60 protein-coding genes, 1 rRNA gene and 2 riboswitches (1 of these 63 cut by a window edge) are annotated in these 57481 nt (G+C 52.9%); of the genes, 17 read left to right on the forward strand and 44 right to left on the reverse strand.

All coding sequences use genetic code 11. The features are described 5' to 3' along the window. Both BLT01_RS11160 and BLT01_RS11165 read right to left on the reverse strand, forming a co-directional pair. Nucleotides 1-163 (reverse strand): 16S ribosomal RNA (locus BLT01_RS11160); the annotation flags it as partial. A gap of 281 nt (nt 164-444) precedes the next feature. Then, on the reverse strand, nt 445-1347 hold the full coding sequence (locus BLT01_RS11165; RefSeq protein WP_092097859.1) for a DMT family transporter: 903 nt from the start codon (nt 1345-1347) through the stop codon (nt 445-447). A 129-nt stretch (nt 1348-1476) separates the two neighbouring features. Between BLT01_RS11165 and BLT01_RS11170 the strand changes: the two genes are divergently transcribed. Further along, complete coding sequence (locus BLT01_RS11170; RefSeq protein WP_092097772.1) at nt 1477-2205, forward strand: MgtC/SapB family protein; 729 nt, start codon at nt 1477-1479, stop codon at nt 2203-2205. 13 nt (nt 2206-2218) lie between these two features. Beyond that, nucleotides 2219-3220 carry a cation diffusion facilitator family transporter gene (locus tag BLT01_RS11175; RefSeq protein WP_092097773.1) on the forward strand — a complete coding sequence of 334 codons (1002 nt, stop codon included), beginning with the start codon at nt 2219-2221 and terminating at the stop codon, nt 3218-3220. A 39-nt stretch (nt 3221-3259) separates the two neighbouring features. On the opposite strand, the gene BLT01_RS11180 is transcribed toward BLT01_RS11175, so the two are convergent. After that, entirely contained in the window at nt 3260-4429 is a 1170-nt protein-coding gene (locus BLT01_RS11180; protein ID WP_092097774.1) for an iron-containing alcohol dehydrogenase, read from the reverse strand. A gap of 123 nt (nt 4430-4552) precedes the next feature. Here BLT01_RS11180 and BLT01_RS11185 point away from each other — a divergent pair, with 123 nt between their 5' ends. After that, a complete protein-coding gene (locus BLT01_RS11185; RefSeq protein ID WP_092097775.1) occupies nt 4553-4825 on the forward strand; it encodes a DUF378 domain-containing protein in 273 nt (90 codons plus the stop codon). Nucleotides 4826-4868: 43 nt separating this feature from the next. Here the strand turns inward: BLT01_RS11185 and BLT01_RS11190 are convergent, their stop codons facing one another. From BLT01_RS11190 to pruA, 3 genes are all read right to left on the reverse strand, one after another. Next, nucleotides 4869-6113: a Glu/Leu/Phe/Val family dehydrogenase gene (locus BLT01_RS11190; protein ID WP_092097776.1), complete on the reverse strand. Its 1245-nt coding sequence runs from the start codon at nt 6111-6113 to the stop codon at nt 4869-4871. 102 nt (nt 6114-6215) lie between these two features. After that, entirely contained in the window at nt 6216-7409 is a 1194-nt protein-coding gene (locus BLT01_RS11195) for an ornithine--oxo-acid transaminase (RefSeq protein WP_092097777.1), read from the reverse strand. A gap of 80 nt (nt 7410-7489) precedes the next feature. Continuing rightward, the gene (gene pruA / locus BLT01_RS11200) at nt 7490-9034 is read right to left on the reverse strand and encodes an L-glutamate gamma-semialdehyde dehydrogenase (protein WP_092097778.1); all 1545 of its coding nucleotides are present in this window, start codon (nt 9032-9034) and stop codon (nt 7490-7492) included. Nucleotides 9035-9176: 142 nt separating this feature from the next. Here pruA and BLT01_RS11205 point away from each other — a divergent pair, with 142 nt between their 5' ends. After that, nucleotides 9177-10490: a sigma 54-interacting transcriptional regulator gene (locus BLT01_RS11205; protein WP_092097779.1), complete on the forward strand. Its 1314-nt coding sequence runs from the start codon at nt 9177-9179 to the stop codon at nt 10488-10490. Between the two features lie 78 nt (nt 10491-10568). Here the strand turns inward: BLT01_RS11205 and yugI are convergent, their stop codons facing one another. Further along, entirely contained in the window at nt 10569-10940 is a 372-nt protein-coding gene (gene yugI, locus BLT01_RS11210) for a S1 domain-containing post-transcriptional regulator GSP13 (protein WP_092097780.1), read from the reverse strand. 95 nt (nt 10941-11035) lie between these two features. Then, nucleotides 11036-12964 (reverse strand): hypothetical protein, encoded by a 1929-nt coding sequence (locus tag BLT01_RS11215; protein WP_143020591.1) that lies wholly within the window; start codon nt 12962-12964, stop codon nt 11036-11038. Between the two features lie 305 nt (nt 12965-13269). Here BLT01_RS11215 and BLT01_RS11220 point away from each other — a divergent pair, with 305 nt between their 5' ends. Then, a complete protein-coding gene (locus tag BLT01_RS11220; RefSeq protein ID WP_092097782.1) occupies nt 13270-14598 on the forward strand; it encodes a sodium-dependent transporter in 1329 nt (442 codons plus the stop codon). 43 nt (nt 14599-14641) lie between these two features. Here BLT01_RS11220 and BLT01_RS11225 read toward each other — a convergent pair whose 3' ends face one another. The 3 genes from BLT01_RS11225 to BLT01_RS11235 form a co-directional block, all read right to left on the reverse strand. Then, nucleotides 14642-14902: a DUF1871 family protein gene (locus BLT01_RS11225; RefSeq protein ID WP_092097783.1), complete on the reverse strand. Its 261-nt coding sequence runs from the start codon at nt 14900-14902 to the stop codon at nt 14642-14644. A gap of 116 nt (nt 14903-15018) precedes the next feature. After that, on the reverse strand, nt 15019-15231 hold the full coding sequence (locus BLT01_RS11230; protein WP_092097784.1) for a hypothetical protein: 213 nt from the start codon (nt 15229-15231) through the stop codon (nt 15019-15021). A gap of 38 nt (nt 15232-15269) precedes the next feature. Next, nucleotides 15270-15860, reverse strand: coding sequence for a peptidylprolyl isomerase (locus BLT01_RS11235; protein ID WP_092097785.1), 591 nt, complete (start codon nt 15858-15860; stop codon nt 15270-15272). A 166-nt stretch (nt 15861-16026) separates the two neighbouring features. Between BLT01_RS11235 and BLT01_RS11240 the strand changes: the two genes are divergently transcribed. The 8 genes from BLT01_RS11240 to mnhG all read left to right on the forward strand — a co-directional run bounded on the left by BLT01_RS11240 (nt 16027) and on the right by mnhG (nt 23257). After that, nucleotides 16027-17259, forward strand: a complete 1233-nt coding sequence (locus tag BLT01_RS11240) for an MFS transporter (RefSeq protein ID WP_092097786.1) — start codon at nt 16027-16029, stop codon at nt 17257-17259. Between the two features lie 251 nt (nt 17260-17510). Then, nucleotides 17511-19928, forward strand: coding sequence for a Na+/H+ antiporter subunit A (locus tag BLT01_RS11245; protein ID WP_092097787.1), 2418 nt, complete (start codon nt 17511-17513; stop codon nt 19926-19928). Beyond that, the gene (locus BLT01_RS11250; protein ID WP_092097788.1) at nt 19915-20337 is read left to right on the forward strand and encodes a Na(+)/H(+) antiporter subunit B; all 423 of its coding nucleotides are present in this window, start codon (nt 19915-19917) and stop codon (nt 20335-20337) included. The genes BLT01_RS11245 and BLT01_RS11250 overlap by 14 nt, the downstream gene beginning before the upstream one ends. Beyond that, nucleotides 20337-20678 carry a Na(+)/H(+) antiporter subunit C gene (locus BLT01_RS11255; RefSeq protein WP_092097789.1) on the forward strand — a complete coding sequence of 114 codons (342 nt, stop codon included), beginning with the start codon at nt 20337-20339 and terminating at the stop codon, nt 20676-20678. The genes BLT01_RS11250 and BLT01_RS11255 overlap by 1 nt, the downstream gene beginning before the upstream one ends. Continuing rightward, nucleotides 20671-22152 (forward strand): Na+/H+ antiporter subunit D, encoded by a 1482-nt coding sequence (locus BLT01_RS11260; protein ID WP_092097790.1) that lies wholly within the window; start codon nt 20671-20673, stop codon nt 22150-22152. Before BLT01_RS11255 ends, BLT01_RS11260 begins: the two co-directional genes overlap by 8 nt. Nucleotides 22153-22159: 7 nt before the next feature. Beyond that, nucleotides 22160-22639 carry a Na+/H+ antiporter subunit E gene (locus BLT01_RS11265; protein ID WP_092097791.1) on the forward strand — a complete coding sequence of 160 codons (480 nt, stop codon included), beginning with the start codon at nt 22160-22162 and terminating at the stop codon, nt 22637-22639. Further along, nucleotides 22636-22917 carry a Na(+)/H(+) antiporter subunit F1 gene (locus BLT01_RS11270; RefSeq protein ID WP_092097792.1) on the forward strand — a complete coding sequence of 94 codons (282 nt, stop codon included), beginning with the start codon at nt 22636-22638 and terminating at the stop codon, nt 22915-22917. The genes BLT01_RS11265 and BLT01_RS11270 overlap by 4 nt, the downstream gene beginning before the upstream one ends. Then, entirely contained in the window at nt 22901-23257 is a 357-nt protein-coding gene (mnhG, locus tag BLT01_RS11275; RefSeq protein ID WP_092097862.1) for a monovalent cation/H(+) antiporter subunit G, read from the forward strand. The genes BLT01_RS11270 and mnhG overlap by 17 nt, the downstream gene beginning before the upstream one ends. 47 nt (nt 23258-23304) lie before the next feature. On the opposite strand, the gene BLT01_RS11280 is transcribed toward mnhG, so the two are convergent. Beyond that, on the reverse strand, nt 23305-23508 hold the full coding sequence (locus tag BLT01_RS11280) for a hypothetical protein (RefSeq protein ID WP_092097793.1): 204 nt from the start codon (nt 23506-23508) through the stop codon (nt 23305-23307). Between the two features lie 55 nt (nt 23509-23563). Next, nucleotides 23564-25072 (reverse strand): leucyl aminopeptidase, encoded by a 1509-nt coding sequence (locus BLT01_RS11285; RefSeq protein WP_092097794.1) that lies wholly within the window; start codon nt 25070-25072, stop codon nt 23564-23566. A gap of 116 nt (nt 25073-25188) precedes the next feature. Here BLT01_RS11285 and BLT01_RS11290 point away from each other — a divergent pair, with 116 nt between their 5' ends. Continuing rightward, nucleotides 25189-25665, forward strand: coding sequence for a divergent PAP2 family protein (locus tag BLT01_RS11290; RefSeq protein ID WP_092097795.1), 477 nt, complete (start codon nt 25189-25191; stop codon nt 25663-25665). 60 nt (nt 25666-25725) lie between these two features. On the opposite strand, the gene BLT01_RS11295 is transcribed toward BLT01_RS11290, so the two are convergent. From BLT01_RS11295 to BLT01_RS11315, 5 genes are all read right to left on the reverse strand, one after another. Then, nucleotides 25726-26055, reverse strand: coding sequence for a YuiB family protein (locus tag BLT01_RS11295; protein WP_092097796.1), 330 nt, complete (start codon nt 26053-26055; stop codon nt 25726-25728). 82 nt (nt 26056-26137) lie between these two features. Then, nucleotides 26138-26653: an NUDIX domain-containing protein gene (locus tag BLT01_RS11300; protein WP_092097797.1), complete on the reverse strand. Its 516-nt coding sequence runs from the start codon at nt 26651-26653 to the stop codon at nt 26138-26140. Nucleotides 26654-26812: 159 nt separating this feature from the next. Further along, on the reverse strand, nt 26813-28030 hold the full coding sequence (locus BLT01_RS11305; protein WP_092097798.1) for an NAD(P)/FAD-dependent oxidoreductase: 1218 nt from the start codon (nt 28028-28030) through the stop codon (nt 26813-26815). A gap of 471 nt (nt 28031-28501) precedes the next feature. Continuing rightward, on the reverse strand, nt 28502-28864 hold the full coding sequence (locus tag BLT01_RS11310) for a HesB/IscA family protein (protein WP_092097799.1): 363 nt from the start codon (nt 28862-28864) through the stop codon (nt 28502-28504). Nucleotides 28865-28964: 100 nt separating this feature from the next. Continuing rightward, a complete protein-coding gene (locus BLT01_RS11315; protein ID WP_231877323.1) occupies nt 28965-29186 on the reverse strand; it encodes a NifU family protein in 222 nt (73 codons plus the stop codon). A gap of 95 nt (nt 29187-29281) precedes the next feature. On the opposite strand from BLT01_RS11315, the gene BLT01_RS11320 reads away from it, so the two are divergent. Beyond that, nucleotides 29282-29611, forward strand: coding sequence for a YuzD family protein (locus BLT01_RS11320; protein WP_092097800.1), 330 nt, complete (start codon nt 29282-29284; stop codon nt 29609-29611). A gap of 314 nt (nt 29612-29925) precedes the next feature. On the opposite strand, the gene BLT01_RS11330 is transcribed toward BLT01_RS11320, so the two are convergent. After that, nucleotides 29926-30993: an NAD(P)/FAD-dependent oxidoreductase gene (locus BLT01_RS11330; protein WP_092097802.1), complete on the reverse strand. Its 1068-nt coding sequence runs from the start codon at nt 30991-30993 to the stop codon at nt 29926-29928. Between the two features lie 145 nt (nt 30994-31138). On the opposite strand from BLT01_RS11330, the gene BLT01_RS11335 reads away from it, so the two are divergent. After that, nucleotides 31139-31381 carry a YuzB family protein gene (locus BLT01_RS11335; RefSeq protein ID WP_176765130.1) on the forward strand — a complete coding sequence of 81 codons (243 nt, stop codon included), beginning with the start codon at nt 31139-31141 and terminating at the stop codon, nt 31379-31381. 48 nt (nt 31382-31429) lie between these two features. Here BLT01_RS11335 and BLT01_RS11340 read toward each other — a convergent pair whose 3' ends face one another. The 11 genes from BLT01_RS11340 to BLT01_RS11390 form a co-directional block, all read right to left on the reverse strand. Beyond that, nucleotides 31430-32197 (reverse strand): TIGR01457 family HAD-type hydrolase, encoded by a 768-nt coding sequence (locus BLT01_RS11340; RefSeq protein WP_092097803.1) that lies wholly within the window; start codon nt 32195-32197, stop codon nt 31430-31432. Further along, nucleotides 32194-32646, reverse strand: coding sequence for a DUF86 domain-containing protein (locus tag BLT01_RS11345; protein ID WP_092097804.1), 453 nt, complete (start codon nt 32644-32646; stop codon nt 32194-32196). The genes BLT01_RS11340 and BLT01_RS11345 overlap by 4 nt, the downstream gene beginning before the upstream one ends. Before the next feature lie 42 nt (nt 32647-32688). Beyond that, the gene (locus BLT01_RS11350; RefSeq protein ID WP_092097805.1) at nt 32689-33033 is read right to left on the reverse strand and encodes a YutD family protein; all 345 of its coding nucleotides are present in this window, start codon (nt 33031-33033) and stop codon (nt 32689-32691) included. 14 nt (nt 33034-33047) lie between these two features. Further along, nucleotides 33048-33977, reverse strand: coding sequence for a lipoyl synthase (gene lipA / locus BLT01_RS11355; protein ID WP_092097865.1), 930 nt, complete (start codon nt 33975-33977; stop codon nt 33048-33050). Nucleotides 33978-34118: 141 nt separating this feature from the next. Then, complete coding sequence (locus BLT01_RS11360) at nt 34119-34223, reverse strand: methionine/alanine import family NSS transporter small subunit (protein ID WP_092097806.1); 105 nt, start codon at nt 34221-34223, stop codon at nt 34119-34121. Nucleotides 34224-34235: 12 nt separating this feature from the next. After that, nucleotides 34236-35765, reverse strand: a complete 1530-nt coding sequence (locus BLT01_RS11365) for a sodium-dependent transporter (RefSeq protein ID WP_092097807.1) — start codon at nt 35763-35765, stop codon at nt 34236-34238. 191 nt (nt 35766-35956) lie between these two features. Further along, complete coding sequence (locus BLT01_RS11370; protein WP_092097809.1) at nt 35957-37552, reverse strand: Na+/H+ antiporter NhaC family protein; 1596 nt, start codon at nt 37550-37552, stop codon at nt 35957-35959. A 132-nt stretch (nt 37553-37684) separates the two neighbouring features. Continuing rightward, nucleotides 37685-37864: riboswitch (Lysine riboswitch) on the reverse strand. 59 nt (nt 37865-37923) lie between these two features. Beyond that, nucleotides 37924-38700 carry a sporulation protein YunB gene (gene yunB, locus BLT01_RS11375; RefSeq protein ID WP_245696924.1) on the reverse strand — a complete coding sequence of 259 codons (777 nt, stop codon included), beginning with the start codon at nt 38698-38700 and terminating at the stop codon, nt 37924-37926. Between the two features lie 42 nt (nt 38701-38742). Continuing rightward, complete coding sequence (locus tag BLT01_RS11380) at nt 38743-40122, reverse strand: bifunctional metallophosphatase/5'-nucleotidase (protein WP_245696925.1); 1380 nt, start codon at nt 40120-40122, stop codon at nt 38743-38745. A gap of 7 nt (nt 40123-40129) precedes the next feature. After that, complete coding sequence (locus tag BLT01_RS11385; protein ID WP_092097818.1) at nt 40130-40954, reverse strand: sulfite exporter TauE/SafE family protein; 825 nt, start codon at nt 40952-40954, stop codon at nt 40130-40132. Then, nucleotides 40954-41814: a DUF72 domain-containing protein gene (locus tag BLT01_RS11390; protein ID WP_092097821.1), complete on the reverse strand. Its 861-nt coding sequence runs from the start codon at nt 41812-41814 to the stop codon at nt 40954-40956. Before BLT01_RS11390 ends, BLT01_RS11385 begins: the two co-directional genes overlap by 1 nt. 422 nt (nt 41815-42236) lie before the next feature. Between BLT01_RS11390 and BLT01_RS11395 the strand changes: the two genes are divergently transcribed. After that, complete coding sequence (locus tag BLT01_RS11395; RefSeq protein WP_092097823.1) at nt 42237-43625, forward strand: amino acid permease; 1389 nt, start codon at nt 42237-42239, stop codon at nt 43623-43625. A 561-nt stretch (nt 43626-44186) separates the two neighbouring features. Here the strand turns inward: BLT01_RS11395 and sufB are convergent. The 14 genes from sufB to BLT01_RS11470 form a co-directional block, all read right to left on the reverse strand. Then, on the reverse strand, nt 44187-45584 hold the full coding sequence (sufB, locus tag BLT01_RS11400) for a Fe-S cluster assembly protein SufB (RefSeq protein WP_092097825.1): 1398 nt from the start codon (nt 45582-45584) through the stop codon (nt 44187-44189). 14 nt (nt 45585-45598) lie between these two features. Next, nucleotides 45599-46042, reverse strand: coding sequence for a Fe-S cluster assembly sulfur transfer protein SufU (sufU, locus tag BLT01_RS11405; RefSeq protein ID WP_092097828.1), 444 nt, complete (start codon nt 46040-46042; stop codon nt 45599-45601). Continuing rightward, entirely contained in the window at nt 46029-47261 is a 1233-nt protein-coding gene (locus BLT01_RS11410; RefSeq protein ID WP_092097831.1) for a cysteine desulfurase, read from the reverse strand. The genes sufU and BLT01_RS11410 overlap by 14 nt, the downstream gene beginning before the upstream one ends. After that, nucleotides 47261-48568, reverse strand: coding sequence for a Fe-S cluster assembly protein SufD (gene sufD, locus BLT01_RS11415; protein WP_092097833.1), 1308 nt, complete (start codon nt 48566-48568; stop codon nt 47261-47263). The genes BLT01_RS11410 and sufD overlap by 1 nt, the downstream gene beginning before the upstream one ends. An 18-nt stretch (nt 48569-48586) precedes the next feature. Continuing rightward, nucleotides 48587-49372 (reverse strand): Fe-S cluster assembly ATPase SufC, encoded by a 786-nt coding sequence (gene sufC, locus BLT01_RS11420; protein ID WP_176765131.1) that lies wholly within the window; start codon nt 49370-49372, stop codon nt 48587-48589. A 552-nt stretch (nt 49373-49924) separates the two neighbouring features. Beyond that, complete coding sequence (locus tag BLT01_RS11430) at nt 49925-51142, reverse strand: dicarboxylate/amino acid:cation symporter (RefSeq protein ID WP_092097838.1); 1218 nt, start codon at nt 51140-51142, stop codon at nt 49925-49927. A 218-nt stretch (nt 51143-51360) separates the two neighbouring features. Then, nucleotides 51361-52218, reverse strand: a complete 858-nt coding sequence (locus BLT01_RS11435; RefSeq protein ID WP_092097839.1) for a MetQ/NlpA family ABC transporter substrate-binding protein — start codon at nt 52216-52218, stop codon at nt 51361-51363. Between the two features lie 42 nt (nt 52219-52260). After that, nucleotides 52261-52929 carry a methionine ABC transporter permease gene (locus BLT01_RS11440; RefSeq protein WP_092097841.1) on the reverse strand — a complete coding sequence of 223 codons (669 nt, stop codon included), beginning with the start codon at nt 52927-52929 and terminating at the stop codon, nt 52261-52263. After that, complete coding sequence (locus tag BLT01_RS11445; RefSeq protein WP_092097843.1) at nt 52922-53947, reverse strand: methionine ABC transporter ATP-binding protein; 1026 nt, start codon at nt 53945-53947, stop codon at nt 52922-52924. Before BLT01_RS11445 ends, BLT01_RS11440 begins: the two co-directional genes overlap by 8 nt. An 85-nt stretch (nt 53948-54032) precedes the next feature. Further along, nucleotides 54033-54141, reverse strand: a riboswitch (SAM riboswitch). 76 nt (nt 54142-54217) lie between these two features. Continuing rightward, nucleotides 54218-54517 (reverse strand): thioredoxin family protein, encoded by a 300-nt coding sequence (locus tag BLT01_RS11450; RefSeq protein WP_092097845.1) that lies wholly within the window; start codon nt 54515-54517, stop codon nt 54218-54220. Nucleotides 54518-54529: 12 nt separating this feature from the next. After that, nucleotides 54530-54868, reverse strand: coding sequence for a toprim domain-containing protein (locus BLT01_RS11455; protein ID WP_092097847.1), 339 nt, complete (start codon nt 54866-54868; stop codon nt 54530-54532). A 129-nt stretch (nt 54869-54997) separates the two neighbouring features. Further along, nucleotides 54998-55378: a glycine cleavage system protein GcvH gene (gcvH, locus tag BLT01_RS11460; protein WP_092097850.1), complete on the reverse strand. Its 381-nt coding sequence runs from the start codon at nt 55376-55378 to the stop codon at nt 54998-55000. 72 nt (nt 55379-55450) lie between these two features. Continuing rightward, on the reverse strand, nt 55451-55807 hold the full coding sequence (locus BLT01_RS11465) for an arsenate reductase family protein (RefSeq protein WP_092097854.1): 357 nt from the start codon (nt 55805-55807) through the stop codon (nt 55451-55453). Between the two features lie 93 nt (nt 55808-55900). After that, on the reverse strand, nt 55901-57481 hold the 3' portion of the coding sequence (locus BLT01_RS11470) for an acyl-CoA dehydrogenase family protein (protein WP_092097857.1). 207 nt of this gene lie beyond the right edge of the window; 1581 of the gene's 1788 nt are visible here — the last part of the coding sequence; its start codon lies off the right edge, out of view — the gene reads right to left on this strand; its stop codon occupies nt 55901-55903.

Raw genomic sequence — 57481 nt, forward strand, 5'->3', positions numbered from 1 at the left:
CCGGTTTCCCGGAGTTATCCCGATCTTACAGGCAGGTTGCCCACGTGTTACTCACCCGTCCGCCGCTGAATCAGGGGAGCAAGCTCCCCGTCATCCGCTCGACTTGCATGTATTAGGCACGCCGCCAGCGTTCGTCCTGAGCCAGGATCAAACTCTCCATAAGAGAGTATGAGTAAGCTCATACTTTAAAGCTGGCATATCAAGTGATATGTCCGATATCATTTGTTCCGTTCTCGCCCGACGGGGTCGGGGATCGGGAACTCATTTCATCAGCGTTTTGCTGTTCAGTTTTCAAGGTTCATCGCGCCGGCCGCGTACAACTCCCGGCTGTTTGGCGACTTTTCTATCTTAACACCCTCTCTGAGTAGTGTCAAGAAGTTTTTTCGGCCGTTGGGCCCGCCCCTTAAGGACAAGAACTACTATACATCATGGAGCCGGCGGAAATCAACCCCCTTTTCCAAGAAAGAGTTTTCTGATTTTCCGCCCGTCCAATACAAACAATGTGATTCCGGCCAAAACAATAAGTCCGCCTGCGATTTGCGTCGGAATCAGGGCTTCGTTGAAGATGTAATACGCCAGCACTGCTGCCCCTACAGGCTCAAACAGGATGGCGATCGATATGACATTCGTACTTACATAGCGGAGCGACCAATTAAACAGCGTATGGCCGAACAGGTTGGGCAGGATGGCGAGCATCGCGAACCAAAACCAGTCCGTCGCCGGGTATGGGCCGAACTTCTCCCCTACAGCAATCACATAGATGAAAATCGCTACAGTGCTGACGCTGTAAACGATGAACGTATAGGTAATGAGGGAAATCCTCTGCCTGACGTCCTGACCGAACAACAGATAACCGGTGATGAGTGCGCAGGCAGCCAGCGCCAGCATGTCACCGAAAAAGGCTTCCCCGCCGAGCCGGAAATCTCCCCAGCTGATGAGGACACTCCCCCCGATTGCAATCAGTCCCGACAGGATGATCTTTGCTGAAAGCTTCTCTTTAAAGAAAAGATAAGTACCCGCGAAAGCAAAGATCGGCTGAAGGGTCACAAGGACCGTTGAGCTTGCCACCGATGTGTAATTCAGCGATTCAAACCATAGAATAAAATGAAACGCCAAAAACACACCTGCAATCACCGAAAAAATCCAGTCTCTTCTCGAAATGAGCTTTACTTCATGCCTGTACTTAAGTAAAAAGGCCGGTGCCATGACAAGAACCGAAAACAGCATCCGGTAAAATGCGGTTACTCCCGCATCCGCAGAGACCAACTTAACGAAAATGGCCGAGAAAGCCAGGGTAATGACGCCGATCATGATCGGTATGTACGGATGGATTGATGGTTTGTCCACTTTGTGCATCTTCTCTCTTGTTTATAATGTCTCTTCCGGCGTTTCGCGGCGGTCCAGGAAGTGAATACAGATTATAGCCTAACAGAATTGGCTCCGTCTGCCCATAGCCGACCGAAAAGGGGGAATCATATGGACTACTTGCTCGGTTCACCTCTATTGGAGACCGGTGTCTTCTTCAAACTGGGCTTTTCAGGGCTGCTCAGCCTGGTCATCGGCATTGAACGGGAGCTAAAGCGAAAACCGGTCGGACTCAAAACGAGCGTCGTCATCGCAACGTTCAGTTGCCTCCTGACCATTATTTCAATTGAGACCGCCTACTCCACACCCGCTCGCCACGACATCAATATTACAATGGACCCGCTACGGCTGGCTGCACAGATTGTCAGCGGCATCGGTTTTCTCGGTGCAGGCGTCATCCTGAAACGGGACAACGACAATATCACCGGCCTGACAACCGCTGCGATGATCTGGGGAGCCGCCGGCATCGGAATTGCCGTAGGAGCAGGCTTCTACATCGAAGCGGCAGTGGCCGTCGCCATTGTCATGATCGGAGTGGAGTTCCTCCCTCCGCTCATGAATATCGTGGGACCGAAAAGACTGCGGGTCAAAGAATATACGCTCGTCACGGTAGTCACCGGGATGGAAAACATCGATCAGTTGATCTGTTGCTTGCACGAACACAGCGCCGATGCGGAAAATGTCCGTATGAAGATGATGAAAGATGAAGGATTCCCGGAGAACTCCCACGAAGTGGAGCTGAGACTTTCCGTGCAGCCGAAAGTGAACTCTTCCGAAATCTATAGTTGGCTGCATGAGCTGAATTATATCCAGACCGCAGAACTGATCGCAACACAATAACCGGAGGTGCACAATGAACGATTTTTGGAAACTTCTGAAGCAGGGCAACAAGCCTTCTCTGCTTGCAGCCATCGTAAACACATTTATCGCCATAATGAAAGGCGCAGGTTTTCTATTCACCGGAAATGTGGCACTCTTTGCCGAGACCATGCATTCATTCGGCGATGCGGCCAACCAGTACTTTGTCTACATCGGTTCGGCGCTCTCGAAGAAAGCACCGACTCCGCGCTTTCCAAACGGGTTTGGCAGGATTGTCAACCTGGTATGCCTGTTTGCCGTTGTCATCGTCGGCATCATGGCCTATGAGACGGTCAAAGAAGGCTGGCATCATATCTTCCACCCGGGAGAATCCACCGGTTTCTGGATCAGTTTCAGCATTCTCCTGATCGCGACACTTCTTGAGTTCTTCGTCCTCTATAAGGCAGGCAAAGAAATCCTGCACGATGCCGGCATCCAAGGCGGACCGCTCGCCCCGGTCATAACCAGCTTCGCTAATCTGAAATATGCGCGCCCTGCGACAAAACTGGTCTTTATGGAAGATACCGTTGCGACGGCCGGCGGTCTTCTTGCCCTCATTGCTGTTGTACTGGCGAAGCTTTTCGGACTTGACTGGACCGAAGGTGTCGCATCCATTCTGATCGGCGCCATGATGTTCTATGTGGTCGGCATCATCTTCCTTGAAAACGCACGTGGGGCAATCGGAGAAACGGATGAGGAGATGTTGAACCACATCGCCTATCTTTTGGCGGAAGATAAAGATGTACGGGACCTTCAGAAAGTCGAAGTGATCAAAGAAGGCGAATCCTTGCACGTGGAGATTGTTGCTGAAGTCGACAAAACACTCTCTTTTGAAAAGGTGGATGACATCCGTGACCGGCTTCTCGATCTGATCGCAAGCCAGAAAAATGTGGCAGATGTCACCATCTCCTTTGATGAGGATGACGGGATAAAAACTTGGAAACGTGACGGGCTTGGTGTTCGGCCGACACGGGAAGATTTAAAAAAACTACATTAAACATAAAGATGCCGGGTCCATGGACCCGGCATCTTTATGTTACAGGCTGTTATTCAGGATGGTTTCAACCTCTTCCTTTTCTAAGGAGGCGAATTGGCCAACCGGAGTGCCGGAATATGATTTTTCAGCCATCAGGACAATGTTCGTATCGTCGATTCCATAGTCGGCCAGACGCTCCGGCGCACCGAGGGACGTCCAGAATCTGCGGAGCCGGCTGACGCCTTCCAACGCAGTTTCCTCGGTTGTCTTTCCTTCAGGTTCGACGCCGAACACATTGACCGCCAATTGGGCAAAACGCTCCGGACGGGTTCCTTTGAGGATATTGTAGGTCATCCATTCCGGGAAGAGAATTGCCAATCCGCCTGCATGAGGAATATCGTAGATGGCAGAAACCGCATGCTCGATATTATGCGTTCCCCAGTCCCCTCTGTAGCCCATCTCCAGAAACTTGTTCAATGCGATGGTTCCCGCAAACATAATCGTCCCGCGGTGTTCTGTGTTTCCCAGATCTTCCATCAACTTCGGTGCCGTGCGGATAATGGCTCTCAGCACACCTTCACACATTTCATCCTGTACCGGTGTGTTGACCGCATTGTTGAAATATTGTTCAAAAATATGGGACATCATATCCACAATCCCGTAGACAGTCTGATCCTTCGGCACACTGGCCGTATAGGACGGATCCAGAATAGAGAATTTCGGGAAATTCAGCGGGCCGCCCCAGCCATACTTTTCTTGTGTCTCTTCATTCGTGATGACCGATCCTGCGTTCATCTCGGAACCTGTCGCAGCAAGCGTCAGGACGACACCGATCGGCAATGCCTCTTCGGCGATGGCTTTTCGGGTGACAAGATCCCATGCATCGCCGTCGTATTTCGCTGCGCTCGCAATCAGTTTAGAGCAGTCGATGACCGATCCCCCGCCTACAGCAAGCACGATGTCAATCCCCTGCTCTTTGCAAATGGCAGCGCCTTTCTCGGCAGTTGTCACGCGGGGGTTCGGGTCAACACCCGACAATTCGTGGACCTCGGCACCGATTTCTCCGAGCACTCGCATCACATCGTCGTAGACGCCATTGCGCTTGATGCTGCCCCCACCGTAGACGAGCAACACTTTCTTGCCGTACTGGGAAAGTTCCTTTTTCAGCGTTTCGATCTGGCCTTCCCCGAAAATCAGCTTTGTCGGGTTTTGGAAAGTGAATGAGTTCATTTGTTCGCCTCCTCACCTATATTTTCGCATGAATAACCGCTGTTTTCCATTGTTCTGTCACCTATCGGACGCATAAACCTTGTATTTCGCGTCCATCCTATTGGATGAGGAGGTGGTTCCATCATGGAAACTTTCCGTAGAATCGCTCTTGCCCTCACCATCATCGGGGCCCTCAACTGGGGTCTGGAAGCGCTGATGGGATTTGACGTCGTCGCCGATCTGGCTGGCGGCAGGGATACCCTGATTGCCCGGCTGATCTATGGGATCATTGCACTTGCAGGCATTGTGAGTCTCGGCTACCTGTTCAGGGATGAGCCGGCGCGGCATCAGCGGATTGAGCAGGACGAGTACGAATGGCAGACACGTCCGCCGACAGGAATGATGGAAGAGAAATAAAAAAGGACCGTCCCCTAGCCGGGGACGGTCCTGTCTTGTTACCTCACGCCCAGCCGCGGAAACGGGCAGCTTCAGCGGTTCTGCGGATGCCGACCATGTATGCAGCGAGACGCATATCAATGTTTCGGGATTTTGCAGTATTGTAGACATTTTCAAATGCCTCGGTCATCTTCTGATAAAGCTTATCGTGGATTTCTTCCTCTGTCCAGTAGTAGCCTTGGTTGTTCTGCACCCACTCGAAGTAGGAGACTGTGACGCCGCCTGCGCTTGCAAGAACGTCCGGTACGAGGAAGATGCCGCGTTCCGTCATGATTTTTGTAGCTTCGGAAGTGGAAGCCCCGTTGGCCGCTTCAACGACAATTTTAGCCTTGATGTCGTGAGCATTGCCCTCATGCAATTGATTTTCGAGTGCTGCAGGAACGAGGATATCGCAGTCGAGCTTGAACATTTCATCGTTTGTGATTGTGTCCTCAAACAGAGTCGTCACCGTACCGAAGCTGTCGCGGCGGTCCAGAAGATAGTCGATATCCAGGCCATCCGGGTTGTGAAGTGCTCCGTACGCATCCGAAATCGCAATGACTTTTGCGCCGGCGTCGTGGAGGAACTTGGACAGGTAGCTTCCGGCATTGCCGAAGCCCTGGATGATGACACGTGCGCCTTCGACTTCAATGCCGATACGCTTCGCCGCTTCACGGATCGAGATGATGACGCCCTCTGCAGTTGCACGGTCACGGCCCTGCGAACCGCCGAGTACGATCGGCTTGCCCGTGATGAACCCTGGGGAGTTGAACTCGTCAATGCGGCTGTACTCGTCCATCATCCATGCCATGATCTGTGCGTTGGTCATGACGTCGGGTGCAGGGATGTCCTTTGCAGGCCCCATGATCTGGCTGAGCGCGCGGACATATCCGCGGCTCAGGCGTTCGAGTTCGCCCATGGACATTTCGCGGGGATCGCAGATGATGCCGCCCTTGCCTCCGCCATATGGAAGGTCGACGATGCCGGCTTTCATTGTCATCCACATCGACAGCGCACGGACTTCATCCGCCGTCACGCCCGGGTGGAAACGCACGCCGCCTTTTGTCGGGCCGACTGCGTCGTTGTGCTGTGCACGGTAACCCGTAAAGACTTTGACTTTTCCATCATCCATTCGGATCGGAATCCGGACTTCGGTCATGCGGATCGGCTCTTTCAGCAGCTCGTACATGCCCTCATCATAGCCCAATTTATCCAGCGCTTCATGAATTACTTTTTGTGTGGAGGTAACAAGATTTGTGTTCTCGCTCATGGTATTGATTCGCCTCTTTAAATCATATTAGGATGCTCGGCAACATTGTAACATAAATCAACGGTTCAGTGTCGACTCAAGTTTACGTTTATGCATAACAGATCAAGCCGCAAATACTTCACGAATTTTGCCGAGTGCCCAGTCAAGCTCTTCTTTGGAAATGACGAGCGGTGGAGCAAAACGGATGACCGTATCATGCGTTTCCTTGCAGAGAAGGCCGAGCTCTTTCAGTTTCTCGCAGTAAGGACGCGCTTCGGTATGCAGTTCGACACCGATGAAGAGCCCGCGTCCGCGCACTTCCTTGATGTCTGTGTTGTCGATTTTGCGCAGTTCGGCCATAAAGTATTCGCCGAGTTCGAGCGCCTTGTCCGCCAGGTTCTCTTCCTCAAGCACCTCGATGGATGCGATCGACACCGCGCAGGCCATCGGATTCCCGCCGAATGTGGAACCATGGGATCCCGGATTGAACACACCAAGGACCTCCTTGTCTGCAGCCACACAGGAAATCGGGAACACCCCGCCCCCGAGCGCTTTTCCGAGGATATACATATCCGGGTCTACATCTTCCCATTCACATGCGAACATTTTGCCTGTCCGTGCAAGACCGGCCTGGATTTCGTCCGCGATAAACAGAACATTGTTTTCCCGGCAGAATTCGCGTGCTTCTTTCAGGAACCCTTCCTTCGGAATGATGATGCCCGCTTCGCCCTGGATCGGCTCGAGGATGATGGCGGCAGTATTTTCATTGACAGCGTCTTTCAGGGCTTCAAGATCGCCATAATCGATATGGACGATGCCCGGAAGCATTGGGCCGAAACCGCGCTGATATTCAGGATCGGATGACATCGATACAGCAGTCATCGTACGGCCGTGGAAGTTGCCGTTGCAGACGATGACTTCCGCCTTGCCTTCTTCGACACCCTTTACATCATAGGCCCAGCGGCGGGCCGCCTTGAAAGCAGTCTCGACCGCTTCCGCCCCCGTATTCATCGGCAGGACCATTCCTTTGCCGGTGAGGCTGCTGACTTTTTCATACCAAGGAGCCAGCTGGTCATTGTGGAAAGCACGTGACGTCAGCGTCACTTTGTCTGCCTGATCTTTCAGCGCCTGGATGATTTTCGGGTGGCGGTGACCCTGGTTTACTGCGGAATAGGCGGAAAGCATATCCATATACTCATTTCCTTCAGGATCCTTTACCCATACCCCTTTTGCTTCTGAAATGACGATCGGCAGCGGATTGTAGTTTTTCGCCCCATACTTGTCCGTCTGTTCAATGATCTGCTGTGTTTTTGTCATCCTTCTCATCCTCCCTCATGTAAAAGGCGGACTGAATGGTCCGCCTTAAATCATTAACCACTATCAATCTTTTTCGGCAATCAGTGCATTTCCGAAACGGTCTTCGCCTGCATATGCAATGCCAGGTAGTCAGGTCCGCCTGCTTTGGAGTCGGTTCCGGACATGTTGAAACCTCCGAATGGCTGGTAGCCGACCACTGCAGCCGTGCAGCCACGGTTGAAGTAAAGGTTTCCGACATGGAAATCTTCACGCGCTTTTTCAAGGTGGAAACGGTTATTGGAGATGACCGCTCCCGTCAGACCGTAGTCAGTGTTGTTTGCGATGTCAATTGCTTCATCGAAGTCTTTCGCCTTTGCAAATGCAACAACAGGGCCGAAGATTTCTTCCTTCATGATGCGCGCTTCCGAATCGACATCTGCAAAGATCGTCGGATTGACGAAGTACCCCTTGGAGTCGTCACCCGTGCCGCCGAGAACAAGACGACCTTCTTGCTTGCCGATCTCCACATATTCGAGAATCTTGTCATAGGAAGCTTTGTCGATGACCGGTCCCATGAAGTTGTTGTAGTCTTCCGGGTTGCCGACAGTAAGTTCTTTTGTCAGCTCTGTCACGCGGTCAAGCACTTGGTCATAGACGTCTTCCACGATGACTGCGCGCGAGCATGCCGAACACTTCTGTCCGCTGAAGCCGAATGCGGATTTAACGATCGACTGTGCAGCCAATTCGAGGTCCGCATCATTGTCAACGACGATCGTGTCCTTGCCGCCCATCTCAGCAATGACGCGCTTGAGCCAGATCTGGCCTTCCTGGACTTTCGCCGCACGCTCGAAGATGCGCACACCAACATCACGGGAGCCTGTGAAGCTGATGAAGCGAGTTTTCGGATGATCAACGAGGTAGTCACCGATATCACGGCTGGATCCCGGCACAAAGTTGATGACACCTGCAGGGAGGCCTGCCTGCTCCATAAGCTCAACAAACTTATAAGCGATCACGGACGTATTGGATGCCGGCTTCAGGAGAACCGTGTTCCCAGTAACCGCAGCGGCAACCGCTGTGCCCGCCATGATGGCGAATGCAAAGTTCCAAGGCGAGATGACAACGCCGACTCCAAGCGGGATATAGCTGAAGCGGTTGTCTTCACCAGGACGCTGTGCGACGGGTACGCCGTCTTTCATCGCAATCATCTGTCGTCCGTAGTATTCGAGGAAGTCGATTCCTTCAGCCACGTCAGCATCCGCTTCCGGCCAAGGCTTGCCTGCTTCCTTGGAAAGAAGTGCCGAAAGTTCGAATTTGCGGCGGCGTGCGATTGCTGCTGCACGGAAAAGGATGTCCGCACGGACTTCGGGCTTCACCTTGCGCCAAGTCTCAAAAGTCTCTTGTGCGACTTGCATGGCCTTTTCGGCGTGTTCTTGTGTTGCCTTAGATACATATCCGATGATTTCTTCCCGGTTGGAAGGGTTGAAGTTTTCCATTTTGTCTTCGGTGTAGATGCGTTCTCCCCCGATGACAAGCGGAATTTCCTGACCCAGGTACTCCTTGACTATGCTGAACCCTTGCTCATATGCACGTCGGTTCTCCTCGTTCGAAAAATCCGTAAGTGGCTCGTGTTTGTAAGGAATCAATTGAACTCCTCCTCCATTTGATGTTCGAGATGCTAAAAAAATTTGCTCTCATTTCGTTTCACACTTATAATAATGCAAAAGATCATTGCGAATTTCAAGTCTAAATCTCTGAAAAACGCAAAAAACTAATTTGAGGTGGACCATGGCTACCCAAAATGACGCGCTTTGGCCCTTCTACAAATTCGCCGTGGAGCATGCCGCACTGGGCATCCACGCCGTCGACATGAATGGAAGGACCGTCATCTACAATGAGAAAATGAAGCAAATCGAAGGGCTCGATCTGGACGAACTGACAGATCGGAGCGTGCTGGATATGTTCCGGTTCGGCCAGGAAGAGAGCACGCTCATGAAAGTCATCCGGAGCGGGGATCCCGTCCGGAATGTCAAACAGACCTATTGGAATCGGAACGGGCAGGAAATCACCACCGTGAATGACACGTATCCGGTTTTCGGCCAGGAGGGAATGGTCGGCGCGGTTGAACTGGCACGGGACGTGACCGCGCTGGAGAAGTTCGTCCATCAGCCGCTCCGCACCTATGATGAGACCGTTACGTTTGCTTCCATCACGGCGGAAAGCGATGCGATGAAATCGGTGATCGCAACAGCCAAAAAAGCGGCCGATGCTCAACTTCCGGTTTTATTGACAGGGGAAACAGGCACCGGGAAGGATCTTCTGGCAGGGGCGATGCACAATGGATCGTCACATGCGGGAAGCCCATACTATACCCTGTTCTGCCCGGGTCTCGACTCGGCCGATATTCACCGGACGATGAAGGCAATCAGGAAGGAAGAGAACTGCACCGTGTTCTGTGACCGGCTCGACCTGATGCCGCTTAAGCTGCAGGAAGAACTGCTTAAGGAACTCGAAGCGCTTGGTGAGGATTCCAGACAGTACATTGCAAGCATCGGAGGAGACGCATTCGATCTGATTGCAAATGGGTCCCTATTGAAAGGCCTCTACTACTTTTTCTCGTCTATCACCATCTATATCCCACCGCTCAGAAAGCGGATGGATGACCTGTGGCCATTCATCGATGAATTTCTGGATCGCCACCGCCAGCGTTTCGGTTCCGCGGTTAAAGAGCTTTCTCCTGCAGTCCGGGAAACATTCGATTCTTATACATGGCCTGGCAACCTGAAGGAAGTCGAACTGCTTCTTGAAGAAATCACTTCTCTCCTGACGACGGAAACCGAGATCACCCAAGATCTGCTGCCCCACCATTTCAAGCTGAAGGTGCAGGAGGAGTTCTCCCCTGCCAAGAGGCCCCAGGATTTTGTTCTGAGTGAAGGACAGGAGTTTCTTCCGTTGGATACTTATTTGCACGAAGCTGAAGAATATTATCTGTCGAAAGTGATGAATGTATTCGAAGGAAATGTCACAAAAGCAGCGCAGGCACTTGGCATGAGCCGCCAAAACCTCCAGTACCATCTGAAAAAAATCCGGAACGGCCAATGAGCGGCAGGCTGTGCCCGTTCGGAAAATAAAAAAGCAAGGAATCCGCCGGCTGCTGCCGGTCAGGCTTCCTTGCTTTTCTTATTGTCCGGACTGCCGGATCCAGTCCTGGAGCTTATCGCGGAGCGTATTGAACCCGTCAGGCTCACGCTCATCGATCCGGTCCTGGAGAGACTTTCTCGGTCGGTCTTCCCGGCGTGTCTGCGGGCGTTCCTGAAGTGCGCGGAGCGAAAGGCTGATCTTGCCGGCCTCCTCATCGATATCCAACACTTTAACGTTCACTTCATCCCCGACCGTCAGATAATCATTGACATCCTTTACATAACCATATGTGATTTCCGAGATGTGAACGAGGCCTTGCGTATCCTTGTCCAGGGCGATAAATGCCCCGTATGGCTGGATGCCGGCGACCTTGCCGGTGACCACATCTCCTGTTTGATAGTTGCTTGCCATAAAAACCGCTCCCAATCGATTTAATTTACGAATCTGCCATTTGGCCATTGTAAATTATACCATACGAAAGGTTTTACGGCAAAAAGGGGGCCGGATCATTGGGTGTCTTGATCGTCGATAAGCCAGAGTCCGTCAGGGGTGTATGTCAACCAGATTTTGTGCTCTTTTGTAGGCCCGAAGTAAACATAGACAGGTGCGCGTATTCCGGTTTCATGGTGCTCAATTGCGGAAATTTGGTAGTCGACGGATCCGCCTTCCAAAACGCGTGTAGTCCCTTCTTCCGCCAGCCTTGCCACAACATCTGGGTTTCCTTCTGCAGATAGCATGGCCATCATCTCCTCGTCTTGCCGATCGGCGGCGAAAAGCGCCAGGAGTACAATCATCACCTGTGTTTCCCCTTCAAGAATAGAGCGATCTCCCCCTTCCGTAAGGTCCCGGTACAAGGTTTCTGCCCGCACCGTATATTCCGAATCCGGCAGGTATGCGCTTTGAATAATTTCATGATCGGGTTCTCGCTCCACACCGTCACGGGCACTCATCAGAGCGTATTGGTAATCTTCCGGCGTCAGGACATTATAGGAAGCCGAACGTTTCCATCCGGTTTGTTCCATTTCACGAACGACCGGGCTCATCAACGTTCCCGATGGGGTCCCGGAATTCGAGGCGATCCGCTTCCATATCGCCCTTCGTTCGGGAACCACTGTCCCATCGTCTCCAAAGACCCGGCCTGTGCCTCCCCCAAAAACAAATTCCCTAAAATGATAGACCGCCGTTGCCTCAGGCATCGTCCATTGATCGCCGGTCTCCCTGGCAACAGCAAACTCTTCCAGTCCGTGCAACGCTTCGGCAATTATTTCGGGTGACAACTCCAAGGAATTCAGTGCAGGTTCCAAAGTTTCTTCAAGTGCCGCCAATCTGGCAACAGACTGCTCCAGCTTTTCAGCATCCTCACCCAGTTTCGGTATTTCCCCCGGCACCGGATAAACTTGGTCGTCAAATGTCCATACTTCGCCCGTAAGCCCGTATCCTTCCTTTTCCATCAGCCGGACAGCATGCCGGAGCGGGTTCGGATAGTCATCGGCATTGCCGAAGAACTTTGCAGCATCAAATTTCCCTTCCCTGACCGCATCTTTAAGAATATCCTGATGCTCCATGAAGCGGGTGGAAAAAATCATCGACAGTTCATTTTTCCGGTTTTTGAATCTCTCCAAAAATATCCGGCTTCCGGCTTTGTCATCGGTGAGCGGCCGGTCGCGGAGATTTTTGATCATCTCAGAGGGCAGGCCGAATACACTCATCTGTTCACTGACAGCCTGCTCCACCTCTTTTTTCTCCGGCGCATTCCCTTGCTTTATGTCGAGTTTAAATTCGGAGATCAGCCGATCAAATTCATATTGCGCTTCATCGATTGTAAAAAAACCTTGCATCTCCATATCCGTCGCGCCAACCTTTTCCTGAAACCGCGCTTTTTCTTCATCAAACTGCAACTCCAGTTTCTTGATATATGCACCATCAGCAGGTGCAGCCCACACGGGGAAGATAAATGCCGCAGCAATCAGGAGTACGACTGCGCCAAGAAGCCCTGCTCCTGCCGCCCACAACCGTTTTCCCTGAGGTGCGTCCGTAACTTGTTCACCCAAGACAGACGTTGCCGGCTGTTCTGGCGTGGATTCCGGATACGGTATCCGGCCGTACGCTCGCCGGAGCAATGTAAACTGGCGGGCAAGATCACGATTCGGATCAGTTTCCAAAAGCATTCGTGAGCCCTTTTCCGCCTTAGATAACGCCTCACTGGCGGTGATCCTGCAAATGGAACCTGCCTCTTCGGGTTTGAAATCATGCAAATTCATTAGGACAAACGGCAATCTGATCCCGGCGGGAAGCCCGCGGATCTCCTGGTGCAGAAGTTCATCTTCTTCAAACCGGAAAAGGTGATCAGGTTCTTCTCCGCCCTGATTTTCTTCAATCATTCCAGCGGCAGTTCGGAACAGAAGGATCGCGGGGTCCCTCTCCTCTTTCTGCACTACCAGTCCTTCTTGTATTGCCCTCTCCGCAATTTCCCCAACCTTCTCATACGGCACACCTGCCTGGTGAAGAAATTGCCGGACTCTGTTCTTGAGAAATTCCGGTATCTCGGCCTCTCCCGGAAATAGCGTGGAACTTTTTTCTTCTTCCCCCATTTCACACACCCTTTTCTTTTCTCTTCCTTTATAATACCAAATTCCATTAATCCTCCTGTTTCTTTTTTAATTAGATAAAAGGAAGGACTTCTTTTTTGGACAACATGTTGTACAATGAGGGAATCAGTTTTCGGAGGGATCATCTATTTATGTCAAATCGAGAAAATTGGACTTCTAAAATCGGATTCATCCTGGCAGCAGCCGGCAGTGCCATAGGGCTCGGCGCCATCTGGAAGTTTCCGTATATGGCCGGCACAAATGGCGGCAGCATATTTATCTTGCTGTTCATCCTCAGCACCATATTGATCGGTCTTCCGATTCTCATAGGAGAATTTCTGATTGGCCGGCGCGGACAAGCTGATGTGGTAACGGCTTTCCGTCGGCTGGCCCCCGGAACAGCCTGGCCGATTTTCGGTTTCCTCGGCTTTATCCTTTCCATCATTGTGCTGTCCTTTTACAGCGTAGTCGGCGGCTGGATCCTTTCCTATCTTGTCCGTTCAGCCGCCTATCTTTTTGGAGGCGGTACCCCTCATGATTTCGGCGCTCTGTTTGAGTCAATCATCGCCCGGCCGGGAGAAGCACTTCTTGCACAGGCTGTCTTCATGTTCCTGACCATCTGGATTGTGTCACGCGGAATCCAGGGTGGCATCGAGCGCGCCAGCAAGTGGATGATGCCGATGCTATTTATCTTCTTTATCATCCTGGCGATCCGCTCGCTTACCCTGGACGGAGCAATGGAAGGAATCCGCTTCATGTTCGTCCCGGACTTTTCTTATTTGAATGGCGAGACGGCTCTGCTGGCACTCGGACAAGCGTTCTTCTCGCTGAGCGTCGGTATCGGCAGCATGATCACCTATGCCTCCTATTTGCCGAAAGATGAAAATCTGGTGAAGTCCGGTTGGAGTGTGACGCTCCTGAATATCGTCATCTCCATTCTGGCGGGCCTGGTGATCTTCCCTGCCGTCTTCGCTTTTGGTGCCTCGCCTGCCGAAGGACCGGGACTCGTTTTCGTCATCCTTCCGGCCATCTTCGAATCGATGCCGTTCGGCTTCCTGTTCATGCTTCTGTTCTTTGTCCTGATGCTGTTCGCAACACTTACATCCAGTATCGCCATGCTTGAGATCACCGTTTCGATCGGCATCCGCAACAAGTATGAAAAACGCAAAGGAGCTGCTTTCCTTTTCGGAGTGATTGTCTTTCTTGTCGGTATACCAAGCGCGCTGTCATTCGGAATTCTCTCTGACACAAAGGTGTTCGGCCTGACATTCTTTGATCTGGCAGACACCATCGTCTCCAAATTCGGTATGCCGATCGGAGCATTCCTTATCGCCCTGTTTGCGGGTTACTATTTGTCCCGCGAGATCACCGAGGAAGAACTGGGCGGACCCGGGTTCCAGGCTTCTGCCTGGCGTATCCTCGTGCGGTATGTCTGCCCGCTCGCCATCATATTGATTTTCATCTCGACCATATGGGGATAACTGATACCATTAAAAAAAACCGCCAAATTGGCGGTTTTTTCATTTACAGCGGACATCCTGCCCCATATTTGAGAGCAATCAGTTTATAGGAAATGTCCATGCAGGCCTCGTGAGGGATCCAAAGTTCATAGGATTGTTCATAGATCAGGCGGATCCGCTTCGCTAGTTCAGAAGGATGGACGGCGTCATGAAGAGCTATGATCACATCGGCAATCTCAGTCTCGTATGCACCGGGCCCGTGATTGAACGGGTCCCACCGATTGAGAAGATCCGCCGCAAAATGATTGATTTCGATGGTATCCAACAGTACTCACCTTTTTTTCAGTTCTCTCACTCATTAATAGCTATAATAGCACAGCTATAAAAAAAAGAAAGAAGGAAATCCTCTGAGAAAACCGGCAAACCCAAAAACAGCCGGCCTCACTGGGAGGGCGGCTGTTTCGCATTCCGTTCGGCCAAGATGCGCTGCTCGAGTTCACGTGTCGCTTCTTCCTGTTGAGCCGACTTTTTTCTGATCCAGCGAAAAGCCAGATAACACAGGAATAAGCAGACGAGCAATGCTCCAACTGCCGGGATATATAGGGTCTTGTCTTCCGGAAAATAGAGGAACGGCATGAGAAGAACCGCTTCCATGATGATTCACTTCCTTGATGTGGATTCCGGGTGCTGGGTTACTTTTTCAGAATTTCGATCGATTGGATGACGACATCCTCAACCGGCTTGTCTTGAGCGCCTGTTTCAACGTCCGCAATGGCGTCGACAACATCAAGCCCTTCGACTACCTGGCCGAAAACGGTATGGCGCTGGTCGAGCCAAGGTGTGCCGCCTTTTTCCGCGTAGGCTTCGATGATCTCTTTCGGGAAACCTGCTCCTTCAAGCTGGCCGAGCATCTGGGACGGAACACGGTTTGCCTGTACAATGAAAAATTGGCTGCCGTTTGTGCCAGGCCCCGCGTTGGCCATCGACAGTGCTCCGCGGAGGTTAAACAGCTCCGGCGAAAACTCATCCTCAAAAGTAGAGCCGTAGATGCTTTCACCGCCCATGCCCGTTCCCGTCGGGTCTCCGCCCTGGATCATGAAATCCGGGATGATACGGTGAAAAATGATACCGTCGTAATAGCCGTTCTCGGCATGTGTGAGGAAGTTCTCGACCGTCTTCGGAGCCTGTTCAGGGAACAGCTTCACCTTGATCGGGCCATGGTTTGTATGAATGATTGCAAGTGCTTCATTTTCTGCAGCTTCGTTCACCAGCTGTGGAAACATGGAATCTCTCCTTTTCTCCAAGCACCGGACGGCACAGGAGGTTCAGTATCCCCATAAGTGTAACATACTGGCCCGAGGGAAAACGATGAATAAGTCATGACACTTTTTTCGGGTTACGAAATGCTTTATAATGGGCATACTAAGGTATAAAAAGGGCGTTCGATAGATGTCTATACAAAAACGAAACTTTGCCATCATTCTGGTGACCAACTTCCTGGTCGCAGGCACAATGACAATGATCATGCCGTTCCTTTCCCTCTACATCGAAACGTTCGGCGACCATTCTGACGCCTATGTACAGAAATGGGCGGGACTGATCTTTGGCGCGACCTTCGTATCGGCATTTATCATGTCGCCGATCTGGGGACGGATTGGCGATAAATACGGTTTCAAGCCGATCCTGATGATCAATGCCTTCGGAATTTCTGCGTTCATGTTCATGATGGGGTTCGTCGACGATGTATACACGTTCCTCTTTCTCCGCCTGGCGATGGGCGTCGTGACCGGCTTCATTCCGACTTCCCTCGCCTTCATCAGTTCACAGACTGCGAAGGGCCAAGCCGGCAAGACGCTCGGCACCCTTCAGATGGGGAGCGTATCCGGTACTCTTTTCGGCCCCGCTCTCGGAGGACTGCTGGCGGATTCGTTCGGATTTGAACTCGCTTTCATCATTTCCTCTGCCGCAATCTTCATCTCTGCACTTATCGTGACATTCGGGATCAAAGAACAGAAAAAAGAGAAAAAGGATCGCGGTCATGTCTATTCCAGAAACACCATCGTACGTTCCATCCTCAACCACAGGCTGATGCTCAACGTCATGATTATCACGGCGCTGATCCAGATCGGAAACTTCAGCATCCAGCCGCTGCTTTCCCTCTACGTCGCAGAACTGACCGAGGCCGATCAAGTCGCTTTTCTGGCAGGACTCACATTCAGCGCAGCCGGCGTCGGCAACCTGCTTTTCGCGAGAAAATGGGGGCAGCTTGGGGATAATTACGGTTACGAGCGGGTGCTGACAGTGCTGTTGCTCATGACTTTCGTGTTCATGGTTCCACAGGCACTTGTCACGAGCCTTTCTCAGCTGATTGTCCTGCGCCTTCTGTTCGGAATTGCGGTCGGCGGTCTCATCCCGGTCACCACCGCCCTGATCCGGAGGGAAGCACCTGTGGATATTCAGGGTGAAGTGCTTGGTTATAACACCAGCTTCCGCTTTTTCGGAAACATCGTCGGCCCGATGTTCGGGGGGATTGTAAGCGGGTTTATCGGCATTTCCTCCGTGTTCTATGTGACGGCCGCACTTTTCCTGATTGCTCTCATCTCCTTGTACTTCACGCGCAAGAGACCTCCGGAAGATTTCGAAGATGTCCTGGAGCGTCAGGAAATGCTTCATTCACACTAAAACTTCCTTTAAAAGGGTGCACAGCTCATGCTGTGCACCCTTTTTTGCCCCACCACGTTCAAAAAGTTTTCATCGTGGATTTTTTAAGCCTTTTTTAAATAGGAAGATCTTCAATACGCTCCGATAAAATCATTGGTGGATGCCAGTTTCTTCAATGCAACCGCTTTACGATTGGGTTATAATTAGTCCTGTTACCTATCCACCGGAAACCTGTTTTTGCCGGAAACCCATTTTTGAAAGGAGGATCCTTCTTGATATCCGTGCTGCTGTTATTCGCACCGGTCGCGGCTGCCCTGCTCGTTCCGATGTTGGCCCGCCGGTTGCGCGGAATTCATACCGGATGGTTCGTGCTCGCCGTACCGGTTTTGCTGTTCGTTTATTATCTGGGCTTCCTGCCCAAAGTAAAAGATGGCGGTGTCCATATCGGGGAACTGTCATGGATTCCGTCATACGGTATTTCACTCACTTCCTACATAGATGGCCTCAGCCTTCTCTTCTCCCTCCTCATTACAGGAATCGGGTCCCTGGTCGTCCTCTATTCGATTTTTTATCTCGATAAGACGAAAGAGCGGCTTGGCAATTTCTATGCTTACCTGCTCATGTTCATGACCGCGATGCTCGGTGTCGTGCAGTCAGACAATATGATCGCGCTCTACGGTTTCTGGGAATTGACGTCGATTTCGTCCTTCCTGCTTATCGGTTACTGGTACACGCGGGACCGTTCCCGTTTTGGGGCGCTTAAGTCGATGATGATCACTGTATTCGGCGGGCTCATGATGCTCGGAGGCTTCATTCTTCTCTACATCATGGGGGGAACGTTCTCCATCCGGGAACTGATTTCAATGGCCCCTGAATTGGCTGAACATTCTCTTTTCGTCTGGGCACTAGTGCTCGTCCTTTTGGGGGCGTTCACCAAATCTGCCCAGTTCCCGTTTTACATCTGGTTGCCGGACGCAATGGAAGCGCCTACTCCGGTCAGTGCGTATCTCCACTCCGCAACCATGGTTAAAGCCGGACTTTATCTGGTTGCGCGCTTTACACCGATTTTTGCCGCCTCCGAGATCTGGGTGTGGCTGGTCACCTCGATCGGGGTGCTCACCCTCTTCTGGGGATCCTTCTTTGCCGTTAAGCAAACAGATCTCAAAGGAATTCTGGCCTTCTCGACTGTCAGCCAGCTCGGGCTGATCATGTCCCTTCTTGGAGCGGCTGCTGCTGCTTTCCACGTGGAAGGCGCGGCGGAAACAATGTTCAAGTATGCCGGCTTCGCGGCGATTTTCCATCTCGTGAACCATGCTGCATTCAAAGGCAGCCTGTTCATGGTCGCAGGGATCATCGACCATGAGACCGGGACGCGTGATATCCGAAAACTCGGCGGACTCATGGCTCTGATGCCGGTCACGTTCACGCTCGCTTTGATCGGCTCCCTGTCCATGGCAGGCCTTCCTCCGTTTGGAGGGTTCCTCAGTAAGGAGATGTTCCTGACCGGAATGCTCAGCCTGGGCGAACTCGATTTGTTCTCGCCGGCTGCATGGGGAACAGTACTGCTGGTTGCAGCCTGGATTGCGAGCGTATTCACGTTCATCTACAGTTTCTATTTTGTATTCCGCACGTTCACAGGAAAGCACAAGCCGGATCTTCTTCCGAAGTCCGCCCACGAGGCACCGGCAGGAATGCTTGTCTCCCCTGCAGTGCTCGGCCTGATCGTCATTGCGATCTTCTTTATTCCGAACGTTGTCGGGAACTGGATCGTCAAGCCTGCGGTTGCCGCCGTGCAGCCATTTATGTATGGTTCGCCCGCGGACGTCGATGTCCATGTCGCCGCCTGGCATGGCCACATCACACCGGAACTGATGATGACCATCGGGATTGTCATCGCCGGCCTGATCCTATACGGGCTGCTTCCGAAGTGGCAGGGGGTCTACCGTGCCTTTCCTGAATACCTGACGCTCAATAAGTTGTATGATTCCGCGATGGTCTTCTCGGAAAGCGGCACGAACCGGCTGTCCCGTTCCTATATGAACGGACAAATCCGGAGCTATCTGATCTATATGTTCTCGGGCATCGTCATCATCGTGCTCGGTTCGATGATTGCAAAGGATGCCATCCATGTAACCATGGAGGGGACTGCACCGATTGGAGCGGTGGAAATCGGCCTGATCGTCGTCCTTGTCGCCTCTGTGGTGACCACACTCATCGCGCGTAAACGCCTGACGGCCATTATCGCTCTCGGAGCTGCAGGCTATGTGGTCGCCCTCTTCTTCGTCGTCTTTAAAGCGCCGGACCTAGCGCTGACGCAACTTGTTATCGAAACCGTATCGGTCGCGCTTTACCTGCTGGCGTTCTACCATCTTCCGAAGATGAGCCGCCACGATGAAAAACGGAAATTCCGTGTCGGCAACGCGCTCGTCGCCGCTGCGGTCGGCCTGATGATGGCTCTGCTAGCAATGTCGGCAGCTTCCCAGAAAGCATTGCCGTCCATTTCACAGTTCTACAAAGACACGGTTTATTCCGAAGCGGGCGGCGGCAACATCGTCAACGTCATCCTTGTTGACTACCGTGGTTTTGATACGTTGTTCGAAATTGCGGTCCTGTCCATTGCGGCGATCGGCATTATCGGCCTGATCCGTCTCCGTCTCACAAGAAAGGGGGATTCCAGTGAAAAACAGTGACGTCATTATCCAGACGGCGACGAAAGTCGTGTTTTTCATCATCTTCCTGTTTGCGATCCATATTTTCTTTGCGGGACACTATACGCCAGGAGGCGGATTTGTCGGCGGGTTGCTGACTGCATCGGCACTTGTCCTGCTGCTGCTTGCATTTGACATCCGCACGGTCAGCAAGGCGCTTCCGTTCAACTACACGGTCATCATCGGAATCGGGCTGATTCTCGCCCTCGGAACTGCATCAGCCTCCATTCTGTTCGATGTTCCGTTCTTCACCCATGCGTACGACTACTTTGACTTGCCGCTGTTCGGGAAAACTTCTCTCCACTCGGCGATGCTGTTTGACCTCGGTGTCTACCTGGTCGTCGTCGGCGCAACGATGAATATCATTCTTTCGATTGGAAGTGATGACTAATGGAAATTCTCATGTCGGTCATCATAGGCTTTCTCTTTATGGCCGCCGTCTATTTGATCCTGTCCAAGAGCCTCCTCCGCGTGATTATCGGAACCGGCCTGCTCAGCCACGGTGCACACCTGCTTATTTTGACGATGGGCGGGTTCAGTGGCTCCGCTCCCCCGGTGCTGACCGATGGGGTGACGGACTTCGCGGATCCCCTTCCGCAGGCACTCATCCTTACGGCGATCGTCATCAGTTTCGGTGTGACCGCGCTGTTCCTCGTGATGGCATACCGCTCGTATCAGGAACTCGAGACGGACAATATGACACTATTGAAAGGAAATGACGAACATGACTAACCTTTTGTTATTTCCGGTCCTGATCCCGTTCCTGACAGCGATGATTCTACTGTTCTTCCCAAAGAAGATCACAGCACAGCGCACCGTCACCGTTGCGGGCATGACCCTTGCCGTGATCGCATCGGCAGTACTTGTCTCGGTCGTGCTGCGGGACGGTATCCAGGCGGTTACCCTGGGGAGCTGGCCGGCGCCATTCGGTATAACGATGGTTTCGGACCCGCTGTCAGCGGTACTGGTCCTCACTTCGAACCTGATCACCTTGGCAATCGTCTTTTACAGCTTCAGGTCGATCGGTGAAAGCCGGGAAAAGCACCTTTACTACTCTGCAATGATGTTCATGCTGGCCGGTGTGAACGGCGCTTTCACAACAGGCGATATCTTCAACATGTTCGTCTTCTTTGAAGTGCTCCTGATGGCTTCCTATGTCCTGATTGTGCTCGGCGGCGAAAAACGCCAGCTCCGTGAATCAATCAAATACATACTCGTGAACATCGTCTCCTCTGCATTATTCGTCACGACTGTCGCGATGCTGTACTCGGTCACAGGGACACTCAACATGGCCGATATTTCTGCAAAGGTTTCGGAAATCGGACAGAGCGGGATCCTGACGGTCATTGCCGTGATGCTGATTCTTGTCTTTGGGCTGAAAGGAGCCATTTTCCCGCTTTACTTCTGGCTGCCAAGCTCCTATGCGGCTCCGCCTGTTCCGGTGCTTGCCCTGTTCGGCGCACTTCTTACCAAAGTCGGCGTCTACGCAATCATGAGAACAGTGACTCTGCTGTTCCCTCATGACCCGGGCTTTACCCATGAACTGCTGATGATTCTTGCTGTCCTGACGGTCGTTGCCGGGTGCATCGGCGCGCTCGCCTACTACGACCTGAAACAGATCGTGATTTACAACATCGTCATCGCCGTCGGGGTCATCCTGTTCGGTGTGGCACAGACAAATATGGCCGGATTGGAAGGCGCCGTGTTTTATCTGATCCATGACATGCTCATCAAGGCCGGCCTCTTTATGCTGATCGGTGTCATTATCGCCATTACCGGCACTTCGAATCTGCGGGAGATGGGCGGCCTTATGAAAACCTATCCGGGACTCGCCTGGACATGGCTCATCGCGGCGTTCGGCCTGGCTGGCATCCCGCCGCTCAGCGGCTTCTTCGGCAAGCTCCTGATTGTACAGGGCGCTTTTGAAGCGGATAACCTCTGGGGCGGAATCATTATTCTCGCTTCCAGTCTGATCGTTCTCTTGTCTGTCATCCGGATCTTCATCCACGCTTTCTGGGGAGAACCGAAGCCGGTCAAAGGAACTTCCGCAGGCGTTTACCGCGGCCTGCTTATCCCGGCTGTTATCGTGACCGCTCTCACTGTCATGTATGGGGTCGGCACGGAATGGCTCCGTCCGCTCATGTGGAATGCCGCGGAAATCCTCCACCAGCCATCGATGTATATCGATGCGGTGCTAAAGGAGTAGATGGATCATGGCCTTTCAAATCTTATTGAACTTCATCCTGGCTTTTACCTGGATGTTCATCCTTAACTCATTCAGCGCATCCACGTTCATCATCGGATGGCTGCTCGGTCTCCTGCTGATCCTGATGATGCGCCGCTTTTTCCCTGGACCGATCTACGTCAAACGGATCTGGGCGATTCTCAAGCTCGTGCTCTTGTTCTTCAAGGAACTGTGGATGGCCAATATCCAGGTGTTCATGCTGGTCATCAAACCCAAACTTGACATCCAGCCGGCCATTTTCAGATATCCGACGAAGCTGAAAAGCGACTGGGAAATCACCTTGCTGTCGGCGCTCATCACCCTGACCCCCGGCACAATCGTGATGAATGTCTCCGAAGACAAGAAGATGCTTTACATTCATACGCTTCATATCGACGACGTGGATGAAGCCGTCAAGTCCATCCGGGATTCGTTTGAAAAAGCCATTATGGAGGTGAGCCAGCCTTGACGATTCTGTTTTGGGTCTCCCTTGTCCTGATTGTTGTCTCCATGGCTATGTTCGTTTATCGCCTGATCAAAGGCCCTACTGCGCCGGACCGCGTGATTGCACTGGATGCCATGGGTGTCACACTCATTTCCATGATTGCCCTGCTGTCCATCCTGGTCGGTACGAACTTCTATCTGGAGATCATCCTGCTGCTCGCCATTCTGTCCTTTATCGGGACGGTCGCCTTCTCCAAATTTATAGAGAAAGGAGAGGTGTTCGACCGTGGAAATTCTGATTGACATTCTTGTCGCGGTGCCGTTGGTTGTCGGCGTTGTCTTTACACTCGTTACAGCGATCGGCCTTTACCGGTTCCCGGATCCCTACACACGTGCGCACGCTGCTTCAAAAAGCTCGACAGTTGGAGTGCTGGGGGTCCTGGTGTCCGTCTTTCTTCACTTCTGGCTGATCGAGGGACACTTCAACCCACGAATTCTCCTCGGGATCCTCTTTCTCTTCATCACCGCTCCGGTCGGTGGCCATATGATGGCGCGGGCTGCTTACTTTGCCGGCGTAAAACCAACTGAGCTGACAGTGAAAGATGAACTTGGAGAAGATATACGGAATTATGAAGGAAAGTAAAAAAGCTTCTGCGGATTTGATACCGCAGAAGCTTTTTTAGTTGGCCATCACCAGTAATACGGCCGGTACGGGTATCCGTACGGACTGTAATATGGATAAGAGTAAGGGTAAGAATATGGATAATACGGATAGCGGCGCCCTCCGTAAAACAGGACGTCACCGAGCAGACTGCCGGCAAACCCGCCAAGGAACGGACCGAAGAACAAATTGTCTCCCCCTCTCCGGTAGGGATAGCGTCGGTAGCGAGGCATTTGCCTTCCCCCTTTCCCCGCTATCCTATGCCGGAAGCCCGGCCGGGCCTGGGCGTTATTTCCGCTCTTCTTCCGCCATCAGGTCGACAAGCGTGGCAAGTGTCCTAACCATTACACCCGTGCCGCCTTTCGGGCCGAGATCATGCGCGGACGACGCTCCGGACGTTCCCGCGATATCCAAGTGGATCCACGGGGTCTCTTCTGCGAACTCGCCGACAAATCCGCCCCCGAAAATCATATGGCCATCACTTCCCGGTGAGTTGTTGAGATCCGCCACGTCACTTTTGCGGATCCGTTTTTTGTCGCTTTCCGTCAGCGGCAGCCTCCAAACAAACTCCCCTGTCTCGGATGCCGCTTCCAGGAACGTCTCAAAGAATCCTTCATTATTAGTGAGCGCGCCGGTTTTGTCATAGCCGAGAGCGGTGATGACGCCTCCTGTGAGCGTTGCAACGTCCACCAGGTAATCCGCCCCGGACTGTTTGGCATAAGTGACCGCATCGGCCAGGACAAGGCGACCCTCGGCATCCGTGTTCAGCACTTCAATCGTCTTGCCGCTGAGTGAGGTGATCACGTCATCCGGCTTGAATGCACCGCCGGAAATCATATTGTCCGTCGAGGCAATAACAGCGACCACGTTCTTTTTCGGACGAAGTTCACCGATGATGCGCATGGCACCGAGCACGGCAGCCGCTCCGCCCATATCACCCTTCATGCCGACGATGCCGGTCTTGGTTTTGATGGAGTAGCCGCCGGTGTCGAACGTAATCCCCTTGCCGACGAGGCCGACCACGTCTTCCCACTTGTCCGTCCCTGCGTATTTCATGACAATCAGGCGCGGTTCTTCGACAGAGCCCTGGTTCACTGCCAGGATGGCGCCCATGCCGAGCTCTTCCATCTCGGTGCGGCCAAGCACCTCGATGCTGAAGCCATACTGCTCTGCAAGGCGCACAGCGTATTCAGCCATCGCAGTTGCCGTAAGGATGTTGCCCGGCGTGTTTACAAGGTCCCTAGCCTCATTGACGGCGTCCGCATAAACCCGTCCGACACCGAAGGCGGGCTTGATCACACCTTCTCCCGCATCACTTAAAAGCGTAACTTCGCGAAGTTCCACCTGCTTCTCATTGGAGCCGGTTTTGTAATCTTCAAAGACATAAGTGCCAAGCCCAAGGCCCTCGGCCGCCGCAAAAGCGATGTCCGCCTCTTCAAAGTCCCCCGAGGTAAACGATGCCGTCCAGATGGCCGCGGTTTCCGCTTTCATCTTGCGGAGCTTTTTGCCGGCACCGACAAACACTTTTCTCAGATCATCCGCATCCAGCGTTTTATCATTGCCTATCCCCGCGAAAAGAACGCGGCTGAACCCTGCATCCGGCATGGCCGGCACCAGGCTATATTCATGACGCCCGGATGCAACATCGCCGGAGCGGATCCATCCTGTCAAAGCCCCTCCGAACAAAGCATCCAACTGATTCCAGCCTTCCACATGTTCGGGATGTTTCGGCACGCCCACAATCAGGACATCTGCCGTGATTCCCTCTAGGCTGTTTTTCTGTACGTTGATTTCCATTGTCATCCCTCCATCCAGCTTTCATTTCCATTATACCGGAAGGTCGGAGGACGGGTCAGCCCGGCCCCTGCATATGTTATAATTCTTACTATCTTCTGCCCGAAAGGTTGTGCCCCATGTCCCTATTCCACAACGCACCCCTCTGGGTGGCGATATTCAGCATCTTCTTCGCCCAGTTTGTCAAGATACCGATTCACTACCTGGCCTCGCGGGAGGTGGATTGGAAGCTTTTCACTTCCACGGGCGGCATGCCAAGTTCCCATTCCGCTGCCGTCTCTTCGTTGGCAACGGCCATCGGGTTCGAGCACGGTTTCGATTCCTCCATTTTTGCGGTCGCTGCCGTGTTCGCCATCATCGTCATGTTCGATGCATCGGGCGTCCGCTTCCAGGCCGGCCAGCAGGCAGTCGTCATCAATCAGATGCGTACAGATTTCAGGAATTTCATCCAGACAACCCGGGAATGGCCGCAGAAGGATGAACAGCAAAAAATCGAGGAACTGAAAACCCTGCTCGGACACAAGCCGAGTGAAGTGTACGCCGGCGCATTGACCGGTATTTTCCTATCCGTGATTCTATATGCATTCGTTCTCTGATGCCCGATCAATCAAAAAGCGTCCCGCCTTCAGGCGGGACGCTTTTTGATTTGTCTGTTGTCAGAACATCCTGTAACCCATTCTCCGAAGAATGATCATGGCGATGCCAGCGATGATGGCACCGACAAAACCTCCGATCAGAATGACGATATCAGCGGCATGAAGGGAGACGAGCTTGTCTCCAAGGCTGCTGAAAGCCGTACCCGGACTGGTGATGTAATCCATTACCCGCACTTCATCCACAATCAGGATGACGACGATCGGGTAGACGATTGCCATGAGCCATGTCATGCGGAGCAGCATATTCAGAAGAAAGCCGATCCCAAAGAACATGACCATGAACAGCAGGAACGACAGCATGACTTCTACAATGGATAATGATCCGTCCAATTCGCTAACCTCCGATTTCCCTCCATCAGTTTACCGGAACGGACATCCTCTTTCAACAAGCCTGACCCCGTTCACCAATCTGTCAGAAATCGGGATTGGCTGAACCTTTACGGAAAAAGAACTTGTAGCTGGTATATCCAAAGATGTCGCCCGGCCAAGCCCCGGGAACTTCAGGCAAACCGCCGTCAACGGCTTCTTCTGCAATCTCGTGGATCAGAAGCGATGAATCGGGGGAGGCCGCCAACTTGCCGGGCGTCATCCATCGGGCTTCGATGATTTCCCGTTCCTGGGGAATGACCGGTTGAGTGTCCGAAACAGGCCGGAGCAGAAACAGCGCCATGTTGTCGCTCACTTCCCCTTTCAGCACACCGGTCCGGAAACCGGCCATCCCGATGAGCCGGGTGCGGATACCGGTCTCTTCCTCTACCTCGCGGATAGCCGCTTCATCCGCACGTTCCCCCGGCTCGACAAAACCGGCCGGGAACGACCATTTCCCCTTCAGGCCGCCATATGACTTCTTGACGACCAGCCATTCTCCGTTGCCGTTCATGACGATGCCCGCCGCACCGAGCCAGACTTTCCCCCGTTCTTTCCCCATATCTTTTTCCTCCTGTCATCCCGGCCGCTTTCAGGATAGGCCGATTGAAAAAATCTCCCCGAACAGATCCGTGAACATTCCGGATCCGTATCGGGGAGTTTCTTTTACATAACCAAACGGGCAGCCTGTCCAAGGATAGAACCGCCGCCCCGGCTCTTATCAAAGAACGTTGAATTTACCTTTTTTGAGGACGAGCGATGGTCCGCCGATCAGATAGAGCGCACGGTTGTCGATCATCTTCTTGAGGAAGCTTGCTTTTTTGCCTGTAACCAGTTTGCCGTCGAATACGTTGCCGATTGCATCATCTTCGCCGAGCGAGCACACGGTTCCTTTCAGATCAGGAACGAATTTCTTCGTTTTGCCGCCCTTGGCAAGACTGATGATGTTTTCCGCAATCTGTACGCCCTGTTGCATGGCGATCTGAGCTGTCGGCGGGTAAGGGCGTCCGGCATCCTCATTCATCATGAAGGCGCAGTCCCCTACGATGAAGACATCGTCATAACCCGGCGCACGCATGTCCTCTCGCACGGCCACACGGGCACGTTTGCTTTCGATTGACGTCTCTTCGATCAGGCGGTTGCCGCGGACACCTGCAGCCCAGACAACCGTGCCGGCTTTGATGAATTCAAACTTATCTTCACCGGTCTTGATTTTGACGCCTTCAGGAGTTGCTTCCACGACAGGCGTGCCGATGGAGAATTCGATTCCTTTTGACTTCAGGTAAGAAGTGGCATAATCCACAAGTTGCGGATCAAAGCCAGGCAGGACCATCGGCGCGGCTTCCACGCAGATGACGCGGACTTTTTCCCGTGGCACATCGAACTCTTCGCAAAGCTCAGGTACGCGGTTGCCCAGTTCGCCCAGGAACTCGATGCCCGTGAAGCCTGCTCCGCCGACGACGATTGTCAGGCGGGAATCGTCTTTTTCATCTTCCAGCGACCATGTCGCAAATTGGTATTCGATGTGCTCGCGGATCTGGCGTGCCGCATTGACGTCCGCGATGCTGAGCGCGTACTTGTCGAGGCCTTCGATTCCAAAGGTCTCGCCTTCAAAGCCGAGTGCGATGACGAGATAGTCATACGACAGTTCTCCTGCATCGGTTCCCACTTTCTTATTGTCGACATCGATCGATTCGACCGTCGCCTTGATGAATTTCACCTTGTTTTCATTCAGGACGCGCTTGATATCGTAGCGCACATCTTCAGGCGAAAGCGTTCCGGCAGCCGCTTCGTGGAGCCAGGTCGATTCGTAATGGTAATCATTTTTGTTCACGAGGACGATGTCCATGTCATCTGTGCCGATTTTCTTTTGGAGATTGACGACTGTTGACAGTCCGCCGTATCCGCCTCCGAGCACCAGAACTGTAGGTCTCTTCACTTCAATTCCAACCACCTTTATGAAATATGTCTATACATGCAGGACGGCCACAACGCCGTGATTGTCACGGCATCGCGCCGTAATCGACAAAATCCTTCAAGTCTTAGTTTAGTCCTTTATATAGGGTAATTCAAGTGACAGATTAGGAAATAAAAAAGACGGTAATCCGGTCTCAGACTGTGTATAAAGTGAGTGGATTATACTTTTGTCTGCAGTTTTTCTATTCCTGAAATCTTCCGGATTTCCGTTGCCGTCCCTGTTGCCCAACACCGACGCTTTTGAGCGGCGCTAACAGCCTCCTCGGGCTGCGCTTGCAGCGTCATCGGCTAATGCTAAGTGTGGCATGCGATGGACAGCCCTTCTCGGAAGGGATAAAATATTCATATCCACGAAAATGACAAAACGGACCCCGAAAGATTTCTTCGGGGTCCGCTTTATCTACAGTCTGAGACCGGAAATCCGGGCTCTTAGTCAGCATTTATCTGGCGTGCCAACTTTCTTTGCGGTCCTGAACGATGTACCGCAACCGCAGGAAGCGATGGCATTCGGGTTGTTGATGGTGAATCCGCCACCCATGAGGGACTGCTTGTAGTCGATTGTCGTGCCATTCAGGATGCCCGCATCTTCTTTGGAGACGACAATCTGAATTCCATGCAGTTCCAGGAATTCATCATCTTCGTTGCGCTCTCTCGTGAAGTTGAGGCCGTAGGTCAGTCCGCTGCATCCGCCGCCGTTGACCCCGACACGAAGGTAAGAACCTTCCTCTTCATTGTTGACCATCATTTCCTTTACCTGATAGGCCGCAGCTTCCGTCAGTTCCACCACTTGTGTCATCTTCCCTCACTCCTTTTCTTCCATCTTACCGGTTGTTCCCCGCAGGTTCAAATGCCGGGACCCATTATTGAAAAGGATCCGCCGTGGCGGATCCGGGAGATCAAAAGACTTGTTCGACTTCGACGACGCCCGGCACTTCTTCGACGAGCGCGCGCTCGATACCGGCTTTGAGCGTGATTGTCGAACTTGGGCAGGTTCCGCACGCGCCAAGCAGGCGGAGTTTCACGATGCCGTCCTCAACGTCAACGAGTTCACAGTCGCCGCCGTCGCGGAGAAGGAACGGACGCAGTTTATCCAGGACTTCTTGTACGCTATCCATCATCGCTGTTTCTGTCACTTCAATTCGACTCCTTTCACTGATTTCATTATAATGTGTTCAAGACAGAAAATCCATAAAGGAAATCGGGGGGAAATTCATTGAATCAAAAAGGGATCAATATCGAAGTATACGGTGCCGATGTTATCTGTGCAAGTTGCGTGAACGCCCCTTCTTCAAGGGATACATACGAATGGCTGGAAGCGGCCATTTCAAGAAAGTATCCGGGTCAGCCGTTCCGGATTGATTACATCGATATCGAACAGCCGATCGAGGATCCGGAACGCGCCGACATTGCTGCCCGCGTCAGGGATGATGAGTTCTTCTATCCTCTCGTCATGATTGGCGGCGAAGTGGTCGGCGAAGGTTATATTCAGCTGAAGCCGGTTTTCAGGGAACTTGAAAAGCATGGACTTACAGCGGAAGCTTGAGAGCCCCCAAGATTAATAGTTAATCGACTGCAGACAACATGAGAGGAGTACTCCTTAGTCTGCAGTTTTTGCATCTATCGTTCACTGCTAAATCCCCCGGATTTCCACTTCGGTCCCTTTCTTACCGAAATTGCATTTTGGATGCAGAAAAGGCTTTATAAAAGAGGATGCCGCAACGAAACTGAAAATCAGTTTCGGCGACATCCTCCAAAGTGGCAATTCCGGACGGAATGTTGCCGAAATGTGACTTTCGGTGTTATCCTCCCCGTTCATAACCCCCTAATCCCTTGATACATCAAGGGTTTCCCTGCCCATTAACCATTATGCCACTTGTACATCCATAGGATGCCCGATTTCAGCAGCCGTGCAATACGGCCGGTGACAGTACGGTCGGCGAGGAAGGCGAAGCCTTTTTTCTTGCCGAGGGAACCGACGATGCCCTGCAGCTTGATTTCCGGCATCTTCTCCGGCAGCGTTTCGCCGTTCCAGCGCATCTTCAGCACTTTGACGATCTGCTCGCCCTGCTCCTCGGCCAGGTAGGCGCTCGGCGCGTGCGGGAGTGCGGCACAGTCGCCGACGACATAGACGTTTTCATAGTCTGGGATGTTATGGTGCGGCGTGAGGATGACACGGCCTCCTCCTGCTTTCTCAACATCCAGATTACGCACGATTTCGACCGGACGGATGCCTGCAGTCCAGACGACTGCATCTGCCGGAATCGAATTTTCGTGGTTATAAAGCAGATGGGGTTCTACCTTTGTGATGTTGGAGTTGCTGATGACTTCCACATTATTTTCATCAAACCAGCGCTGTACGTAATTGCTGAGGCGCTCCGGGAAGTCACGGAGAATCCGGGGACTGCGGTCGAACAGCTTGATGTTCAGGTCCGGACGGCTTTCGCGGAGTTCGCTTGCGATCTCGATGCCGCTCAGTCCTGCACCGACAATGGCGACTGTCGCGCCGCCTGGCAGCCCGAGGACTTCTCGGTATGTATCACGGGATTTGCCGATCGTCTGGATACTGTGCGTATTTTCTGCTGCTCCCGGCACGTCATGATAGTTATCGTCACATCCAAGCCCGATGACGAGATCGTCATATTGGATGCTGTCGCCGTTGTCGAGATAGATGCATTTTTCATCCATGTTGACGTCCACGACTTCTGCTGTGACCGTGCGCAGGCGCTCGTGTTCAGGGAAGTCGACACGGACTTCCGCATCCGGCACCGTTCCTGCCGCCAACGCGTAAAACTCTGTCTTCAAACTGTGAAACGGCGTCCGGTCGATCAGGATGATTTCCCGGTCCTCGGGAAGTTGATTGGGCAGGAGGCGGAGCAGGATTCTCATGTTTCCGTAACCGCCACCTAACAGGACTAGTTTCTTCATGGTAATCTCCTTTATGAAAGTTACATTTTTATTCTCAGTTCTTGCGTTCCATCGCCATTATATCTGAATGTGAGAGGTTTCACAATAAGCCGTTTAATTGACGGGAGGATGAAAAAGGAGTACGATTTCCCGGTAGGAGAGGTGAATGTTAGTGAATCCGATTGTAGAATTCTGCATGAGCAACATGGCCTGCGGTTCACAGAAAACATTCGAGGAACTCGAACAGGACCCGAATCTTGATGTCCTCGAATACGGCTGCCTCAGCTTCTGCTCGCAATGTGCCGAATCGCTTTATGCGGTCGTCAACGGCGAGATCGTCGAAGGCGAGACACCGGATGAACTGAAGGAGAACATCTACCGTTTTATCGAAGAGAACCCGCTGTTTTAAGGCAATCCCATATAGATAAAAGCGCAATGCCGGCCGGCATTGCGCTTTTTAGATATCTTCCCAATTGTCCATCGTACTCAGACTATAGGTCGGCTGCTCCCTATAATTGATAAGATCAGCCGCCCTTGTGACGCCTGTGTCCACATGCACGGTACCAATACCGAAGCGGATACCGGCCATGATGTCGGTTTCGTAGTTGTCCCCGACCATGACCATCTCTTCCTTTGCAAGCCCGTGTCTTTCGGCTAGAGCCTCCAGCATCGGGACTGCCGGCTTGCCGATATAAAACGGACTGACGCCTGTCGCAAGTTCGATAAGACCTGCGAAAGCACCGTTCCCGGGCACCAGACCCCTTTCGGTCGGGTAGGCCTTATCGCTATTTGTGGCGACAAACATTGCCCCTCCGGAAACCGCAAGTGAAGCATCGGCTAGTTTTCCGTAAGTGATCGCACGGTCGATGCCGACCACCACGGCATCGGGAGCTTGCCGTACAATCCGGTGGCCTGCCGTTTCCAATGCCATCCGGAGACCTTCTTCCCCGATCATGTAGACCGGAAGCGTACCGTGATTGCTGACCAGATGGTCTGCTGTCGCAACCGATGAGGTCATGACTTCTTCAGGCGCAGCCGTGATGCCCATCCGAGCCAGTTTTTCGGCCTGATGCTCAGGTGTAAGTGCAGAGTTATTGGTCACAAAAAACACACCGCACCCTTTCTTCCTAAGCTTCCGGATAAAGCGGGCCGTTGCCGGGATCGGTTCTTCTCCGCGGTAGACGGTTCCATCCAGGTCAAAGCACCATGCCTGGTACTCCCTCATTCATTGTCCTCAGGAAGAAAGGCGGAAACCGGACCCAGTTCCTCCGCCAGATAGCGGCGCGTGCTGTCGGGGAAGCGCCGGAGAGCCGGCATCGTTGCGGTGAGCACACGCTCCGTAACGGCTGGGTCCACATCCATGAATTCACGGACAATCATTTTTCTCAGGCCGATCAGCTCTTTTAGCGGTGCCTCCATCTCCGTTTCAATGACTTTTTCATCGAGCAGGATGTCGATGATGTCTTCATAGCTTCCCGGATCCCGCATGATGAAGCCGTCAATGAGCGTATTGCCGATATCGATCACTGATTCAATGAGATTGTGCGCGATACGTTCCAGTGCAAGGCCCCCCGCCGGGCTGCCTGACCAATCGGAGCGGCTGTCGTATACTTTAAAAAGATGTTCCATATGCGAAGCGGTCTTCTCCACTTTGTTTCGGTCGATGAAATACATGCTGATTCCTCCAGTTCATTCAAGACGAAAACCCGCAACGGCTTATTTGCCGTTTTGCGGGTCTTCCTGTTCGATCTCTGATGCGGCATCCTGTTTTTTGGAGTTGCCTTTCGCCTGAGGAGCTTTCTTCAGGACAAAATAGGCGCATCCGAAGTTACAGTGCTCGTACAGATAATCCTCAAGGGTACTGATTTTCGTCGCGATGGTCGCTTTCGGGTTGCGATCATCAAAGAAGCCGCGGAGACGGAGCTGTCCATAGCCCCAGTCACCGACAATGAAGTCGTATTTGGCAAGGATATCACTATAGCGTGACTCCAGAGCTTCTTGCTGCAAAGCGTCCCGGTAATCCTCGATCACTACGTACTCGGTGTTTTCGATCTTGATCATGTTTGTGCCTTCTTTCAGGATTGGACGGCTGGTTCGCTTTCGCCACGGCGCTGCCGTTCGCGTGCAGCTGCGTTGACCTGCTCGTCCGCGTGGTAGCTGCTGCGTACAAGTGGACCGGCTTCGCAATGGGAAAAGCCTTTGGTCATAGCAATTTCGCGAAGCTCGCCGAACTCCTGCGGCGTGTAATATTTCTGAACAGCGATATGCTTTTTCGTAGGCTGCAGGTACTGGCCGATCGTCATGATATCCACGTTGTTCGAACGGAGATCGTCCATGGTCTCGATAATTTCTTCCCATGTCTCTCCAAGGCCGACCATCAGGGAGGATTTCGTCGGGATTTCCGGTTGCATCTCCTTGGCCCTGCGCAGGAACTCAAGGGAACGGTCGTACGTTGCCCGTGCCCGGACACGCTTTGTCATGCGGCGAACCGTCTCGATGTTATGGTTAAGAATGTCCGGCTTGGCGTCCATCAGTGTCTTCAGGCTGTTATAGTCACCCGCGAGGTCTGAAGGGAGCACTTCTACCGTTGTAAACGGATTCTTTCGGCGGATGGCGCGAATCGTTTCCGCCATGACACCCGCTCCTCCGTCGCGCTGGTCATCACGCGCCACCATCGTGATCACGGCATGCTTGAGATTCATCAATGCGACGGAATCGGCTACGCGTTCCGGCTCGGCCAAGTCGAGTTCATTCGGCAAGCCGGTCTTGACTGCACAGAATCTGCAGGCCCTCGTACAGACCGCGCCAAGAATCATGAAGGTGGCCGTCCTTCTCTCGCCCCAGCACTCGTGGATGTTCGGACAGCGCGCCTCTTCACAGACGGTATGCAGCCCTTTTTCGCGCATCATCTTTTTAAGGTCGACATAGTTGTCATTGGTGTTCAGCTTGATTTTCAGCCAATCCGGCTTTCGGATATGCTCGTTTCCCGGCTTGCATGATGTCATCGCCATCGGCTCCATTCTCTCTGTATTGAACATGCTCACTGTTTTCAATGTAACACAATGGCTAAGCCGGGACAACAGCCAGTGGAAGGTGCCTGAAGGGGCAGGCATGAAAAAGCGCCCCATTTAAGGGACGCTTCCGTTTTATCGTTTTTTGGCTTTTGCGACTGCGTTCGCAATGCTTGCCGCGAGGCCGCCCCAGATGATCAGAATGCCGAGAATCATCATGAAGATTGCCGATCCGCTCATGGAACTTCCCCCTTATGATTGATCTCTGTCATATGGCTCAAGTGCATGTCTGTTCCATTTAATGAAGGTGAACAGGATGCCCAAGACAAGTGCTGCGATGGCGACCGACCACCCCGCCCCCAGGATGAAAGCATCCGAATATCCTTCATAGTTGCCGGTTTCAAAGTCAAAACGTTTGCCGAGGTTCGTTCGGAACAGATCGAACATCATGTACCCAAGCACCAAAGGTGTAATGACCGTGAGGGAGAACTTCCACCATCCCCCGATCTGGATATCGGACATCGGATTGGCATGGTCCTTGAATACGTCAAGCTTGCGGAAGATCCACGCGACCGCGATGACCTCAATCAGTCCGATGAAGGCGACGCCGAATTGGTTGATGAAATAGTCGGCCACATCCAGGAAGTAAAGTCCTCCGCGTGTAGAAAACAGCAGCGAGATCAGCGAGGCAAGGCCGGCTCCAAAGAGGACCGCCTTATTCCGCGAAATCCCCAGTTTCTCGGAAAGACCTGCGACATACGTCTCACAGATGGAGATGAGCGATGTGAGCCCGGCCAGTACGAGCGACAGGAAGAACAGGACACCGAACAGGGCATTCATGCCCGGGAACTCGTTGATAATCTGCGGGAACACCGCAAAGGCGAGTCCGACTCCCGCCGTGGCGACTTCGTCGACGGGCACGTTGCTCTGGACAGCCATGAACCCGAGTGCGGCAAAGACGCCGATTCCGGCAAGCAGCTCAAAGCCGGAGTTTGCAAAGCCTGTAATGAAGGCGTTGTTCGTAATATCGGATTTCTTCGGCAGGTAGCTTGAATACGTGATCATGATCGCGAATGCGATGGATAAACTGAAGAAAATATGGCCGTAGGCCGCTACCCAGACAGTGCCATTCGCCAGCTGACTGAGGTCCGGCTTAAAGAATGCCTCGAGCCCGGTCAGGGCGCCCGGCAGCGTAACCGCCCGGATGACGATCAGCAGGAAGACGATGACGAGAGCCGGAATGAAGATCCGGTTTGCCATTTCAATCCCTTTTTTTACGCCTGCAAACAGGATGCCGAAGACGATGATCCAAACAAGAATGTGCGGGATCAGGACACCCGGCACAAACCCGCCGACTTGTCCCGGTGTATCCGCCAGGTTAAGCACCTCACCGAACAGGAAGCCGGTGGTATCGTCCCCCCACTGTAGGTTGAACGAATAAATCGTGTATTTCATTGCCCATGCGATGATGACCGAATAATAGGTGGAGATGACAAAAGCGACAAATACACCCCACCAGCCGAGCCATTCAGCCTTTTTCCCTTCCATGCGGAAGAAAGAAAGCGGGGCCGACCCGCGATACTTCTGCCCGATTGTAAATTCCATGATCAGAATCGGGATTCCGGCTGTTAGAAGCGCAAATAAGTAAGGAATGAAAAATGCCCCGCCGCCATTTTCATAGGCGACATAAGGAAAACGCCAGATATTCCCGAGGCCGACCGCAGATCCGACCGCAGCCAGGATAAAGCCGGCCCTCGTCCCCCATTGTGAACGCTGTCCCATATTGATCCCCCTTGATGTTTCTCCCCGCCCATCCCCCATAACACCAAATAAACGGGAAGATTTATTTTTTTCTGAATTATCTAATCCTATTGTAAGTATAACGACCCTGAAATATGAAGTCAAAGTCTTTTTTCTTTTTCGACAAGTTTCATTGGCATAACAAAAGACAGGGGGCTACCCTGTCTTTTGACTTAGTTCCCGGTATGTTCATGCATGGCCGGAGTGGCCGCGCGGCCTTTCAGCATCCAGAAAGCAATGACGGCCGCCAGCAGAAGCGTTACGGTCACAAGGCCCAGCGCAAGTGAATCGGTCAGGCCCAAGACTACATAACCCACTGTCGCAATGGAGGCACTTACCAAAGCATACGGAAGCTGGGTGGCCACGTGGTCGATATGGTTGGAGCCCGCTCCGGTCGACGACATGATTGTCGAATCGGAGATCGGCGAGCAGTGGTCTCCGAAAACGGCGCCTCCCAGTACCGCGGCAAGCGATGCAATCAGCATCTCAGGCGCGGCATTGAGCATGACTTCTCCCGCAATCGGGAGAAGGATGCCGAACGATCCCCAGGATGTCCCTGTTGAAAAGGCGATGATTCCGGCCAGAACAAACATGAGCGCAGGAAGGAGTTCTGCAGGAATGTTTGCACGTTCGACGACACCGGAAAGGAAAGCCCCTGTTTCAAGTTCTCCGATCAGATACGTAAGTGCCCATGCGAGAATCAGGATGGACACCGCCGGCATCATGGCCCTGATGCCGCTGACGATGGCCGGTGCGATATACTCGGATTTCCGGAAGTTCCCTTTCCCCGGCTGGGTCAGGAAGAGGATCAGTGCCACGGCAACACCGGAGAGGCCTCCAGAAACAAGTGACAGCGGCACATCGGTCATCTCGAAGATGGTCCAAATATCCGCGCGGCCATATTCAGCCATGCTGCCCCGATAGCCCGTCAGCATCATTCCGCCGAAGGTGACAGCAACGAGTGTAATAATCGGAAGGATGAGGTCAATGACTCGTCCATTGTCGTGGACAGGAAACTCTTCCTTGAGCTCCCCCGGAACTTCCTTGTTCGGGTCGAACAGTTCTCCTTTTTCGATCGCCCGGCGCTCATGCTTGCGCATCTCGCCGAAATCGAAGTTGGTTAGTGCAGCGAAGAAGACAAACACCAGTGTGGCAAATACATAAAAGTTCATCGGGATCATGAGCAGGAATGCCTCAAGCGCAGAATACGAAACAACGGATGCACCTGCAAGAATCGTTCCGATCACACCGATCAGATAGGCACCCCAACTTGAAATTGGAGCGATTGCACAGACCGGTGCAGATGTCGAGTCGATGAAATAAGCAAGCTTTGCCCTGGAGATTCTATGGCTGTCGGTGACAGGACGCGCAATCTGACCGACGGCCAGCGCATTAAAGTAATCATCCACGAAAATGAGCATTCCCAGGAAAACCGGGAGCAGCCTGGCTCCCCTGCGTGTCCGGATCCGTTTTGTCGCCCAATCGGCAAATGCCCGGCTTCCGCCGGAAAGGCTGACGAATGCGGTCAGCACGCCGAGCAGGATGACAAACAGCGTAATAAAGATGTTATACGTGTTCAGCCCGCCGTCCCAGAAAGTGATCGTCAATGCTGTCCAAAATGCCTTGAGGGACTCCAGCGGGCTGAACGAAGCCACGATCAATGCGCCTGCGATGATCCCTGTGCCGAGTGAAAGAAGCACACGTTTCGTGATCAGCACCATGACGATGGCGATCAGTGGGGGCAGGATTGAGAAAATAGTACCTGACATGATTTCATTCCTCCAATTTCTGAAGGGGTAAGAGCCTTGCGCAAAAGCAAAACGGCCGGCACCCTGCGCTGTTTGCGCAAAGGGAAGCCGGCCGTCACTACGTTCGTCAGTTGAAATGAGTCATCACAACGTACGATCTGTAGCTCTCCATACGGATCTTTCCGCATGACAGTGCCATCCCTGTTCGGAATGGCCCCAGCGGACCTTCGCTGACTGCTCCGGTCCACTTCGGCAATGCTTCCTTTTACGCACGGTCATCGTTGTCAAACTCACGTGTGCTACTCATAAGCGATTGCGGCCTCTACCCAATCGAATCTATTTATATCTTGTCACCGATCATATCAGATTGAGATGAAGTTTGCAATGGCAACTTATTCATCCGGAAGCGGGATCGGCACCTCGATTGACGGTGGATCGACATTCTCTCCTTTGTTGAAGATATGCGGCACCTGCCCCTGTACGAGACCGATGGCAATCGGAATCCTCTGCTCGACTCTCGACTGCTTGGATGCAAATGGAACTATAATTCGGACATTCACCTGGATGATCGCATCGACCTGCACAAGCGCGTTATTAATACCGAACTCGCGGATTTCCGTATTCGGATTGGCATGGACGTCACCGATGACATGGAACCGTATCGGTATCTTCGGACCCAGGTTTCCGATTATCGGCATTCCAAGCGCCTGCCCGAGCGGGACGAAGAACACAATACCGTCTCTGTCCTTCATCGTCTCCACGTCGTATTCGATGTTCTCGAGCTTCGGCAACGTGTTCAACTCACCCGCTTCTGCCATTTCCAGATGATCCGATACAAGCCCGTGGGTTTCCGCAATGAACCGGTTGATGATTTCCGTATTCAATTTTGCCGTCACCATTTCCGACTGTTCGGATGGAACGTATTCAATAATATCATTGATGTCGAGTACATTGGCTGTCCGGGCATCAATCGCCTTCGCAATGACCTCGGAAGCAATTTTCTGGGTCTGCACTTCCGCGTAATCGGCAAGCGCCGGTCCTAGCCGGGCATTGAGAGCATAGAAAAAAGCCGCCATCAGGATAAGTCCGAACGGGAGGAGAAGCGGCAAGAGCCTTCTCTTTCCCGCTCCGGGTCGCAGCCTCCTCCTGCGCGCGTATGGAAACTTCAATAAATAATCCCCCTGCCCCATCTTACGGGGAGAGGGAAGGATTTATGAGGGCGGGGCGCCGAACTTCAGGATGGCGTACCCTGCAAGGACATCCCGGATAAATTCCGGCATGAAGTATTCTTTCCTGGCCTGCTTGAAAGCCGGGAAGAAAAATCCGTATGTGAACAGATCCAGGGTGGCGAGCCTGTACACCCGGTCCGGCTCTGCAGCGGTGCCTGCCACAAGCAGCTTCCCGTTTTCACCGCGACTGATTCCGTGATGAATCATCGCCCCCATCTTTTCGCCGCGGAACCCGAGGCCTTTCAGCCGGATTCCCGGCCATTCAGGGTTCTGGCTCAACTCATAGGCCTCTTCGAGCTCTTTTCCCGTCAGCGTGATCACACACGGGTTGATCGGATGAGGCAGGAGGCGGTGCAGATCCAATCCGGAAACATTGCCTTCCCGCAGTCCTCCGAGGAAGATTCCCGAATTGAACATGGCACAGTCCGCGCCTGTGTGGGATAGGAGAGCCTCGGCGAACAGGCCGGAAAGCGGTGTAGGGCCTTCCCACCCTCCCCTCAGTTCCACTGGATTCAGGAACACGGTTTCGGACAACAGCTCCGCCGCCTTTTGTCTTAACAGCCTATCAAAGCTTTTGTCGTCTTCGGGGATGGGAAGTGTCTCCGTGTCGTGGACCCGCGCCGTTGCCCCGACAACCTTGGATTTGGCGTGGTCGAAGGTCAGTGAGATTTCACCGACATAATGTCCCCATTTGCCTGCTGCAGCAACAAGTGTGTCGCCGACTTCCCTGCCGGCCGGATACAAGTGATGCGTATGTCCACCGATGATGACATCAATCAGGCCGTCCGTCTGTTCCGCAAGCCGGTCGTCTTCAGACGAGCCCATATGCGACAGACAGATCAGAATATCGGACTGCCGGGTGACACGCGGTGCTGCCGCCTCAAGCGCGGAGCGCGGACCGGCCACCTTCCATCCCAGACGCTCATAGGACGTGCTGAAATCGGCTGTGGCGGCAATCAGGCCGATCCGGATGCCGGATTTGGTCGTCAGATAGACTTCCGGTACCGTCCAGCCGGGCTGTTTTCCTTCTTGTGTGAACAAATTGGCCAGCACGACCGGAAAATCCGCTTCCTCGTAAAGAGCGGACAATTCTCCCGGAGACAGAGTGATGCCTTCATTGTTGCCGATCGTGACGGCATCGTAGCCGACTTCATTCAGCATCAGGACGTTCCCTTTCCCTCTTGTAGCGTCTGTGTAAGGATGGGAACGGTCCATATGATCACCGATATCAAACAGGTAGCACGTCTCACCCCTTTCCCGGTGGACCGCCTTTCTCTGCAGGAGGAAGTCCCGGATTCTCGGCCAATGTTCAAAATGGCTGTGGAGATCGTTCGTGTGGTAAATATGAATGGTTTCCTTCAACGTGCAATCAGCCCCATATTCCTTCATAGATGGACCGGATTCCCGTGATCAGGAGAATGATCCGGAGTGCAGTCACCAGTGTTTCAGAGTTCAGGCGTTTGTTCAGGGCCGCTCCGATTTTCGCACCTGCATATGCGGCCGGCACGACCGGCAGCGTATAGAGCCATGGGACATTGCCGAGTGTGATATGACTTGCCGCATTGACGATCGCCGACAGGAAGACCATGAACATTGAAGTTCCCACCGCTACATGAGGCGGGAACAGGAACAGCAAAATCATCGCGGGGACAATGATCGAGCCGCCCCCGATGCCAAAGAGACCCGATGCGAAGCCGATACCAAACGTAAGCATGACCGCAAACCAGATGGGATACCCGTATTCATGGACAGCGCCTTCCTGATCCTTGAATGTGCGTGTCCTTCCATGCTCCACAAACCACCTGACCGGTTTCAGGTATTTCCTGACGAGTAAAAGCACGGAGAGGAAAATGAGCAGGAGGCCGAAATACAGATTAAACGACGGCAAGTCCAGTCCTTTATTCACATAGGCCCCGAGGATTGTCCCCGGGATGCTGCCCGCGAAGAAAATCAGCCCGCTCCGGTAATCGACAGTGCGCGTCTTCATATAAGAAAGAGTCGAAGATAGCCCGATGAAAATCATCATGATGACGGATAGTCCGACAATTTTCTGCGGAGTCAGCCCCGGAACCCAACCGAGTGTGATGCCGAAATAAAGAGCAGCCGGAACGAGGATGACGCCGCCTCCCAGGCCGACAAGTGCCCCGATGATACCGGCAAACAGGCCCGTCACGGCCAGGATGACGAACTCCATCAAAGCTCCTCCCCGCCGAACAGATCCAGCTGTTGCACGACCGGCCGTTCCGCTTCAATTCCCGAGATCCCCATAAACCGCTTGGCATTTTCCGCGGCATGTCCGCCCGAGTTGTTGTTGAAGACGACAAAGACGTCCTCGGAGGCGATGCCGGAAATCTCTTCAGCCAACCCTGCCAGTTCCGTGTCGTTGTAGTCATACAAATAGCGGACTTCCCGCCACTTCTTGTCATCGCGTCCATTTGCCGTCCACCCTGCCGTGTTGCGGCCGTGCAGCCGGACCAGCGTCTTGTCTTCGCGGGTGGCTTCCGGAACGAATGGGATGCTGCCCTCTCCCGCCTGCGGTTCATCACATACCGAATGGATGAAATCCTGCTCGCGGAGAAAGTCGAGGGTGCCATCACGGTATTTTTCCGAATACCAGGACTGATGACGGAACTCGACGGCCACATCGAGCCCTTCAAGGTACTTTCTCATCTTCCTCAGGGCACTGACATTCTCTTTTGTGCAGTCGAACCATGGCGGGTACTGGGCGAGGATCATCGGCAGCTTGCCGGCCTCGAGCATCGGCCCGACCGACATCCGGAACAGCCGGAACATCTCTTCTTCCGATTCATAGGGAAGCCGCCCGCGGTGATGGCCCGTCATGCCCTGGTACGCCTTGACGATAAAACCGAAGTCATCCGGCGTCTCCCCGATCCACTTCCGGATATTCCGTTCCGGCTGTATGGCGTAAAAGGTCGAGTCCAGCTCAACGACCCGGAAATGACCGGTGTAGTCCTTCAGCTTTTCCGTTTTCTTGGAGGTGGGGCTGTAAACATCCGGGTGGTCGCCCCATCCGGTCAAGCCAACCCTGATCATAGGCCTCTCTCCCTTCATCCTATTTTCATATGCCCCATCTTATCACAATACCCGTATTGAAGAGCCGGAAAGCCCGTATTAAATAGGAAAAGCCTATACGAAAAAACGACCACTTTTCCGCTCGCCTCTCCCTTACCGCATGCAGCTGGTGATCAAACAAACGGTAAAGATGCGACGGAACTGGTACAAAAAGCCGATTGACAAACAGCTCTAAAAAAAATATTATCTGAATATAGATAATCTCGATATTATTTATACTCAATCCGGAACGACGTTTCAGCATGAAAGGACTAGTCCTAACCCTCGTACTGAACTAGAGCGTTTCTTGATTAAGAACCATCTTTTAAAAATCGGACAAAGACGGGAAATTACGTTCTTATGTCCATTTTTTCTTTTTACTGGAGGTTTGGGAGGAGAAAATTATGCAGGAACAATCATTGGAACGAGGCTTAAAAAACAGGCACGTGCAATTGATCGCCATTGGGGGAGCAATCGGCACCGGTCTATTCCTTGGCGCAGGAAAGTCCATTCATCTGGCAGGACCGTCTATCCTGCTGTCCTATCTGATTACAGGGATCATTTTGTTCCTGATTATGCGAGCGCTCGGCGAACTCTTGATGAGCAATTTGGACTATCATTCTTTTGTCGACTTTGTAAAGGATTACTTCGGTGAAATGGCAGCGTTCATCACCGGATGGACCTATTGGTTCTGTTGGATCTGTATTGCCATGGCTGACCTGACTGCCATCGGAATTTATTCGCAGTATTGGTTTCCGGAAATTCCTCAATGGATGCCGGGGCTCATCGCTCTCGTCGTCTTGCTTTTCATGAATCTGGCGACCGTAAAACTTTTTGGTGAAATAGAATTTTGGTTTGCCCTGATCAAAATCATTGCGATTGTCGGGTTGATCGTAGTCGGCATTTTCATGATTATCAAAGGATTTACCACTGACGCAGGCACGGCCGCATTCTCAAATATCTGGAATAACGGCGGATTGTTCCCGAACGGCATCAGCGGCTTTATCCTCTCGTTCCAGATGGTGGTGTTCGCTTTTGTCGGGATTGAACTTGTCGGTCTCACAGCCGGTGAAACGGAAAACCCGGAAAAAGTCCTTCCCAAAGCGATTAACAGCATCCCCATCCGGATCCTCATTTTCTATATCGGCGCTCTGTTCGTCATCATGAGTGTCTATCCATGGGATGCCGTCGACCCTGCGGCAAGCCCATTCGTGCAAGTGTTTGTCGCCGTCGGGATTGCAGCGGCTGCCGCAATTGTCAATTTTGTCGTGCTGACATCGGCGGCCTCGGCTTGCAACAGTGCCATTTTCAGTACAAGCAGGATGCTTTATTCCCTTGCGAAGGAACAAGATGCACCGGAGCAGTTCGCGAAACTGGACCGGCGCAAAGTGCCGTCTCCCGCTTTGTTTTTCTCGGCGGGTGTGATCCTCATTTCCGTCATCTTGAACTACATCATACCTGAAGGCGTGTTCACTCTGATCACGAGCATTTCCACCGTCTGCTTTATTTTCATCTGGGGAATCACTGTTCTCAGTCATCTGAAATACCGTAAGACCAGGCCGGAATTGGCAAAGGCAAACAAATTCAAGATGCCGCTTTATCCGTTTGCCAACTATATGATCCTTGCTTTCCTCGCTTTTGTCCTGGTCGTGCTCGCTATTGCGGAAGATACCCGGATATCCCTGATGGTGACGCCTGCCTGGTTTATCCTGTTGGCCGTGATCTATAAAACGCGCATATCCAAGAAAATTAAAGTGGTCCATGTTGAGAAGCATGAATCAGTCAAATATTGAGATTCAGTGCTATCTGGACAAATAGATAAGACTGAGTTCGTACATATAAAACCGTTGCCAAAGTAATGGCAACGGTATCAGGCTGCAGACAAAGTGAGTATATGACTCCCTTGTCTGCAGTTTTTTCTTCTTCATAATATTCTCCGTATTTCCGCTGAGGGCTTTAACGCTTTTGAGCACAGAGCCGTTCTTCGTGACGGCGCCAGTACGGAAACTGGAGTCTGTGCGCATCGCAGAGCGTTGCGCAACACTAAAGCGGAGTGGTGTGCCACATCCCCGGGGTCTTCGGCTAACGCTTTTCCCGCAGGTGTCTCGGATTCTCTGCTTCACTCCGCCATTGGAACGCACGTTTTCCGGCACACCCACGCCGTCCTGCTCTCAGAAGCTGGAACAAGCATCAAGTATGTCAGTCGTCGGTTCGGACACCACTCAAAAAATTGAAAAGGGCGAACTCAAAAAAGTTCGCTCTTTACACCGATAAAAATGCGGCTTCAATTTTAAAGGGTTTCGAGGTAACTGCAGCACCCCGAAACCCCTTGCTGTATATGGTTTGACTAGCGATTAACCGATCGAACCTTCCATCTCAAACTTGATGAGGCGGTTCATTTCGACCGCGTATTCCATCGGAAGTTCTTTCGTGAACGGCTCGATGAAGCCCATGACGATCATTTCCGTCGCTTCTTCTTCCGAGATGCCGCGGCTCATGAGGTAGAAGAGCTGTTCTTCGGATACTTTCGAAACTTTCGCTTCGTGCTCGAGGGAGATATTGTCGTTCAGGATCTCGTTATATGGAATCGTGTCGGACGTGGACTGGTTGTCCATGATGAGCGTGTCGCACTCGATGTTGGAACGCGCGCCGGACGCCTTGCGGCCGAAGTGCACGATTCCACGGTACGAAACCTTGCCGCCCTGCTTCGAGATCGACTTCGAAACGATTGTCGAAGACGTGTTCGGGGCGAGGTGCATCATCTTCGCGCCTGCATCCTGATGCTGGCCTTTCCCTGCCAGTGCAATGGACAGCGTCATGCCGCGTGCGCCTTCGCCCTTCAGGATGACCGCAGGATACTTCATCGTCAGTTTCGAACCGATGTTGCCGTCAACCCATTCCATCGTCGCATTTTCTTCGGCGACTGCGCGCTTCGTGACGAGGTTGTAGACGTTGTTCGCCCAGTTTTGGATCGTCGTGTATCGGCAATAGGCGTCTTTCTTGATGATGATTTCAACAACCGCCGAGTGGAGGGAGTTCGTCGTGTAGACTGGCGCCGTGCAGCCTTCCACATAGTGGACGCTCGCCCCTTCGTCCACGACGATCAGAGTACGTTCGAACTGCCCCATATTTTCCGAGTTGATGCGGAAATACGCCTGAAGCGGCGTATCCACTTTCACACCCGGCGGGACATAGATGAATGAGCCGCCCGACCAAACAGCCGAGTTCAGTGCCGAGAACTTGTTGTCCGACGCCGGGATGACTGTTGCCCAGTACTTCTTGAAGAGCTCCTCGTTTTCACGGAGCGCGGAATCTGTGTCCTTGAACACGATGCCCAACTCTTCAAGGTCTTCCTTCATGTTGTGATAAACAACTTCGGATTCGTACTGCGCCGATACACCGGCAAGGTACTTTTGTTCCGCTTCCGGAATTCCGAGCTTGTCAAATGTACGCTTGATCTCTTCAGGAACTTCATCCCAGGAGCGCTCAGTCGCTTCCGACGGCTTGACATAGTACGTGATCTCATCGAAGTTCAGCTCGCTGAGATCGCCGCCCCACATCGGCATCGGCTTTTTGTAGAAAATATCGAGTGCCTTCAGGCGGAAGTCGAGCATCCACTGGGGCTCTTCTTTCATCCTGGAGATTTCTTCGACAATTTCTTTTGTCAGACCGCGCTTCGAACGGAAAACCGATACGTCTTTGTCGTGGAAGCCGTATTTATAATCGCCGATTTCCGGCATGTTTTTAGCCATTACTGTTCCTCCGTTCAGTTTGGATTGACGTCGTCGCCGACGCCTTTTTCCATTGCCTTCCAAGCAAGGGTGGCGCACTTGATGCGGGCCGGGAACTGGGAGACGCCGGAAAGCGCCTCGATATCCCCGAGATCCAGACTATCGTCCAGGTCTTTGCCGAGCATCATGTCGGAAAACGACTTGGACATCTTCACTGCGTCGCCGACGGATTTGCCCTTGATCGCCTGCGTCATCATCGACGCGGATGCCATCGAGATCGAGCACCCTTCGCCATCGAACTTTGCGTCCTTCACGATTCCGTCTTCCACCTGCATCGTCAGGTGGATCCGGTCTCCGCAAGTCGGGTTGTTCATGTCGATGGTGAGGCCGCCGTCGGACAGCTCCCCCTTGTTGCGTGGATTTTTATAGTGGTCCATGATGACCCGCCTGTACAGCTGGTCGAGATTAATGGATGACATCTGAGAAATACTCCTTTGCAATGCGGAGCCCATCAGCGAGGCGGTCGACATCTTCTTCCGTGTTGTACACGTAGAAGCTTGCCCGCGCCGTCGCGGTCGCATCCAGGCGCTTCATGAGCGGCTGGGCGCAGTGATGGCCGGCACGCACGGCGATCCCGTTCATATCAAGAACCGTCGCGACGTCATGCGGATGCACTCCGTCGAGATTGAAAGTCACGATGCCGGCACGGAGATCCGGGTCGGCAGGACCGTAGATCGTGAGCCCATCGATTTCCGACATCTTTTCCATGGCATAAGCTGCAAGATGCTTTTCATGGCGGTCAATGTTGTCGAGGCCGATCTCCTGCAGAAAATCGATGGCCGCCCCGAGTCCGATGGCGCCGGCGATGATCGGCGTGCCGCCTTCGAATTTCCACGGAAGCTCTTTCCATGTTGATTCATAAAGGCCGACAAAGTCGATCATTTCGCCGCCGAATTCCACCGGCTCCATGTCTTCAAGAAGCGCCTTTTTGCCGTACAGGACCCCGATACCCGTCGGAGCGCACATTTTGTGGCCCGAAAAAGCGAAGAAGTCGCAATCCAGGTCCTGTACATCAACCTTCAGGTGAGGCGCGGCCTGTGCGCCGTCCACCACCATCACCGCCCCGTGCTGGTGGGCGATTTCCGCAATCTCCTTGATCGGGTTTTTCGTGCCCAGCACGTTTGAGACATACATGACCGAGACGATTTTCGTCTTGTCGGTGATCGTCTCCCGCACTTTATCGAGCGAGAGGGTCCCGTCATCTTCGAGGTCGACATATTTTAGTGTCGCACCCGTTTCCTTGGCCAGTTGCTGCCACGGAATGATGTTGGAGTGATGCTCCATCATCGTGATGACGATTTCGTCCCCTTCCGACACGTTCGCCCGCCCGTAGCTTTGGGCGACGAGGTTGATCGAGGTTGTCGTTCCTCGGGTGAAGATCACTTCCTGGACCGACGATGCGTTGATGAAGTCCGCGACTTTCTGACGCGCGCCTTCATATTCATCGGTCGCCCGGTTGCCCAGTGTATGGACACCGCGGTGGACGTTGGAGTTATCGTTTTCGTAGTAGCGTTTGACCGCTTCAATCACGACATCCGGCTTCTGGGAAGTGGCCGCGCTGTCGAGATAGACGAGCGGATGGCCGTTTACTTCCTGGTCGAGGATCGGGAAGCGTTTTTTGATCTCTGTAGTGATCATCAGCGCACTTTCCTTTCAATAACCTCCGACAATTGTTTCTTGACGCCTTCAATCGGAAGTTGGGAGACGACAGGCGCCAGGAAACCATGGACAATCAGGCGCTCCGCTTCAACGCGCGAAATCCCGCGGCTCATCAGGTAATAGAGCTGCAGCGGATCGACACGGCCCACGGAAGCCGCATGGCCGGCCGTCACATCGTCCTCATCGATCAGAAGGATCGGGTTTGCGTCGCCACGGGCCTTTTCGCTCAGCATGAGAACGCGTGATTCCTGAACGGCATCCGACTTCGATGCACCGTGCTCAATCTTTCCGATTCCGTTGAAAATCGTTGACGCCTCATCCTTCATGACGCCGTGCTGGAGGATGAATCCTTCCGCGCCCTTGCCCCAGTGCACAGTCTTCGCTGTGACGTTCTGTTTTTGCGTTCCGCGTCCGACCAGGACAGATTTGGAGTGGCTGACCGAACCGTCGCCCACGAGGTGGGTCACGTTCTCATAGATTGTATCGCAGTCGTTCATCAGACCGAGCGCCCATTCGATTGTAGCGTCACGGCCGGCGACCCCGCGGCGGTTGATGTAGGAAGTAAATCCTTCAGCAAGCACGTCAACCGCGCCGTATGTGATTTTCGCGCCATCTTTCGCGATGACCTCGGAGATGATGTTGGCAAGCCCTTTCGAGTCTTTTGAAAGCGACAGGTAGTTCTCAACATACGTCAATGCGCTGTTTTCTTCAGCCACGATAATTGCATGGTTGAAGAGGGAAACCTCTTCGCCTTCGTGCAGGAACAGGACTTGTACCGGCTCTTTGACTTCAACGCCTTTCGGCACATAGACGAAGACGCCACCGTTCATGAATGCGGCATGCAGAGCCGTGAGTTTGTGCTCGTCAACTTTGACTGCATCGTCCATGAAGTATTTCTGCACCAGGTCGGAATGCTCGCGCGCAGCCGTGAAGATATCGGTCAGGATCACGCCCTGCTCTTTCAGTTCGTCCGACAGCTTGAGGTAGGCCGGCGTATTATTCCGCTGGACATAGATGTTTTTCTGGTTCTCGATATCGATGAGCGCACGCGCTTCTTGCGGAAGCTCCGCAAGACCCGTCAGCGGCTCGTCATGCACTGCATGTACCGGAAACTCGGTGAAGTTCCAGTTATGGATCTTTGTCTTGTCCGGTTTCGGCAGCTGGAGTGTTTCAGCAAGTTGATAGGCTTCGGAGCGCTTTGCCGCGAGCCATTCAGGTTCACGGTTCGATTCCGAATAGGAACGCACGTCCTCGCCGGTCAATGCCAATTTCATTTCAACCGTCATTTCGTTTGTCCCCTTCCGTTAAGCTTCTTGTCCGACAGTTTCATCTTCGATGCCGAGTTCTTCCTTGATCCAGTCATAGCCCTGTGCCTCGAGCTTCTGGGCAAGTTCCGGACCGCCGGATTTGACGACACGGCCCTGCATCATGACATGGACATGATCCGGCGTGATGTAGTTTAGGAGACGCTGGTAGTGGGTAATGATCAGGCAGCCGAAGTTTTCCCCGCGCATTTCGTTAACGCCTTTGGAGACGACTTTCAGCGCATCGATGTCGAGACCGGAGTCGATTTCATCAAGGATGGCGAATTTAGGCTTCAGCATCATGAGCTGAAGGATCTCATTGCGCTTTTTCTCACCGCCCGAAAAACCTTCGTTCAGGTAGCGCTGTGCCATTTCCTGATCCATTTCAAGTGTTTCCATCTTGCTGTCCAGCTCGCGGATGAATTTCATAAGCGAGATTTCCTCGCCTTCTTCACGCTGCGAGTTGATGGCGGAACGGAGGAAGTCGGCATTGGTCACGCCGGAGATTTCACTCGGGTACTGCATGGCAAGGAAGAGGCCCGCTTTGGCCCGCTCGTCCACTTCCATTTCAAGGACGTCTTCGCCGTCAAGTGTGACTGTACCTGCAGTGACTACATATTTGGGATGCCCCATGATGGCCGATGCGAGCGTGGATTTACCCGTCCCGTTCGGTCCCATGACAGCATGGATTTCATTTGTATTGATTGTCAGGTCGACGCCCTTCAGGATTTCTTTGCCTTCAATTTCGACGTGCAGACCTTTGATTTCGAGAGTAGACATCCGAATACCTCCAGTATGGTATGGCAATGCCATCCTTATTTATCATCATTCTAATCTTAACTGAAAGCGGGGGCGCATGCAAATCATTTAGACAGGTTCTGCGGAACTCCCCAATAATCGCAGAAAGCCTATTATTCATAGGTTCCTTGGACGGGTCATCACTTATTGAAAGCCATTTTCAATTATCAGCTGCCGATTGAGAATGGAAATCAGGTTAACAAAAGGACCGCCGCTGAAAGCGCCGGTCCTTTTGCACGGGTTCATTATTGATCAGTCATTGTCGTTGGTGGTGGCTTCCCGTCTCCGGCCTCATACCGAAGCTTTGGCTAAGGGCGTATTCCCGCTCCCTCTGTTTTTCCACTTTCAGTTGCAGCCTCGGATTCATGCGGTAATCTTCATAGCCGATGCCGTGTGCACTCCGGAAACATTGTGCCATCCTATCCGTATACTCGAGCCTCATGGGGTCGATAATGAACCATTCCTTTCGATATTGCCGGCCTTAGCCGGTTTGGTTTCCCTTTTAGTGTACCCGATATGGGAACGCCCAAACAGGAAAAATCAGACGGTTTTCGTTCCTGCAGGTGTTGCAGGAGTTGTGTCAGTCGAAGTTGCAAAGCGGTCGGTGATGATGGCGAGCGCGCCGTCGCCTGTGACGTTCGTCGCTGTGCCGAAGCTGTCTTGCGCCATGTAGAGGGCAATCATCAGCGCAATCATCGGCTCGGTAAAGCCGAGCATCGATGAAAGGAGTCCGAGCGCCGCCATGACCGCACCGCCCGGTACGCCGGGTGCGGCAATCATGGTTACACCCAGAACGGCGATGAATTGGATCATCGGGCCGATGGATACAGGCATACCGTTCATGAGCATGACACCGATTGCACAGGTTGTCAGTGTGATGGTACTTCCCGACAAATGGATGTTGGCAAACAACGGCACAGTGAAATTGACCACTTTATCGGAAGCGCCTGTTTTGCGTGCCTGGCGGACTGTCACCGGGATTGTCGCCGCAGACGACTGGGTGCCGAGCGCCGTGAAGTACGCCGGTGCCATGATTTTTAAAAGGCTGAACGGATTGCGATGTGTCAGTGCACCCGCTGCAGTGTACTGGATGAGCAGCATGAACAGATGCATGGCGATGATCAGCACGAACACCATGGCAAACACCGAGAGGACGCTCGCCACCTGCCCGGCATAAGTCATATTGAGAAAGACGCCAAAGATGTGGAACGGAAGCAGCGGAATGATGACGCTGCTGATCGTCTTCTCGATCAGTTGCTGAAATTCATCAAAAACAGAGAGCAGTGTCTTGCTGCCCGTAGCAGCCATCCCGATTCCCATCAGGAATGCGAAAATCAGGGCTGTAAGGACTCCCATGACCGGCTCGATTTCAAGCTCAAAAAGTGCCGAAGCCAATGCTTCCGACGGATCACTGATCTGCTCGGCTGCCGGGTTTCCGATCAGTCCGGGAAGAAGGTTTGAAGCGACGAAAAACGCCAGTATCCCGGCCGCGATAGTGGAAAGGTAGGCCAAGCCCGTCGACAATCCAAGCATCTTGGCAGACCCTTTTCCGAGTTTGGCGATGCCGGGTGCGATAAATCCGATGATGATCAGCGGAACAACGAAACTGAGGAATCCGCCGAACAGCATATTAAATGTTGCTCCGAGCTCTACGAACCAGAGCCCGTACTTTTCCGGGATCTTGGTGAGAAGCGAGCCGATACCGACCGCCAGCGCAATGGCAATGACGATCCGGCCCAGCAGGCCGATTTTCTTCATGATAGATGTTCCCCCTAAAAAGACAGTTGTTTTTTTGATGTGACCACTTTACCACACTCCCCCATCGGTTAGAAGGCTTGGCCACATATTCAGAATACATTGTCTTGTTAGCGGATACAACAGGAAATGACAGACAGGCATAAAAAGGCCGCCGCCCCGGGATTCCAGTTCGGATTCCCGGCAGCAGCGGCCTCGTGGGTGCTGATTTCTTCTAAAGATTATTTTTCGTCAACCGGCACGACAGAGCCGTCCCATTCTTCGACGATGAAGTCTTGGATTTCTTTGGAGCGGAGTACGTCTACAAGTGCCTTGATTTCCCCTTTTTCTTCATCGCCGCTTCGGACAGCAATCACATTGACATAAGGAGATTCGGAATCTTCGAGTGCAATCGCATCTTCAAGCGGGTTGAGTCCTGCATCAATTGCATAATTGGAGTTGATGAGGATTGCATCCCCTTCATCCTGGTTGTAGAGCTGCGGGAGGAAGGACGCTTCATAATCTGCGTCAAATTTAAGGTTTTTCGGATTTTCTGCAATATCCTTGACCTCTGCTTTGGTCTTGTCGACTCCCTCATCAAGTTTGATGAGGCCCTGGGCTTCCAGCATGGAAAGGATCCGGCCGTGGTCCGCGACCGAATTGCTCATCAGGATCGTCGCACCGTCAGGCAGATCTTCAAGGGATTTGTACTTTTTGGAATAAATGCCGATCGGTTCGATGTGGATGCCGCCAGCATTGACGAAGTCATAACCATGGTCAGCCATCTGTGATTCAAGGTAAGGGATGTGTTGGAAGTAGTTCGCATCAATCTCTTTTGATTCCAGGTCCTCGTTCGGAAGTACGTAATCCTGATAGGTCTCAATTTTCAACTCGATGCCTTTTTCCTCAAGAAGCGGCTTTGCTTCTTCCAGAATGAGGGCATGCGGTACGTTGGAGGCACCGACAACGAGTTCTTTTGCCTCTCCACCGCCTTCTCCAGCCTCTGATGAACCGGAAGTAGCGTTATCCCCGCCGGTACCGCACGCGGCGAGAGCGAGTGTGCCTGTTGCCAAAAGTAGTCCTGCTGCAAATTTCTTCATGATCATTTCCCCCTTAGATGTTTTGATACACGATGTGCAATATCAGCGCTTGTCCACCCGTTTGACCAGAATGTCCCCAATCCACTGGATCGCGAAGACGATGATGAGGATCAGGATGGTGGCAACGAGTGTGACATCAGTCCGGCTTCTCTGGAAACCGTCAAGATAAGCGAGGTTCCCCAGTCCGCCGGCCCCGATGATGCCGGCCATCGCCGTGTAACCGACAAGCGCGATGGCCGTTACAGTAATACCTGAAATCAGTGCCGGCATGGATTCCGGCAAGAGGACTTTGCGGATGATCGTCCATGTAGTGGCTCCCATCGACCGGGCCGCCTCGATCACACCCTTATCGATTTCAGCCAGGGCAATCTGGACCATCCGTGCGTAAAACGGAGCGGATCCGATGATCAGTGCAGGCAGTGCCGCGTTGGGCCCCCGAATTGAGCCGAGCAGCAGCTTCGTAAGCGGGATCAGCAAAATTATCAGGATGATGAACGGAATCGAGCGGAAGATGTTGACAAATGCCGCCGTGATCAGATTCGAAATCCGGTTCTGGTAAATCCCCTTTGGTCCCGTCAGGAAAAGAAGGATGCCGAGTACAAGCCCGATCAGAAAGGTGAACAATGTGGCGACCGCCGTCATATAAAGCGTCTCAAGCGTCGCCTCCCACATTTTCTCCCAGTCCACATTCGGAAACAGCTGTTCAATCACGATCAATCACCTCTGTTTCCACGTCTTTGGAGTGCAGGAATTCCACTGCCTCTGCAACCGCCTGATCCTCTCCCACCAGATTCAGGATGATGGAGCCGAATGTCCCGCCATGTGTCTGCGAGACATTGGCCTGCAGGATGTTCACATCGATGTCGAATGTGCGGATAAGACGGGCAAGCACCGGCTCCCCTGTCCGCTCGCCGACAAAACCGAGACGGATCAGTGTACCATCCGGGTTTTCCCGGATCAGCTGGCTGATCGCCTGTTTGGCATCCTGCGATTCGGTCACCTGTGAAACGAACCGCTTCGTGATCGGCTGTTGCGGCGATCGGAACACCTGGAGCACATCGCCCATCTCGACGACGCGCCCCGCCTCCATAACGGCAACCCGATGGCAGATTTTCCTAATCACGTGCATTTCGTGTGTAATGAGGACGATTGTCAGGTTGAGTCTTTTATTGATGTCCGTCAGGAGATCGAGGATCGAATCGGTCGTCTCCGGGTCCAGCGCTGAAGTGGCTTCGTCGCATAGAAGGACATCCGGTTCATTGGCAAGCGCCCGCGCGATCCCGACGCGCTGCTTCTGTCCGCCCGATAGCTCGGAAGGGTAAGCATCTTCCCTTCCTTCCAGGCCGACCAGGCGCACGAGCTCACGTACCCTCGGTTCCCGCTCCGCCTTGTTCACACCGGCAATTTCCAGCGGGAAAGCGATATTCTCCGCAACCGTGCGGGACCATAGCAGGTTAAAGTGCTGGAAGATCATGCTGACTTTCTGGCGCGCCTTCCTGAGATCTGCTCCGGAGATCGACGACATCTCCATGCCGTTTACCGTCACCCGGCCGGCCGTCGGCTTTTCCAGGCCGTTCAGCATCCGGATCAGCGTACTTTTTCCGGCACCGCTGTAGCCGATGATTCCGAATATCTCGCCTTCCAGGATCTCGAGGTCGACTTCGTCGACGGCATTGAGTGTCCGATTGGATAGGCGGAATTGCTTGGTCAGTTGTTCTAGCTTAATCATTTGGTCACCTCTGCATTAAAAAGACCCGTCCGCGTAAAGGCAGACAGGTCGCGCAACCGATTCCGTTTTCCGGTCGGAGCATTTCCTCTCATCTGCCAAAGCGCTTGCGCTTTGAGTGATTTGGCACCATTTCACGTTTCCGTGACGGTTGCCGGGCTTCATCGGGCACGTCCCTCCGCCTCTCTCAATAAGAGTATTCCGTATTCGTTTATGTTCATCCTCGGAGCGGATGACTGATGCATGAAACTATATCACAGCGACCTTTTTGCGTCAACTTAATTTTTCATACAGGTGCGGAACCGACCGGAAGGCGTAGATTTTTTCCACCGGCCGGCCTTCTTTTGCGACCAGGAGGCATGGCACGCTTTCCACCCCATACTTGGCGGCCACCTCCTCGTGATAATTAAGATCCGCCTTGCCGAGGCTGATTTCGGGGAGCAGCTTTTCCACAACGTCCATCATCTTCGATGCGACCTGGCACGTCCCGCAAAGGGGAGTATAGAGATAAAAAGCGGCTGTGGCCGAGTTCTTTGATGCTTCTTCAAATTGCTGCAGATTCCATTCTTCCACCTTGCTCATCCTTTACAGCAGAAATTCGGTCTTGATCTCGATGTTTGCCGATAGCAGTTCCTCAGCCAGCACCCGGAGCGGCGTGGTCGCAACTTCCCGGTAGACCCGGTCCGTATAAAGATGACGGGCTTCCGGATACTCCCTCCTGAGGAGCGCGCGCAGCTTCTCCCCGGAACGGTCCGCATCAAAAAACGCGAAGATATCCGCGCCCTCATAAGGTTCAAGAAGTTCTTCTATCCTTGTCGGGCTTGCCGTCCCGTTTGTACAGATGATGTCCACCGGCTCATCCAGTAGCGGTGCAAGGCGTTTCCTGTCTGAGCTGCCTTCGACGATGATCACTTTGTCGGTCATCCTGATCCCTCCGCGAGCACACCGTTTAATATCGGGCCGCATCCGGAACAGGCGCCGATTCCGGTCGCGGTCCTTTGTATTAGAAGATGCAAAAAACGCCGGAAGATGCCGGCGTTTCCTGAATGCAGGTCAGCCCTGCGTCATTTGATCGTATTGTTCGGCGGACATGAGCTTGTCGATTTCGGAAGAATCAGAAGGTTCAACGATGACCATCCATGCCTTTTCATAAGGGGATTCATTCACGAATTCAGGATTGTCCTCCAGCTCTTCGTTTACTTCCACCACTGTGCCGCTGATTGGTGCATACAGCTCGGAAACCGTCTTCACGGATTCAACACTGCCGAAAGGCTCGTCCGCTTTGATTTCTGCGCCGACTTCCGGCAGCTCGACAAATACGATGTCGCCGAGTTCAGCTTGTGCGAAGTGTGTGATCCCGATTCGCGCCTTGCCGTCTTCCGTCTTAACCCATTCGTGTTCTTCGGAATAGCGAAGTTCTGTTGGTGTGCTCATTCTGACCCCTCCAGCAAAAAATTATCCACCCATTTCAGTTTGCCATACGGCGGCAGGAAACTCAATAGTCGCTTAACTCCACGCGGATTCAAATTCCGCTTCACGGAATCCGACGGTTGCCTTTTCGCCATCGTAGACGATCGGACGCTTGATAAGCATCCCGTCCGAAGCGAGAAGACGGATTTGTTCGTCTTCCGACATTTCCGGCAGACGGTCCTTGAGTCCATTTTCGCGATAGACTTTTCCGCTTGTGTTGAAGAACTTCTTCAGATCAAGACCGCTTCCCGAGATGATTTCCCGGAGCTGTTCCTCCGATGGCGGGGCTTCTTTGATATCAAATTCATCATAGGTCACACCGTGCTCATCCAGCCACTTTTTTGCCTTGCGGCAAGTGGTGCATTTGGGGTATCCGTAATAGGTGACTGCCATAACCTTGCCTCCCTGCTTCTTATCTTGGGACAAGTATAACAAAAAGAAAGCCCGTTCTGCTTGAAGCAGGCCGGGCATTTCGGGATAACCGGTTCAGACTGTGTATTTCATGGCTTCGTTTAGTTTGTCAGCCGCTTCGCGCTTCAGAGGGATCAGGTTCTTCGGCGTGTAACGGGTGAGCTTACGGAGTGCGGACAGCATCATGCGCTGGTTGTCTCCCTCGACAGAAGCGATGAGCACTTCTTTTGCTTCCTGTTCGATGCGCTGCATCGCTTCCTGGCAGAAGACTTCTGTGTAGAGGACCTTCTGGCGGGATTTTTCTTCCCCTTCACGGCGGATCGCCTTCTCCGAACGGAGCAGAGCGGATTCCATGGCAAAGACGTCATTCGCGATATTGGCGATGTTGACGAGCACTTCCTGCTCTTCTTCGAGTTTGGTGCCAAATCGCTGGGCGGCCATGCCGGCAGCAAGGAGACCAATTTTCTTCGCGTTCTTCACGAGGATCTTCTCCTGTGCAAGCGCTTCGTCGCCCGGTTCTTCCGGCATCATCATCAGCAGCTCTTCCTGAAGCGACTGGGCCTTCTGGAGAAGCGGAAGCTCCCCTTTCATCGCTTTTTTCAGGAACGTGCCCGGCACGAGCAGACGGTTGATCTCGTTCGTGCCTTCGAAGATCCGGTTGATGCGGGAGTCGCGGTAAGCGCGTTCGACTTCATACTCCTGCATGTAGCCGTAACCGCCGTGCAGTTGGACAGCCTCATCAACGACATGGTCAAGCGTTTCGGATCCGACGACTTTGTTGATGGAACATTCGATGGCATATTCCGCGATGGCCTCTGCAATTTTGCGGCCGTCCTTTTGCTCTTCTTCGCTCAACTGTCCCATGCGGTCGTCAAAGTAGCCGACCGTTCGGTAGATCAGGCTTTCCGTTGCATACAATTCGGATGCAAGTGTTGCGATCTTTTCTTTGGTCAGATTGAAGGATGCGATGCTGCGCTTAAACTGCTGGCGCTCATTTGTATATTTGATGGCAAGCTCAAGCGCGCGCTTGGAACCGCCGACACCGCCGACACCAAGCTTATAGCGCCCGATGTTCAGGATGTTGAATGCAATCACATGGCCGCGGCCCTTTTCGCCGAGCAGGTTTTCCACAGGCACTTCCGCATCCTCAAGGATCAATGTGCGTGTCGAAGAAGACTTGATCCCCATCTTCTTTTCTTCCGCACCGACGGATACGCCCGGATAATCTTTCTCGACGATGAAGGCGGTAAAGTGTTCGCCGTCGATTTTGGCATAGACGACGAAGACATCCGCAAATCCGGAGTTCGTGATCCACTGTTTTTCACCGTTGAGGATATAGTGTGTTCCCGCTTCGTTGAGCTTGGCTGTCGTACGCGCGCCGAGTGCGTCTGATCCGGACCCCGGCTCGGTCAGTGCGTATGCGAAGATTTTTTCAGCCGTCACCGAGACCGGCAGGTATTTGCGCTTCTGCTCTTCGTTGCCGAAAAGAACAATCGGAAGCGTACCGATGCCGACATGGGCGCCATGGGTGATGGAGAAACCGCCGGCGACGGACATTTTTTCGGTAATCAGCGCCGACGAAATTTTATCCAGCCCGAATCCGTCATATTCCTCCGGTATATCGGCTCCGAGAAGGCCGAGTTCACCTGCCGATTT

Origin of the sequence: Bhargavaea beijingensis (genome assembly GCF_900101985.1) — a bacterium.
In the GTDB taxonomy this organism is placed as follows: Bacteria; Bacillota; Bacilli; order Bacillales_A; family Planococcaceae; genus Bhargavaea; species Bhargavaea beijingensis.

Bases quoted from the DNA above. Each gene is read 5' to 3' on its own strand.
- BLT01_RS11435 (WP_092097839.1), bottom strand. From the start codon at position 52,218: ATGAAGAAATTTGCAGCAGGACTACTTTTGGCAACAGGCACACTCGCT.
- BLT01_RS11395 (WP_092097823.1), top strand. From the start codon at position 42,237: ATGCAGGAACAATCATTGGAACGAGGCTTAAAAAACAGGCACGTGCAA.
- BLT01_RS11300 (WP_092097797.1), bottom strand. From the start codon at position 26,653: ATGGGGAAAGAACGGGGGAAAGTCTGGCTCGGTGCGGCGGGCATCGTC.
- BLT01_RS11240 (WP_092097786.1), top strand. From the start codon at position 16,027: ATGTCTATACAAAAACGAAACTTTGCCATCATTCTGGTGACCAACTTC.
- BLT01_RS11310 (WP_092097799.1), bottom strand. From the start codon at position 28,864: ATGACACAAGTGGTGGAACTGACGGAAGCTGCGGCCTATCAGGTAAAG.
- BLT01_RS11455 (WP_092097847.1), bottom strand. From the start codon at position 54,868: ATGACCGACAAAGTGATCATCGTCGAAGGCAGCTCAGACAGGAAACGC.
- sufD (WP_092097833.1), bottom strand. From the start codon at position 48,568: ATGACGGTTGAAATGAAATTGGCATTGACCGGCGAGGACGTGCGTTCC.
- BLT01_RS11385 (WP_092097818.1), bottom strand. From the start codon at position 40,954: ATGGAGTTCGTCATCCTGGCCGTGACGGGCCTGTTTGCCGGTATCATC.
- BLT01_RS11445 (WP_092097843.1), bottom strand. From the start codon at position 53,947: ATGATTAAGCTAGAACAACTGACCAAGCAATTCCGCCTATCCAATCGG.
- BLT01_RS11360 (WP_092097806.1), bottom strand. From the start codon at position 34,223: ATGAGCGGATCGGCAATCTTCATGATGATTCTCGGCATTCTGATCATC.
- BLT01_RS11290 (WP_092097795.1), top strand. From the start codon at position 25,189: ATGTCCCTATTCCACAACGCACCCCTCTGGGTGGCGATATTCAGCATC.
- BLT01_RS11230 (WP_092097784.1), bottom strand. From the start codon at position 15,231: ATGGAAGCGGTTCTTCTCATGCCGTTCCTCTATTTTCCGGAAGACAAG.
- BLT01_RS11345 (WP_092097804.1), bottom strand. From the start codon at position 32,646: ATGTATTTCATCGACCGAAACAAAGTGGAGAAGACCGCTTCGCATATG.
- BLT01_RS11180 (WP_092097774.1), bottom strand. From the start codon at position 4,429: ATGAACTCATTCACTTTCCAAAACCCGACAAAGCTGATTTTCGGGGAA.
- BLT01_RS11260 (WP_092097790.1), top strand. From the start codon at position 20,671: ATGACTAACCTTTTGTTATTTCCGGTCCTGATCCCGTTCCTGACAGCG.
- BLT01_RS11315 (WP_231877323.1), bottom strand. From the start codon at position 29,186: ATGATGGATAGCGTACAAGAAGTCCTGGATAAACTGCGTCCGTTCCTT.
- BLT01_RS11255 (WP_092097789.1), top strand. From the start codon at position 20,337: ATGGAAATTCTCATGTCGGTCATCATAGGCTTTCTCTTTATGGCCGCC.
- BLT01_RS11465 (WP_092097854.1), bottom strand. From the start codon at position 55,807: ATGGCAGTCACCTATTACGGATACCCCAAATGCACCACTTGCCGCAAG.
- BLT01_RS11185 (WP_092097775.1), top strand. From the start codon at position 4,553: ATGGAAACTTTCCGTAGAATCGCTCTTGCCCTCACCATCATCGGGGCC.
- lipA (WP_092097865.1), bottom strand. From the start codon at position 33,977: ATGACATCATGCAAGCCGGGAAACGAGCATATCCGAAAGCCGGATTGG.
- BLT01_RS11390 (WP_092097821.1), bottom strand. From the start codon at position 41,814: ATGATCAGGGTTGGCTTGACCGGATGGGGCGACCACCCGGATGTTTAC.
- BLT01_RS11410 (WP_092097831.1), bottom strand. From the start codon at position 47,261: ATGATCACTACAGAGATCAAAAAACGCTTCCCGATCCTCGACCAGGAA.
- BLT01_RS11370 (WP_092097809.1), bottom strand. From the start codon at position 37,552: ATGTCAGGTACTATTTTCTCAATCCTGCCCCCACTGATCGCCATCGTC.
- BLT01_RS11330 (WP_092097802.1), bottom strand. From the start codon at position 30,993: ATGAAGAAACTAGTCCTGTTAGGTGGCGGTTACGGAAACATGAGAATC.
- BLT01_RS11335 (WP_176765130.1), top strand. From the start codon at position 31,139: ATGTTAGTGAATCCGATTGTAGAATTCTGCATGAGCAACATGGCCTGC.
- sufU (WP_092097828.1), bottom strand. From the start codon at position 46,042: ATGTCATCCATTAATCTCGACCAGCTGTACAGGCGGGTCATCATGGAC.
- BLT01_RS11285 (WP_092097794.1), bottom strand. From the start codon at position 25,072: ATGGAAATCAACGTACAGAAAAACAGCCTAGAGGGAATCACGGCAGAT.
- BLT01_RS11220 (WP_092097782.1), top strand. From the start codon at position 13,270: ATGTCAAATCGAGAAAATTGGACTTCTAAAATCGGATTCATCCTGGCA.
- sufB (WP_092097825.1), bottom strand. From the start codon at position 45,584: ATGGCTAAAAACATGCCGGAAATCGGCGATTATAAATACGGCTTCCAC.
- BLT01_RS11350 (WP_092097805.1), bottom strand. From the start codon at position 33,033: ATGATCAAGATCGAAAACACCGAGTACGTAGTGATCGAGGATTACCGG.
- BLT01_RS11190 (WP_092097776.1), bottom strand. From the start codon at position 6,113: ATGAGCGAGAACACAAATCTTGTTACCTCCACACAAAAAGTAATTCAT.
- BLT01_RS11430 (WP_092097838.1), bottom strand. From the start codon at position 51,142: ATGAAGAAAATCGGCCTGCTGGGCCGGATCGTCATTGCCATTGCGCTG.
- BLT01_RS11280 (WP_092097793.1), bottom strand. From the start codon at position 23,508: ATGCCTCGCTACCGACGCTATCCCTACCGGAGAGGGGGAGACAATTTG.
- yugI (WP_092097780.1), bottom strand. From the start codon at position 10,940: ATGGCAAGCAACTATCAAACAGGAGATGTGGTCACCGGCAAGGTCGCC.
- gcvH (WP_092097850.1), bottom strand. From the start codon at position 55,378: ATGAGCACACCAACAGAACTTCGCTATTCCGAAGAACACGAATGGGTT.
- BLT01_RS11365 (WP_092097807.1), bottom strand. From the start codon at position 35,765: ATGGGACAGCGTTCACAATGGGGGACGAGGGCCGGCTTTATCCTGGCT.
- BLT01_RS11340 (WP_092097803.1), bottom strand. From the start codon at position 32,197: ATGAGGGAGTACCAGGCATGGTGCTTTGACCTGGATGGAACCGTCTAC.
- BLT01_RS11175 (WP_092097773.1), top strand. From the start codon at position 2,219: ATGAACGATTTTTGGAAACTTCTGAAGCAGGGCAACAAGCCTTCTCTG.
- BLT01_RS11170 (WP_092097772.1), top strand. From the start codon at position 1,477: ATGGACTACTTGCTCGGTTCACCTCTATTGGAGACCGGTGTCTTCTTC.
- BLT01_RS11235 (WP_092097785.1), bottom strand. From the start codon at position 15,860: ATGTTTCCACAGCTGGTGAACGAAGCTGCAGAAAATGAAGCACTTGCA.
- BLT01_RS11195 (WP_092097777.1), bottom strand. From the start codon at position 7,409: ATGACAAAAACACAGCAGATCATTGAACAGACGGACAAGTATGGGGCG.
- BLT01_RS11265 (WP_092097791.1), top strand. From the start codon at position 22,160: ATGGCCTTTCAAATCTTATTGAACTTCATCCTGGCTTTTACCTGGATG.
- BLT01_RS11205 (WP_092097779.1), top strand. From the start codon at position 9,177: ATGGCTACCCAAAATGACGCGCTTTGGCCCTTCTACAAATTCGCCGTG.